The organism is Streptomyces sp. PA03-6a (genome assembly GCF_033792765.1).
In the GTDB taxonomy this organism is placed as follows: Bacteria; Actinomycetota; Actinomycetes; order Streptomycetales; family Streptomycetaceae; genus Actinacidiphila.
In genome coordinates this window covers 1-56,350 of sequence record NZ_JARAVK010000018.1, presented here as the reverse complement: position 1 = coordinate 56,350, position 56,350 = coordinate 1, and the positions used below count along the sequence as shown (strand labels likewise).

Below are 56,350 nucleotides of genomic sequence, written 5' to 3'. Positions count from 1 at the left end.
GGTGGTGGTCGGGGGGACGCTGTTGAGCGGCATGTCGATCAGCGTCGTGACGCCGCCGGCGGCGGCCGCCCGGGTGGCGGTCTCGAAGCCCTCCCACTCGGTGCGGCCGGGGTCGTTGACGTGCACGTGGGTGTCGACCAGGCCGGGGAGCAGGGCGTCCGCGCCGAGGTCGACCAGGCGGGCGCCGGGAGGGGGCTCGGTCCCGTACGGCAGGACGGCGGCGATCCGGCCGCCGGCGACGGCCACGTCGGCGGGGCGCTCGCCGTGCGGTGTGACCACCCGTGGTGAACGCAGCACCAGTTCGATCCCGTCAGCGGCCTCGGACACGCGTTCCCCTTCCACCGGCGTCCCACAGAAATTCAACGTTCTGTTGAAATGCATCCTCCGCTCGCGCGCGAGCCTGCGTCAACCCCTGCCCGGGCACCACGGGAGGCTCCGGCAGTACAGTTGGAGAATTCCACCCAATGGAATGCGTTTTCCGCGCCCACCGGCCACCGCCGCGCCCACGACCGCCCCGAACGGCGATCGCATGCCTGGTCAGGGTCGGTAGGCTGCACCACTACACCGTCCGCCTGGGGAGGAAACGTGGCGTCAGACCGCGCCGGGGGCGTGCAGTCCCTCGAACGCGCCTTCGACCTGCTGGAGCGGATGGCCGATGCGGGCGGGGAGGTGGGCCTCAGCGAACTGTCCGCGAGCAGCGGACTGCCCCTGCCCACGATCCACCGCCTGATGCGCACCCTGGTCGACTGCGGCTACGTGCGCCAGCAGCCCAACCGCCGCTACGCGCTGGGACCCCGGCTGATCCGCCTCGGCGAGAGCTCGGCCCGCCTCCTGGGCACCTGGGCCCGCCCCTACCTGGCGGAACTGGTCGAGGCGACCGGCGAGACCGCCAACATGGCGCTCCTGGACGGGGACGAGGTCGTCTACGTCGCCCAGGTCCCCTCGCGGCACTCGATGCGGATGTTCACCGAGGTCGGACGGCGCGTCCTGCCGCACTCCACGGGAGTCGGCAAGGCCCTGCTGGCGCACGTCCCGCCGGAGGAGGTACGGGCCCTGCTGGCCCGCACCGGGATGCCGGCGGCCACCGAGCGGACCATCGTCGACCCGGACGTCTTCCTCGCGGAACTGGAGCACATCCGCGCCCAGGGCTACGCCGTGGACGACAACGAGCAGGAGGTGGGGGTCCGCTGCCTGGCGGTCACCGTCCCCGACTCCCCCACGGCCGCCGCCATCTCCATCTCCGGACCCGCCGGACGGGTGACCGAGGCGGCCACGGAGAAGATCGTGCCGGTGCTGCAGGGCGTGGCACGGCAACTGTCGTCCGCGCTGGCCAGCAACGGCGCCGCCTGACCCGGGGCGTCACGATTCCGCCCGCCGGGTCCGGTGTCCGTGCGGGCGGCGGGGCCGGCGTCGTGGCCCTCGGGGTCGCACCCATCGCGCTCGTGCTGCGGATGCCGCTCGCCCAGGCCGTCGCACGCGACGTCGAGGCGACGCTGCGCCGAGCCGGCCGAGGACCCCGTGCCGGCCGGCGCGGAACCGGTGTGAGGGGCGGCTCAGGGCGGCTCGGGGCACCTCACGGCGGTCTCACGGTGGCTTGACCTCGAGCGCACTCCAAGGCCTACGGTCGTCACCGTAGCGACCACGACCCCGGACGGGGAGAACCATGCAACTGGGCCTGCACCTCACGAAATTCGACCACCCCCAGGGACCCGCCGGGCTCGCGCCCGCGTTCGCCGCGGCCGGCGAGGCCGCCGAGTCGGCCGGCGCGGGCTGGCTGTCGGTGATGGACCACTACTTCCAGATGGAGAACAACGGGGGCGCCGAGGCGGCGATGCTGGAGGCCTACACGACGCTGGGCTTCCTCGCCGCCCGCACCTCCTCCGTACGGCTGGGCGTCCTCGTCACGGGGATCACCTACCGCCATCCCGGCCTGCTGGCGAAGATCGCGACCACCCTCGACGTGCTGTCCGGCGGCCGGGCGACCCTGGGCGTCGGCGCGGCCTGGTACGAGCGTGAGCACCTGGGCCTGGGCGTGCCCTTCCCGCCGCTCGCGGAGCGCTTCGAGCGGCTGGAGGAGACGCTGCGGATCTGCCTGCAGATGTGGGACCAGGACGACGACGGCCCCTTCAAGGGCGCGCACTACTCGCTGGCGGAGACCCGCTGCACGCCGCCCCCGGTGAGCACGCCCCGCCCCGAGATCATGATCGGGGGCGGCGGCGAGCGGAAGACGCTCCGCCTGGTCGCCCGGTACGCGGACGCCTGCAACCTCTTCGCCTCCTCGACCGCCGACGTCGCGCACAAGCTGGACGTGCTGCGCGCACACTGCGACGAGGCCGGACGCGACTACGCGCGGATCCGCAAGACCATGCTCTTCGTCGGCGACTCCCTCCGCGCCGGCGACACCGACGCCTTCGTCGCCGAGATGGCCGGTTACGCCGAACTCGGCATCGACACGGTCATCGTGGTGCCGCCGGACGCCGAACCGGCCGGCTGGATCGACAGCCACTGCGCGCCGGCCGTCCCCCGGCTGGCCGAGCTCGGCTGACCGGCCCCGCGGGCACCCCGCGTCACTCGGGACGCGGGGTGCCGAACAGCTCGATCGCCCGCCGGACCTCGGTGAGGGCACCGGCCAGGGCGCTGACGGAGCCGAGCGCCCCGGCGATCACGAGCAGGCCGCGACGCAGCCGCAGGACGTCCGGGACGCCGGCGGCCGCGGCGGCGGCCAGCGCGGAGAGCTCGTCCTCGGCGATGTGCCGGTCCGGTAAGTTGGCGCGGTACCCGGCGAGTTCACGGCGACAACGGGCGACCGCGGCCCGCAGGGCGGTCACCCTCGGGTCGAGGGTCCCCTCGTCGTCGACCGCCGCGCGGGCGGCCATGTCCTTCACCACAGATACGTCCCCCACAGGTAGGCCCCCGGTGATTCCCATGGACGGCCGGCCCCATCCGGTCCGCCGTATCGGGGAGGACAGTAAACGCGACGGAGCGCTTCCCCCGCTATACGGAGAGCGAAATCCGCCGTAACTTCCTGCCTCCCGTGACGACTTGCCGACATTAACGTCCGGGGGCCGCGGTTCGGTTCCAGTCCACGAGTTCCCAGTGCCCCGCGCCGTCACGCCGCCAGCGGGCCATCGAGGCGTTGACCACGCGGGCGTCGCCCGGCGGCGGGGGCCCGAGCAGCCGGCGCAGCGCCAGCACCACCGCGTCGTGCGTGACGAGCAGCAGGGGCGGCCCCGGGCGGGCGACGGCATCCGCCAGGAAGTCCCCGACGCGGGCCTCGACATCCCGCGGCGACTCCCCGCCCGGCGGGCGGTAGGCGGCCTCGCCCTCGCGCTCGCGCCGCCGCACCTCCTCCGGGAAGCGCTCGCGGACCCCCTGCGGGGTGAGCAGTTCCAGCACGCCCATGCCGCGGTCCCGGAGGCGTTCGTCGTAGGTGACGGGCGGCCGTTCGCGGCCCGCGGCCGTACCGGCCTCCTCGACGGCGCGCAGGGTCTGCCGGGCCCGCTCGAAGGGCGAGCAGCCGACGCGGCCGGGCGCCTCGGCGCCGGGCAGCGCCAGCAGGTCGCGGCCGAGCCGGGCCGACTGCTCCCGCCCGAGCGCGGTCAGCGCCACGTCGGCGTCCCTGACCCCCTCCAGGGACCTGCCGCGGGCGAAGGCCGCGTTCGCCTCGCTCTCGCCGTGACGTACGGCGATGATCCAGCGCGTCATGGCCGGTCCTTTCCCCCGCTCCCCGTCCACGGTATCCAGGGGGCATGGAACGCGACGCGGGCACGGGCGCCGTCGCCGGACTGCTGCTGGCGGCCGGCGGGGGCAGACGGCTGGGCGGCCGCCCGAAGGCGCTGCTGGAGTACGACGGCCGGCCGCTGGTCGAGCACGCGGCGCGGGCGCTGCGCGCCGGCGGCTGCGGCCCGGTGCACATCGTGCTGGGCGCGGCCGCCGCGCAGGTGCGCCGACAGGCCGCCCTGGACGACTACGCCCTCACCGTGAACCCGCACTGGGAGCAGGGCATGGGCTCCTCGCTGCGCGCCGGCCTGGAGGCACTGACGGGAACCGGCGCGCCGGCCGTGGTCGTGGCACTGGTGGACCAGCCCGGGATCGGCGCCACGGCGGTGGCCCGGGTGGTGGCCGCCTACGCCTCGCCGCGCACCCTCGCCTGCGCCACGTACGGCGGCAGGCGGGGCCACCCGATCCTGCTGGGCGCGGCCCACTGGGCGGCGATCGCCGCGAGTGCGGTCGGCGACCAGGGGGCACGCTCCTACCTGAGGCGGCACGAGGAGGCGATCGCACGCGTCGAGTGCGGGGACGTCGCGGTCCCCGCCGACATCGACACCCCGGACGACCTGTGGCTGCTGGCGCACCCGCCGGAGCCCCCTGCACCGGGTGCCACAAAACGTTGAACTTCCACCATGCAAAAACTATGCTCCACCCAGCAGAAGCGCCCGTACGGTCGGCGCGCCTCGCAGCCGAAAACCGCCCCGTCCGGCACCCCGTGCCAGGGCCGGAGCGCGGTGGCCGCCCGGCTCCCCCGGCCGCACGGCACCCCTCATCGGCAAGAGGAGAGTCAGGTTCATGTCCGCACCAGGGACCGCACCGCACGCCGTCGTCGCCGACACCGCACCCCCCGTCGAGCGCGCGGAGGAGGTGCTCACCGACGCGGCGCTCGCCTTCCTCGCCGAACTGCACCGCCGGTTCGCGCCCCGCCGCGCCGAACTCCTCGCCAAGCGCAAGGACCGCCGCGCCGAGATCGCCCGCACCGGCACCCTGGACTTCCTCCCGGAGACCGCCCACATCCGCGAGGGCGACTGGCGCGTCGCCGACGCCCCCGCCGCGCTCGACGACCGCCGGGTGGAGATCACCGGCCCCACCGACCGCAAGATGACCATCAACGCCCTCAACTCCGGCGCCCGGATCTGGCTCGCCGACTTCGAGGACGCCTCCGCCCCCACCTGGGAGAACGTCATCGGGGGCCAGGTCAACCTCATCGACGCCTACGAACGCCGCATCGACTTCACCTCCCCCGAGGGCAAGACCTACGCCCTGAAGAACGAGACGGAACTCGCCACCGTCGTCACCCGCCCCCGCGGCTGGCACCTCGACGAGCGCCACCTGACCGTCGACGGCGAGCCCGTCCCCGGCGCCCTCGTCGACTTCGGCCTGTACTTCTTCCACAACGCGCGACGCCTGCTCGCCAAGGGCAAAGGCCCCTACTTCTACCTCCCCAAGACCGAGTCCCACCTCGAAGCCCGCCTGTGGAACGACGTGTTCGTCTTCGCCCAGGACCACCTGGGCATCGCACAGGGCACCATCCGCGCCACCGTCCTCATCGAGACGATCACCGCGGCCTTCGAGATGGACGAGATCCTCCACGAGCTGCGCGACCACGCCTCCGGCCTCAACGCGGGCCGCTGGGACTACCTGTTCTCCATCGTCAAGAACTTCCGCGACGCCGGCGAGCGCTTCGTCCTGCCCGACCGCAACGCCGTGACGATGACCGCACCCTTCATGCGCGCCTACACCGAACTCCTGGTCCGCACCTGCCACAAGCGCGGCGCCCACGCCATCGGCGGCATGGCCGCCTTCATCCCCTCCCGGCGCGACGCCGAGGTCAACGCGGTCGCCTTCGAGAAGGTCAAGGCCGACAAGGACCGCGAGGCCCACGACGGCTTCGACGGCTCCTGGGTCGCCCACCCCGACCTGGTGCCGATCGCCCGCGCGTCCTTCGACGCCGTCCTCGGCGACCGGCCGAACCAGAAGGACCGGCTCCGCGAGGACGTCCACGTCACCGCCGCCGACCTGCTGGCCGTCGACTCCCTGGAGGCGAAGCCCACCTACGAGGGACTGCGCAACGCCGTCCAGGTCGGCACCCGCTACATCGAGGCATGGCTGCGGGGCCTGGGCGCCGTCGCCATCTTCAACCTCATGGAGGACGCCGCCACCGCCGAGATCTCCCGCTCCCAGATCTGGCAGTGGGTCAACGCGGGCGTCGTCTTCGCCGACAACGGCGAGAAGGCCACCACCGACCTCGTACGCTCCCTCGCCGACCGGGAACTCGCCGCCATCCGCGAGGACATCGGCGAACAGGCCTTCGCCGCGGGCCGCTGGCAGCAGGCCCACGACCTGCTGCTGAAGACGGCACTCGACGAGACCTACGTCGACTTCCTCACCCTGCCCGCGTACGCACTGCTCGACTGACCCTCCCGCGCGGGACCCCGGCCGCACCCGCCGGGGCCCCGCGCGCCACCCCCGCCGAACCCGCCGGCCGTCACGGGAAAACACACGCACCGGGCCAGGGGGCGCTGGCATGATCGTCGGCATGCCAGCACCACGACCGCGCGCCGTGAGGCCCAGCCTGCACATATCGGTGGACGGCGAGGCGGACGGGCCCATCCCCGGCCCGCACCCCATGCTCGGCCTCGGGGCACCCGAGGACGGCGAACCGGCCGCAGCGACGGCCGACTCCGGCTGCCTCGACACGAAGACGCCGTACGCGGCCAAGGCCGGCGTCCCCCTGCGCGCCGTCGCCAAGGGCACGCCCGGACCCCTCGCCGACCTCATCGCCCGGAAGGGCACGCCACATGCCCTTTGACCACAACTACCACTACCACCGGCTGCTCCTGCGCAAGGTCCCGCCCGGCGCGCTCACCGCCCTGGACGTCGGATGCGGCACCGGCCGCTTCGCCCGGCGCCTGGCCGCCCGCGGACTACGGGTCGACGCGATCGACGCCTCCCCGGAAGCCGTGGCCGCGGCCGGGACCGCGCCCGGGGTCACCTTCCGCGTCGCCGACGTCACCCGCGTGGACCTCCCCACCGCCCACTACGACCTCATCACCTGCCTGGCCAGCCTGCACCACGTGCCGTTCGCCACGGTCACCGCGCTGCGCGCCGCGCTCGCCCCCGGCGGGACCCTGCTCGTCCTGGGCTGCTACCCCGAGCGCACCCCCGCCGACTGGGCGGTGAGCCTGGCCGCCGTCCCCGTCAACGCCGCCGCCCGGCTCGCCGTCGCCGCCGCCGACCGGATCCGCGGCCACGAACCGCATCCGGTCCGGGCCCCCGTACACCCACCGGGCACACCCCTGCCGCAGATCCGTACCGAAGCGGCCCAACTGCTGCCGGGCAGCCGCATCAGGCGCCTGCTGTTCTGGCGCTACCTGCTGGCGTACCGCGAAGGGACGGGCGGCTGAACCACCCGGCCGGCCCGCTCAGGCCTGGCCGGTGTCGAAACGGCTGACCTTGCCGTCGTCCACGGTGAAGCGCCACTTGGTGCGCATCTCGCCCCACGCGTCGTTGCGGTAGTCGGCGATCAGGGTGAGCCCCGCGGAGTCCTGGGACTGCACGTCCATGTGGCCGTGGGACTCGAAGATCTCGCGGTCCGCCCACTCCTTCAGGTTGCGGTCGGAGCCGTCGTCGGACATCGTCGCGTTCTCGGTGAGCGCGGCCTCGAAGGCCTCTCGGTTCCCGGCGTTCACCGCCGAGACGAAGGCGCGGACGGCCGGCTCGTTGAGGGCGTCGGTGCGGATCATCGCTGCTGCTCCCTGTGCTCACGGGTCGTGACCCCAGCCTCGCCCGAGCGGCCGCGGCGCGCTACCCGGAGCCCGGCGACCACCCCGCCGTTCACCCGCGGGGACCGCCACGGCTGGCCCGTCGACGGGACCACGGGGACCCTGGGATCCAGTCCGGCGACCCGAGAGCGACGGCAGGAGCACACGCGTGGCGAGTGGGGGCGAGGACCTCCCCGACGAAGGACGCGACGTACTGAGGTACGTCCGACTGCTCCCCGTCGTGCTGCTCGTCGGCGGCTTCCTGGTCGACTACCTGACCCCCGCCCAGTTCAGCGCCACCGCCTTCTACTCCGTGGCCCCCATGCTCGCGGCCCCCCTGATGTCCCTGACCGGCACCGTGCTGGTCGGGCTGGGCGCCATCGCCGCCGACGCGGGCATCCTCAGCCACTTCGGCTACATCAGCGGCCCCGGCGGCATCAGCGAACTGCTGTCGATCAGCGCGGTCGCCGTCGTCGCCGTGTTCATCAACCGCCTGCTCCACATCCGGGACGTCCGGCTGCGCTCCGCACGCAGCGTCGCCGCCGCCGTGCAACGGGCCGTGCTGCCCGTGCCACCGCGGCGCGTCGGGCCGTACCGCATCGCCGCCCGCTACGAGACCGCGGAGGCCGAGGCGGAGATCGGCGGCGACCTCTACGCCGTCCAGGAAACGCCCTACGGGCTGCGCTGCATCATGGGCGACGTACGCGGCAAGGGCATGGCGGCCGTGGAGGCGGCCACCGTGGTGCTCGGCGCGTTCCGCATGGCCGCCGACGAGGAACCCACCCTCGCGGGGGTGGCGACACGGATGGACCGGGCGCTGTGGCGCGAGGCCGAACGCCGCGAGGGCATGGACCGCCTGGAGTGGTTCGCCACCGCCGTCCTCGCCGAGTTCCCGCCCGGCGGCACCGCACTGCGCCTGGTCAACCGCGGCCACCCGCCCCCGCTGGTGCTGCACCACGGCACCGTGCGCTACGCCGAACCCGCCGGTCACGCCCTGCCCCTGGGCATGGGCCTCGGCGACGTGACCGACGAGGCCGACACGGTCCCCTTCCCGCCCGGCTCGGCCCTGCTGATGCACACCGACGGCGTCACCGAGGCACGCGACGCCGGCGGCACCTTCTACGACCCCGTCACCCGGCTGGCCGGGGTGCCGTTCACCGGCCCCGCCGAACTGCTCGACGCCCTCCTGGACGACGTCCACGCGCACACCGGCGGCCCCCGCAGCGACGACATGGCACTCCTGGCGGTCTGCCGGGACTGAACCGCCCGGCTCCGTGGCGCGCGCGCGCCCTCGGCGCGAGGTGCTCTCGACCCTCGCATTACTTTTCTCCGCCCGTCTGTCACCGCCGGCCCCTACCCTGCTGCCGTGAACGCGCCCGCCCTCCGCCAGCTCCGCGCCGTCCTGGAACGTGCCCTGACCGACCCGCACATCGCCACGTCCCGTTCCCGGGAGGAACGGCTGAGGAAGGCCACCGCCGTGCTGGAACGGGCGGCCGCCGACGTACCGTCGCAGGCGCTGCGCAGCCTCGACGACCTGTTCGACGACGCCGTCCTCGGCCACCCCGGCCGGCCGGGGACCGTGCTCGGCCGCATCGCGGCAGGCCTGTACCGCACCCGGGCCGGGCAAGTGGGCAGGGAGCTCACCCCGGCGAGCCAGCGCGACATCATGGACGGCATCGCCGACCTCAACCGGGCCGCCGGGCGCCCCGCGTTCGGGTGGCAGGCCCGCGGGATGCGCCCGTGGTCCAAGCACACCAAGGAGCCCCTGGACTTCACCGGGCACATCGTGCTGCGCCGGGCGCTGAGCACCCCCGTGGAGCCGCGCCGCGAGCCGTACCGGTTGCGGCTGCTGGCGGCGCTGGAGGTGCTGTGGGCGACGGCGGTGCCCCGCGAGGGCCTGGTGGCCGCCGACGTCACCGACCTGTCCGCGCAGGAGTCCCGCATCCGGCTCACCGTGAACCTGCCCGGCCGGACCGCCGCGACCCGGCAGGAGTTCACGCTCCCCCGGTCGGCCCGGGCCGCGCTGCGGCTGTGGCTGCCGGTGCGCCGGGAGGTCGTCGCCCTGCACCTGGACGCCGGACCCGACCACCCCGCCAACCAGGCCCTGTTCATCACCCTGCGGCACACCGTGGCCGAGCCGGCCTCGGGCGCCGCCCGGATGGTGCCGCCCGGCATCCGCATCACCGGGAACGGTCTGGAGACCGACTACAGCAAGTGGGCCCGCAGGCTCAACGGCGACCACGCCGGGCAGAAGGGCTGGCCGGTCCCGACGGACCTGTACACCGTCGCCCGCGGCGGCGCCGTCCGGCGCGAGGCCCAGGGCCGCTCCCAGGGCCGCGGCCCGGCGGCCCGCTAGACCGGGCCCAAGCGGCCGGGGCGCAGGCGGCAGGGGCGCGCTGAACGCCTGGGCACGCCGAACGCCGAACGCCGGGCCCCGCCCCGGACAGGGCGGGGCCCGGCACCGGCCGGGGGGCCGTCCCTCCCCCGGCCGGGGTCAGCGGATGACCGCGGCGGTCAGCTCGCCAGGCCCGCGATCCGCGCGAGCCGCCGGGCCTCGTCACGGGTGGCGCGCGCGATGGCCTCCTCGTCGGCGGTGACGAGCCGGCCGTCCTCCACCACCGGCCGGCCGTTCACCAGGGAGAGGGTGACAGGGGCCGCCGCGCCGAGGACCAGCGCGGTGACCGGGTCGGCGATCGAGGAGTGGGCGAGGGTGTCCATCCGCCACAGGACGAGGTCGGCGAGCTTGCCCGGCTCCAGGGAACCGATCTCCGCGGCCCGGCCGAGCACCTGGGCGCCGCCGTACGTGCCCAGCCGCAGGGCCTGACGGGCGGTCAGCGCCGCCTCGCGGTGGGCGCCGAGGCGGTTGATGAGCAGCGCGTTGCGCAACTCGGTGTGCAGCTCGCCCGATTCGTTTGACGCGGTGCCGTCCACGCCGAGCCCGACCGGGACGCCGGCGGCGAGCATGTCGGGGACGCGGGCGATGCCGGCGGCCAGGCGGGCGTTGGAGGACGGGCAGTGGGCGACACCGGTCCGTGTGCGGGCGAAGGCGGCGATGTCGGAGTCGCCCATGTGGACGCAGTGCGCCATCCACACGTCCTCGCCGAGCCAGCCGGTGGACTCGAAGTAGTCCGTCGGTCCCATGCCGAACAGCTCCTTGCAGAACTGCTCCTCCTCCACCGTCTCGCTGCCGTGGGTGTGCAATCGCACGCCCTTGCGCCGGGCGAGTCCGGCTCCCTGGCGCAGCAGTTCGGTGGAGACCGAGAACGGCGAGCACGGCGCGACGGCGATCCGCGTCATGGCGTCGGGGGAGGCGTCGTGGTGCCGGTCGATCGTCTCCTCGGTGGCGGCGAGTGCCTCGTCGAGGGTCTCGACGGCGAAGTCCGGGGGCAGGCCGCCGTCGGACTCGCCGCGGTCCATCGAGCCGCGGGCGAGGGTGAAGCGCACGCCCATGTCCGAGGCGGCCCGGATGATGGAGCCGGACAGGTCGCCGGTGCCGCGTGGGAAGACGTAGTGGTGGTCCATGGCGGTGGTGACCCCGCCGCGGGCCATCATCGCCAGGGAGCCCTGGGCGGCCGCGTGGGTCATCCGCTCGTCGATGCGGGCCCAGACGGGGTAGAGGGCGACGAGCCAGTCGAAGAGGTTGTGGTCGGTGGCCAGGCCCCGGGTGAGCCACTGGTAGAAGTGGTGGTGGGTGTTGACCAGGCCGGGGGTGAGCAGGTGGCCGGTGCCGTCCACCCTCCGTACGACGCCGTCGAGTGCGGCGGGGGCGGGGCCCGCGCCGACGGACTCGATGCGGTTGCCGGCGACGACGACGTGGCCGGCCGGGTGCTCGGTGCCGTGCGCGTCGACGGTGGCGACGGCGCAGTTCTCGATGACGATGCGCTCTGCTGGGGCGGTCATGGCGGGGCCTCTCAGTCCGTCACCGGGATGCGGGGCTCGGCACCGTCGCGCAGGACCGTGCCCTCGATGAGGCCGTAGGGGCGGTCGGCCGCGAAGTACACCGCACTGTCGGGGGTGTCGTTCTTCAGGCCGAACGGCTCGAGGTCGACGAGGAAGTGGTGCTTGTTGGGGAGCGAGAGCCGCACCTCGGCGATCTCGGGGCGGTGCTCGACGACCCGCTCGCCCATCGCGTACAGCGTCTGCTGCAGGGAGAGCGAGTAGGTGCCGGCGAAGGCGTCGAGGAGGTGGCGGCGGACCTCGGCCCAGGACTCCTCCCAGGGCGGGGCGGGCTCCTCGTCGCGGGTCCAGCTGAACCGCCAGCGGGCGCTGACCTCGGTGGCGAGGACGCGGTCACGGGTCTCCGGCAGCGTGGTGTAGCGGTCCTTGACGAAGCCCCAGAACTCGGAGTCGGTGGTGTTCATGACCACGAGGTCCTTCAGGCCGGAGACGACCTGCCACCGCCCGCCGTCGAAGGTGACCTCGGTGGTGCGGGTCTCCCGGCCGCCGCGGACGAAGGAGTGCTCCTGCGTGATCCGCTCCCAGGCGTACTCCTCGATGCGGATCCTGGCCCGCTCGATGGACCCCTGGCTCGTGACGAAGTGCCGGGCGAGGTGGATGCCGAACTGCTCGGGGGAGTCGATGCCGTACTGCTTGGCGAAGGCGAAGACGGTGTTCTTGGTGGTGTCGGTGGGCAGTACGGCGGCGTTGCTGCCGGAAGTGTGGACGTCGTCCATGGCGCCGGAGAGGGCGACCGAGACGTTGAGGTCCCTGACGTGGTGGGTCCCGCCGTCGCGGGTGACGCGGACGACGCGGGTCTCCGCCTTGCCGTACTGGTTCTGGCCGAGTCGGGTGGGCGACATGTCGGTGCTAGCTCCCTCGGTATACGGAGTAGCCGAACGGGTTGAGCAGCAGCGGTACGTGGTAGTGCTCGCCCGGCTCGACGGCGAAGACGATCGCCACCTCCGGGAAGAAGGCTCCGCTGTCCCTGGTGCGGGGGGCGTCCTGCTGGTCCTCGGCTCGACTGCGGTGGGCGGTGCTCTGACGGGAGAGGTAGGGCTCGGTGGCGAACTCCAGCCGTACGTGGCTCGTGCCCTCCGGCGGGTCGGGCAGGTCCTTGCAGCGGCCGTCGGCGTCGGTCGCCGAGGCGCCGTGCGGCACCCAGGGGGCCCCGCTCCCGGTGCGCACCGACAGGGCGACGGCGACGCCCCGCGCGGGGCGGCCGGCGCTGGTGTCCAGGACGTGCGTGGAGACGGAGGTCATGAGGGGTCCTCTGCGGCGGTCTCGACGAGCCGGGTGAGCCTGATGCGGTTGATCTTCCCCAGTTCGGTGCGGACGATCTCGCGTTCGGTGCCGCTGTCGTTGCCGGTGCGCTCCTTGAGCGCGGCCAGCATCTGGTCCCCGGTCCTGCCGGTGGCGCAGATGAGGAAGACGTGGCCGTGCCGCTCCTGGTAGGCGAGGTTCAGGGCGAGCAGTTCCTCGCGTTCGGAGTCCCGCACCCCGCCCTGTTCGCGGGCGGAGACCGGGTCGCCCGGCCGGGGGCGGCCGATCGGCGGGTGTCCCGCCATCGCCTCGGCCAGGTCGCCGGCGGTGAGGCCGGCCGTCGCGGTGTCGGAGGCGGCGAGCAGCGCGTCGAGGGTGTCGTACGGGCGGGCCGCCATGACGGCGGCGCCCCAGGAGCGGCTCGCGCAGACCTCGTGCAGCAGCGCGACCGCCTCCGGTCCGCCGGCGGCGTTGAGCCGGGCCAGGCCCGGGGATGGGCTGGAAGTCACAACGGCACGCTAGGAGCCCCCACCACGTGACGTCAACAGTTTGTTGAAAAATGGCGCCGATGACGCCCGGACGGACGCCTCGGGACGGCTAGCGGCCTTCCTTCGCCGCGTTCTCCCTGTTGAGGTAGTTGTAGACGGTGAAGCGGCTCACGCCGAGCGCCGACGCGACCGTCTCCACCCCGTGCCGCACCGAGAAGGCGCCGCGCTCCTCCAGGATGCGGACGACCGTCTGCTTCTCCTTGCGCCCGAGCTCGGACAGCGCCTTGCCGTGCCGGCGCTCGAGGTCGGCCAGGATGTGGTCGAGCGAGTCCGCGAGGTGCGGCAGCCGTACGGCGACCACCTCCGCACCCTCCCAGCTGAGCACGACGTCGTCTCCGCGCGCCTCGCCCGGGGGCACCAGTTCTGCGCCCATGGCGTCGGCGAGCGGCTTGATCGCCGCGCTGAACGGATGCTCGACCGGCCCGGTCACCGGTCCGCCTCCCCCACGACGTTGACCTGCAGCGACACCCGGGTCGCGCCGGCCTCCAGGGTGCGCCGCAGCAGATCGCCGACCACGGCGACCACCTGCTCGGTGCCACCCTCGGCCGAGTTGCCGAAGGGCCCGACGTCGACGGCGTCCAGCCCGGCCGCCTCCAGGACCTCACGCCCCACCACGGCGTGCCGCGGGGGCTCGTCCAGGTCGAACGGCTCGGTGGTGAATTCGAGTTTCAGGCGCACGCCCACAACCTAGCTGGTCAGGGGCTTTCCGGGACATCCCTCTTGACAGCCGCCCGCCGGCTCATGGAGTCTTCCGTTAAGTAGAAACTAGTTTCCGTAATACGGAAGGGCGCATGTGATGGGCTTCGACTCCACGCGCTTCGATGTGAACCTCTCGATCCTCTTCACCGAACTCCCGCTCCTGGAGCGCCCCGCGGCGGCCGCCGCGGCCGGCTTCTCCGCGGTCGAGCTGTGGTGGCCGTGGACCCGGATGCCGACCCCTCCGCAGGCCGAACTCGACGCCCTGCGCGGCGCGCTGGAGGAGGCCGGCACCCAGTTGGTGGGGCTGAACTTCTACGCGGGCGAACTGCCCGGCCCCGACCGCGGCGCCCTGTCCGTACCGGGCGAGGAGTCCGCGCGCTTCCGCGCCAACATCGACGTCGCCGCCGACTTCGCCCGCTCGGTGGGCTGCACGGCGCTCAACGCGCTGTACGGCAACCGGGTGGACGGCGTGAGTCCCGAGGCGCAGGACGAACTCGCCCTGGAGAACCTAGTGCGGGCCGCGCACGCGGCCGACCGGGTCGGCGCGGTGCTGCTGGTCGAGGCCCTCAACGAGCCCGAGTCGCCGCGCTATCCGCTGGTGAGCGCGGCCGCCGCGGTCGAGGTGGTCGACAAGGTCAACGCCGAGACGGGCCTGGGCAACGCCAGGTTCCTGCTGGACCTGTACCACCTGTCGATGAACGGCGAGGACCTGCCCGCCGTCATCGACGCCTACGCGGACCGCACCGGCCACGTCCAGATCGCCGACGACCCCGGCCGCGGCGCGCCCGGCACGGGCTCCCTGCCGCTGTCCGCCCTCCTGGACCGGCTGCGCGACCGGGGCTACGACGGCTGGGTGGGGCTGGAGTACAAGCCGGGCCCGCAGGGCAGCGCCGCCTCCTTCGACTGGCTCGCCGACGCCGACAAGTAATCCGGAGAGGACATCATGACCACCACACTTCCCGCGGTCGCGTGGATCGGCCTCGGCATCATGGGCTCCCCGATGTCGGAGAACCTCATCAAGGCCGGGTACTCCGTCACCGGCCACACCCTGGAGCAGGACAAGCTCGACCGCCTGGCCGCGGCCGGCGGCACGCCCGCCGCCTCGGTCGCGGAGGCCGTGAAGGACGCCGACGTGGTCGTCACCATGGTCCCCGCCTCCCCCCAGGTGGAGGCCGTCGCCTACGGCGAGGACGGCATCCTGGCGAACGCCCGGCCGGGTGCGCTCCTGATCGACATGTCGTCGATCACCCCGCAGACCTCCGTCGACCTGGCGAAGGCCGCGGCCGAAAGGCACATCCGGGTCCTGGACGCCCCCGTCTCCGGAGGCGAGGCCGGAGCCGTCGAGGCGGTGCTGTCGATCATGGTCGGCGGCGCGCGGGCCGACTTCGACGAGGCGCGGCCCCTCTTCGACGCCCTCGGCAAGACCGTCGTCCTGTGCGGTCCGCACGGCGCCGGCCAGACCGTGAAGGCGGCCAACCAGCTGATCGTCGCGGTGAACATCCAGGCGTGCGCGGAGGCCGTGGTCTTCCTGGAGAAGTCCGGCGTCGACCTCACCGCGGCCCTGGAGGTGCTGGGCGGCGGCCTGGCCGGATCCACGGTGCTGACCCGCAAGAAGCGCAACTTCCTCGACCGCGCGTATGCCCCGGGCTTCCGCATCGACCTGCACCACAAGGACATGGGCATCGTCACCGACGCCGCCCGGAACGTCGGCGCCGCCCTGCCCGTCGGCTCCGTGGTGGCGAACCTCGTCGCCTCACTGCGGGCCCAGGGCGACGGCGGCCTGGACCACTCCGCCCTGCTGCGCGGCGTGGAGCGCCTTTCCGGTCTCCCGGTCACCGGCTGACCCACGACTTCCGGGCGGCGGCGCTCCGACCTGTCCTGTCGCGCCCGATGGGGCGCCGCCGCCCGGAACCACGAACGTCCGCGCCGCCGAGAACTTCTGAGGGGTAGGTCGAGGCGGCGCGGACCGGTCCCCGCCCGGGGACCCGTGCCGCGGCCGGGCCGGACGCGGACCGGGTCTCCGGGCGGCTGCGTGCACCGGCGCGACCGGGACGGCAAGACGGGTGCACGAGGGGCTCCCCGTGCGGGACGATGGACGGCAGGACCGTCCCGGCGAGCACCCCTGCGCCGCCGCACCGCCGCACCGCCCAGGAGTCGCGAACCATGGCAGAGAGCGTGCCCGTGCGCTGTCCGGCCTGCCGCCGGGAGCACGCCTACACCGCACCCACCTTCCCCTGCGCCTGCGGCACACCGCTGGCCCTGCCGATCCTGCGCGGCGGCGTCCCGCTGCAGATCCGCCACCGGTCCTGGGACGACTCCTGGGTGGCCATGCGCTGCCCGGACTGCGGCCGCGACGAGCAGTGGCCGCAGCCCGAACTCGGCTGCGACTGCGGGGCGGTGGTCCGGCTGCCGGTGGACACCCGGGCCCTGCGGATGCCCGAGCGGCGCCCCGTCCCGCCGGTGCGGCAGGCCGGCCCCGGGCCCGTGGCGCCCGCGCCGCGGCCGCCGTTCCGGCCGGTGACCATCCGTACCGCGCGGGACGCGGTCACCGCCGCCGCGCAGTACCTGAAGTGGCTCGGCTTCGCGGGCGTACGCACCGCGGAGGACCGCTCGGCCAACGGCATCGACCTGCGCGGCGAGGGTGTCGTGGCCCAGGTCGACCCGACGACGCGGCCGACACCGCTGCGGGAGGTGGAGACCCTCTGGCTCAACTGCCTCAACGAGGACTCCACCGGCGCCTTCTTCTCCCTGGCGGGCTACGCCCATGACGCGCGGCTGCGCGCGGACCGGCTGGGGGTGCCGCTCTTCGTCATGGACCTCACCGGCACGCCGCAGCCGGTCAACGACGCCGCCGACGTCCTGATCAGGACCGGCCCGCACGCCACGCCCTGAGCCGGGACGAGCTCGGCCCCGCCCTTCACCGTCCGTGGTCACTCGGGTCGCGCGACCGCCGCTCCCGGGGGAGTATCGAGAGGTTCCCCCTCCGTACGGCAACCCAGGACTACGTCAAGGACGCAGCGATGTCTACGGCCCTTCTGAAGCGCAAGCTCGACAAATCCTTCCGCCGTCTGGACACGGACGGCAACGGATACGCCGAGCGCGCCGACTTCCAGGACGTCGGCGCGCGGCTGATCCACGGCTTCGGCATGTCCCCCACCTCGCCCAAGGGAAAGGCGGTGGCGGTACGGCTCGACGCCGTCTGGGCGGAGCTGGCGGCGTACGCCGACAGAGACCGCGACGGGCGGCTGTCCTCCGCGGAGTACCACCACGGCATGACCAAGGCCTTCATCGAGGGACCGGCCTTCGACCCGGTCTTCCACCCGGCGGCCGAGGCCGTCGCCCATCTGTGCGACACCGACGGCGACGGCCACGTCGTGCGCGGGGAGTTCGAGGTCCTGCAGCGGGCCTTCAACACGCCCGTCACGGACATCGCCGCCGCCTTCAACCGCATCGACACCGACGGCGACGGGTGCGTGAGCACGGCCGAACTGGTGGCGGCCATCCGCGCCTACTACATCGGCACCGACCCCGAGGCCCCCGGCAACTGGCTGTTCGGGCCGCTCTAGCGAACCGCCGGGGCCCTCCCGGGGCGGTCGTGGAACCCGGCCGCCGCGCCCGGGAGGTCAGGACGGGGCGGCCGGTGGCGCGGTCGGGCCCGGGCTCAGGTGCTCGCGAGCGGGATGATCTCGGTGGGCGCGTGGCCGGGTTCGGTGGCCAGCTCCTCGAACTCCACGACGTTGCCGATGTCGTTGGTGACGCTCATGGCGATGTTGGTGACCCGTTCCAGGATCGCCTCGACGACGACCGGCACCCGGTACTCGGCCGCGAGCTTCTTGGCCTGCTCGAAGGCCGCGCCGAGCCCGGCCGGGTCGGTGACCCGGATCGCCTTGCAGCCCAGGCCCTCGGCCACCTTGACGTGGTCGACGCCGTAGACGCCCAGCTCGGGCGAGTTGACGTTCTCGAACTCCAGGTTGACCTGGAAGTCGATGTCGAAGGCCCGCTGCGCCTGACGGATCAGGCCCAGGTAGGAGTTGTTCACCAGGACGTGGACGTACGGGATCCGGTGCTGCGCGCCGACCGCGAGCTCCTCGATCATGAACTGGAAGTCGTAGTCGCCCGAGAGGGCCACCACCGGCGTCCCCGGGTCGGCCTTCGCCACGCCCAGGGCGGCCGGCACGGTCCAGCCGAGGGGGCCGGCCTGGCCGCAGTTGATCCAGTGGCGCGGCCGGTAGACGTGCAGCATCTGCGCGCCCGCGATCTGGGAGAGGCCGATCGTGGTGACGTAGCGGGTGTCGGGGCCGAAGGCGCGGTTCATCTCCTCGTACACGCGCTGGGGCTTGATGGGGATGTCGTCGAAGTGCGTCCGGCGGTGCAGGGTCGCCTTGCGCTCCCGGGCCGAGGCGGCCCAGGCCGAGCGGTCGGGCAGTTCGCCGGCGGCCTTGAGTTCGGCCGCCACGTCGACGAAGAGCCGCAGCGCGGCGCCGGCGTCGGAGGCGATCCCGTAGTCGGGGGCGAAGATCCTGCCGATCTGGGTGGGTTCGATGTCGACGTGCACGAAGGTGCGGCCCTCGGTGTAGACGTCGATCCGGCCGGTGTGGCGGTTGGCCCAGCGGTTGCCGATGCCCAGGACGAAGTCGGACTCCAGGAAGGTCGCGTTGCCGTAGCGGTGCGAGGTCTGCAGTCCGACCATGCCCGCGTTGAGGTCGTGGTCGTCCGGGATGGCACCCCAGCCCATCAGGGTCGGCACCACCGGGGTGCCGGTCAGCTCGGCGAACTCCACCAGCAGAGCGGCCGCGTCGGCGTTGATCACCCCGCCGCCCGCGACGATCAGCGGCCGCTCGGCGGCGGTCATCATGGCGAGCGCCTTCTCGATCTGACGGCGGGTGGCGGCCGGCTTCCAGACCGGCAGCGGCTCGTACGTCTCGGGGTCGAACTCGATCTCGGTGAGCTGGACGTCGACCGGCAGGTCGATCAGGACCGGGCCGGGACGCCCGGAGCGCATCAGGTGGAAGGCCTTCTGGAAGACGCCGGGGACCTGGGCCGCCTCCAGGACGGTGGTGGCCGCCTTGGTCACGGGCGCGGCGATGGCCGCGATGTCCACGGCCTGGAAGTCCTCCTTGTGGATCACCGCGGTGGGCGCCTGCCCGGTGATGCACAGGATCGGGATCGAGTCGCCGGTCGCGGAGTAGAGACCGGTGATCATGTCGGTTCCGGCGGGCCCCGACGTGCCGATGCACACGCCGATGTTGCCGGGGGCGGTGCGTGTGTAGCCCTCCGCCATGTGCGAGGCGCCCTCCACGTGCCGGGCCAGCGTGTGCTGGATGCCACCGGAGGCCTTGAGGGCGGCGTAGAAGGGGTTGATCGCGGCGCCGGGCACGCCGAACGCGGTGTCCACGCCCTCGCGCTTGAGGATCTCCACTGCCGCTCGGGCGGCGGTCATTCGAGGCATTCGGTCACTCCTGCGTCGTCCTGCGGTCCAGGTTGTCGCGCCCGGTGCTCCATCTTCCGCATCATGGAAGTCGTCTTTTGTTATGCGGAACTACTGTGAACATAGGGCGCCCCCGGCGCGCGGGTCAAGAAGGAGACGCGAAAGCCGTTCGGCAATCGGCTCGATCGATGTCGGTACCACCCACTAGGGTTCCGCTCGCCCTTCACATCGGCTTCACACGGACCCCAGGTGATCTCCTTGACCACGCCGACGCCGTCGCCCGCGCAGTCCCAGCCCCCGTCCCAGCCCCAACCCCAGCCGCAGGCACAGGCGGTGCCGCCGGCCGCTCGGCCGAGGCCGCTGCCGCCCTTCGGGCAGGAGGTGCCCGGCTACGGACGCTCCTGCCTGTTCTGCGGCTCGGTGCCGGCGGTCCAGGCGACCGTCCGGGGCCACCAGGGCATGGTCGTGATGATGCGCTTCCTGAAGGTCCGGGCCCCGTTCTGCCGGCGCTGCGGCATCGCCAAGCACCGCGAGATGGTCTCCAACAGCCTGGTGCAGGGCTGGTGGAGTCCGACCTCGATGCTGTTCAACCCGCTCACCCTGCTGGTCAACCTGTTCCAGCGCTGGAAGATCAACCGCCTGCCCGAGCCGGTCCCCGGCGCCCCCGGCACGCCGGCCGACCCCGGCCGGCCGATCCTGCTCCGCCCCACCGCCCTGGGCCTGCTGATACCCGTCATCCTCATCGGCGGCGGCTGGCTGGTGCTCCACGACGACGCCGAGTACGCCGAGGTCGGCGACTGCGTCCACAGCAGCGGGGACGTCCTCTTCCCGGACGTGTCGGTCGTCGACTGCGGTTCCGCGAAGGCCGAGTTCGAGGTCGTCGGGCGCTTCGACGACACCACCGACACCAGCCGCTGCGAGGCCTACCCCCGCATGGTGGCCACGTTCCGGGCGGAGCACGGCTCGACCAAGTACGTCCTGTGCCTGGCGCGGAACGACAACACCTGACCGCCGCCCCCACGGACCACCGGACCGGGCGTCAGCCGCGGCTCCACTTCTGGTCGTCCGCGCCGGTGCAGCTCCACAGCCGCAGCCTGGTGCCGTTGACCCCCGGCGAGTCCTCCGCCTCCACGCACTTGTCGGCCTGGACGTTGACCAGGTCGTGAGCGGCGTTGAGGCGGAACTGCTGGGCGCCGGTGCCGTTGCAGTCCACCAGCTGGACGGCCGCGCCGTCGTCCCGCGAACCGCCCGCGACGTCCATGCACTTGCCCCGGGAGCGGATGCTGCCGTCCGGCTTGACCTGCCAGGACTGCGCCGCGCTGCCCGTGCAGTCCCAGATCTGCAGCGGCGAGCCCCACGGGGGGCTGCCGTCGATACAGCGGCCCGAGTCGTGGCTCCGGATCGCCGTGCCGGAGCCCGCGGCGGAACGCGACGGGCCGGCGGTGGGCTGCTGCGCCGCGCCCCCGCCCGTGGCGTCGGCCGTGGCCTTGCCCCCGGTCGCGCTCGGGGTGGCGGTCGAGCCGCCTTGGGAACCGGCCTCCGGCGACCGCCGCCCGGTGTCCCCGGGGGACGGTGACCGCCCGTCGGAGGGGCTCGCACCGGCCGGGCCGGCCCCGGGTGCCTCGCCGGCCGGGTCCTCGTCCGCGAGGGTGGCGGCGGCCGGGCCGCGGTCCTCCTCACCCGAACCCCGCACGAGGAACGGCACGCAGACCAGCACGCCGACCGCGAGACCCGCGCCGACCAGCAGGAGCGGGCGGGACCACCCGCGGCGCGCACGGGAAGGCGCGGGCTCCGCCGCGGCGGGTGCCTGCGGGCCTGACCCCGCAGCCGTCGCCGGCAGGTGCTCCTCGTCGTGCGCGGGCACGGGCGCGGTACGGGACGCGAAGGCGAGCCCGGCCGCGAAGCCGTCCGCGTAGGAGGATTCCGGTTCCGCGGCCCCCTCGGGCCGCTCGGGAAGGGCGGCGGCCTGCCTGGCCCGCAGTGTCGGGGCGTCGCCGCCGGTCCAGTCCGGGGGGTTCCGGCTGGTGGTGGCGGACGCGTCGGCGATCGCGGACGTCCTCCGGGTCCGCCGTGGCAGCGCCGTACCGGCGGGGGACGGCGCTGCCGGGGTCTCGTCGGCCGTCGGCGCCGGCTCGTCGGGAGAAGCCGTCATGAATCCTTCCAAACCCAGATGTGCGTAAAACAGCCCCGCCGCGTGGGCCGGGGCTGCTTTCGGCACACCGTCCCCCAGGGGCATCCGTGCTGCGCGGTCACCCCGAACAGGGCTGACGCGGCAGCGCAGCTCGCACCCTAGCAACCGCTCCCAGCCGGGACGACGCGCCCGGTGACGGCACTGTGGCCGCCCGGTGAACGGAGGTCGTCCTGTGGGTGACGGTGTCCCTCAGGGCCTGCGGCGGTGGGGTTCCCAGGTGCGGCGGACGTCGTTCCACAGGTAGCGGGTGCCGGCGCCCTCGGCGCCGCCGGTCGTGGCCCAGACACCCTGCGGATGGTCGCCGAGGGTGTCGGTCCAGGCGATCTCCAGGCCGGCGACCTCCGGGTGGCCGAGGTCCAGCCGCTGGAACTGGGTGACCGCCTCGACCGGCAGCAACGGGTGCACCTGCACCCGGGTGCGGGAGCCCTCGTCCTCCAGCCGCAGCACCCCGCCGCCCTCGCGCCGGACCGAACCGAGCTTCTGCACCGCCGCGATGAAGGCGGCAGCCGTCCGTTCCTCCTCGGTGGCCCCGCGCCGCCGCCACAAGCCCCGGCCGCCCAAGCGCGCCGCCGTGATCTCGCCGAGCCTGGCCCCCACCGCCTGCATGAACGAGCTCAGCAGGACCACCCCGCCCGCACCGACCACGGCGGACACCAGCTCCGGGATCGCGGACTGCTCACCGCTCCCCGGCCGGACGTCGTCCCTATGAGCCATCCCCGGCGCCCCCATCTCCCGTACGTCTCCGCTGTGTTGTCAGGGTAACGGCGGCGGCTACTGTGGCGCGCGTGATCATCTGGCTGAACGGCGCCTTCGGCGCGGGCAAGACCACGACCTGCTCGCACCTGGTGCGGCTCGTCCCCGGCGCCCACGTCTTCGACACCGAACAGGTCGGTTTCATGCTGGGACACGTGCTGCACGAGGCCGTGCCCGTGCGGGACTTCCAGGAGTGGCCCCCCTGGCGGGCGCTCACCGTGGCGTCGCTCACCCAGGTGCACGCCTACCTCGGAGGGACGCTGATCGTGCCGCAGACCGTGCTCGTGGAGGAGTACTGGCGGGAGGTCGAGGCGGGGCTGGAGCGGGCCGGGCTGCCCGTGCGGCACTTCCTGCTGCACACCGACCCGGCCACCCTCACCCGCAGGATCGAGGGGGACACGGTGGAGACCGGCGCCCGGCAGTGGCGACTGGACCACCTGGAGGAGTACGCGGAGGCCCTGCCCTGGCTGCGGGCGGCGGCGACGGTGCTCGACACGACCGCCGCGCCGCCGGAGGCGGTGGCGCGGCAGGTCGCGGACCTCACGCGGGCCTGAAGGACTCCCGCAGCTCGACCTTGCGGACCTTGCCGCTGACGGTCATCGGGAAGGCGTCCATCAGCCGCAGATGGCGCGGCACCTTGTAGTGGGCGAGCCGGCCGCGGCAGAACTCGCCGAGCTCCTCCACCGTCAGCGCGGCCGCCGGGTCCTTGAGGATGACGCAGGCCAGGATCTCCTCGCCGTACCGCTCGTCGGGGACGCCGACCACCTGGACGTCCGCGATCTTGGGGTGGGCGTAGAGGAACTCCTCGATCTCGCGCGGGTAGACGTTCTCACCGCCGCGGATGATCATGTCCTTGATGCGGCCGACGATCTGCAGGTAGCCGTCCTCCCGCATCACGGCGAGGTCGCCGGTGTGCATCCAGCGGCCGGCGTCGATCGCCTCCGCGGTCTTGTCCGGCTCGTCCCAGTAACCCAGCATCACCGAGTAGCCACGGGTGCACAGTTCGCCCGCCGTGCCGCGCGGCACCGTCACGCCGTCCGGGCCGACGACCTTGACCTCGACGTGCGGCAGCACCCGGCCGACAGTGCCGGTGCGGCGCTCGAGGTCGTCGTCCCGGCGGGTCTGGGTGGAGACCGGCGAGGTCTCGGTCATGCCGTAGCAGATGGACACCTCGGCCATGTGCATCTCGGCGACGACCCGCTTCATCACCTCGACCGGGCAGGGCGAGCCCGCCATGATGCCGGTGCGCAGCGAGGAGAGGTCGTACGTCGCGAAGTCCGGCAGGTTGAGCTCGGCGATGAACATCGTCGGCACCCCGTACAGCGAGGTGCAGCGCTCCTGTTCGACCGCGCGCAGCGTCGCCGCCGGGTCGAAGCCGGGCGCCGGGATGACGATGCAGGCGCCGTGCGAGGTGGCGCCCAGGTTTCCCATGACCATGCCGAAGCAGTGGTAGAAGGGCACCGGCAGGCAGACGCGGTCCTGCTCGCTGTAGCCCACCTGCTCGCCCACGAAGTAGCCGTTGTTGAGGATGTTGTGGTGGGAGAGGGTCGCGCCCTTGGGGAAGCCGGTCGTGCCCGAGGTGTACTGGATGTTGACCGGGTCGTCGCAGGACAGTTCCGCCCCGCGCTCGGCGAGCTGCCCGACCGGGACGTGGGCCCCGGCCTCGACGAGGGCGTCCCACGTCGGGTCGCCGATGTACACGACCTCGGTGAGCGAGCGGCACCCGCCGCGCACCTGCTCCACCATGGCGCGGTAGTCGCTGGACTTGAACGCGGTGGAGGCGACCAGCACCTCGATGCCGGCCTGGTCGAGCACGAACGCCAGCTCGTGGACGCGGTAGGCCGGGTTGATGTTGACCATGATCGCGCCGACGCGGGCGGTGGCGTACTGGACGAGCACCCACTCAGGGCAGTTGACGGCCCAGATGCCCACCCGGTCGCCCTTGCCGACGCCCTTGGCGAGCAGGCCGCGCGCCACGTCGTCGACGGCGGCGCCGAACGCGGCGTAGGTCCAGCGGCGGCCGCTGGGGACGTCGACCAGGGCTTCGCGGTCCGGCCAGGCAGCGACGGCCCGGTCCAGGTTGCGGCCGATGGTGTCGCCGAGCAGCGCGGTGGTGCCGGTGCCGCTCGCGTACGACGGCTCGACGGGACTCGCGGGGGTGCTCACCTGTGGTCCTCCTCGCGGTACTCGGTGCCGACGGCACCCTCGGCGGTACGCCGGCGCAGCTCGATGCGGCGGATCTTGCCGGACACGGTCTTGGGCAGCTCGGCGAACTCGATGCGTCGTACCCGCTTGTACGGGGCGAGCACGGCCCGCGAGTGCGCGAAGAGCGCCGCGGCGGTCTCCGGGCCCGGCTCCCAGCCCTCGGCGAGGACGACGTACGCCTTGGGCACGGCCAGCCGCAGCGGGTCGGGCGCCGGGACGACGGCGGCCTCCGCCACGCACTCGTGCTCCAGCAGGGCGCTCTCCAGCTCGAAGGGGGAGATCTTGTAGTCGGAGGCCTTGAACACGTCGTCGGCGCGCCCGATGTAGGTGATGTAGCCGTCGGCGTCGCGCGAGCCGATGTCGCCGGTGCGGTACCAGCCGCCGGCCATGGCCTCGGCGGTGCGCTCCGGATCGCCCTCGTAGCCGGTCATCAGGCCCACCGGGCGGGCGGACAGGTCGAGGCAGATCTCCCCCTCGTCGCCGGGCTTGCCGGTGACCGGGTCGAGGAGTTCCACCGTGTAACCGGGGCTGGGGCGGCCCATGGAGCCCGGCTTGAGCGGCTGCCCGGGCGGGTTGGAGACCTGGACGGCCGTCTCGGTCTGGCCGAAGCCGTCCCGGATGGTGAGGCCCCAGGCGCGTCGCACGTGCTCGATGACCTCCGGGTTGAGCGGCTCGCCGGCGGCGACGACCTCGCGCGGCGGGGTGCGCAGCGCGCCGAGGTCGGCCTGGATGAGCATCCGCCAGACGGTGGGCGGCGCGCAGAAGCTGGTGACGCCGGCCCGGTCCATCTCGGCCATCAGGCGGCCCGCGTCGAAGCGCGTGTAGTTGTGGATGAAGACCGTCGCCTCGGCGTTCCACGGCGCGAAGAGGTTGGACCAGGCGTGCTTGGCCCAGCCGGGCGAGGAGATGTTGAGGTGGACGTCGCCGGGGCGCAGGCCGATCCAGTACATCGTCGCCAGGTGGCCCACGGGGTAGGACAGGTGGGTGTGTTCGACGAGCTTGGGCTTCGCGGTGGTGCCCGAGGTGAAGTACAGCATCAGCGGGTCGTCGCCGCGGGTGTCCCCGTCGGGCGCGAAGTCCGCGGGGGCGTCGTACGCGTCCTCGTAGGCGTGCCAGCCCGCGGGCGCGCCGCCGACGGCGATCCTGGTGTACTCCCCCGGCACCTGGTCGAACTTCGCCGCGTCCGCCGCACGGACGATCACGTGCCGGGCCCGGCCGCGCTCCACGCGGTCGGTGAGGTCGGCGGGACCGAGCAGCGGGGTGGCCGGGATGACCACGGCCCGCAGCTTCATGGCGGCCAGGGCGGTCTCCCAGAGCTCGGTCTGGTTGCCCAGCATGACCACGATCCGGTCGCCGGGGCCCACCCCGAGGCCGCGGAGCAGGTTCGCGACCCGGGCCGAGCGCTCGGACATCGCGGCGAAGGAGACGGCCGACTCGGTGCCGTCCTCCTCGACGATGTGCAGGGCGGTGCGGTCGTTGTCACGGGCGATGACGTCGAACCAGTCCAGCGCCCAGTTGAAGTGCCCGGGCCGCGGCCAGCGGAAGCCCTCGTACGCCGCCTTGTAGTCCTCGCGGTGGCGCAGCAGGAAGTCCCGGGCCTCCCGGAACTCTTCCGTCCGGCTGGTTGCCGTCATGTGTCCTCCTCGTTGCCGGCCCGCTCAGTAGCATCCTGTTGTCAGTGACGAGGCTCTCACTACCCCCGGACGGGGGTGAAGGAGCGGCGAGGGCGTGACGGGATCGGGCGAGGCGGCGGAGCTGCGGGCGGCGCTGCTGCGGATGAGGCGCACCAGCGGTCTGCCGGTGGCCTTCGGAGGGCTGCTCCCGGAGCCGGGCCGGCTGCGGATCTCCGAGCTGTCCGGCACGGCCACGGCCTCCCTCCAGGGGCTCACCGTCACCGCGGGCAACGGCCTGGGCGGTAAGACGATCGCGCTCTCCCGGCCGCTCGCCGTCAACGACTACAGCACGTCGCGGGTGATCAGCCACGAGTACGACGCGGCGGTGGGCGCCGAGGGCCTGCGCTCGGTCCTGGCGGTGCCGGTGGTCGTACGGCGCCGGGTGCGCGGGGTGCTCTACGGTGCGCTGCGCCATCCGCTGGCGCTCGGCGACCGCCCGGTGAGCGCCGCGGTGGAGGCCGCGCGCGAGCTGGAGCAGCGGCTGGTGGTCCGGGACGAGGCCGACCGCCTGCTGTCGACGTGCCGGCAGCCGACCACGGGCGACCCTGCGGCCTGGGAGGAGGTCCGCGAGGCCCACGGGGAACTGCGGGCGCTGGCCGGCCGGGTCGCCGATCCGCTGCTGCGGCAGGAACTGCTCGCCGCGTGCGGCCGGCTGGCGGCGGCGACCGGCGCCGCCGGTGCCGGCCAACGCTCCCCCACCGGGCGGCCGGTGGCGCTCCCCTCCCGGGAGCTGGACGTACTGGCGTGCGTCGCCACGGGGGCCACCAACGCCGCCGCCGCCGACCGGCTGGGGCTGCGCCCGGAGACGGTCAAGAGCTACCTGCGCTCGGCCATGCGCAGGCTCGGCGCCCACACCCGCCTCGAGGCGGTCGTCGCCGCCCGCCGTGCCGGCCTGCTCCCCTGAGGTGCCGGCCCGCGCGGACCGCTGCGGACCCGCTGCGAACCCGGAGCGGACCCGGAGCGACATTGACGACAAAGCGGCCGCGCCGGCTGCCCCCCGGCGGCACGTTCACCCGCAAAGCGCCGTGAGCGGGGCAGGACCGGAAGTCCGGACAAGCCGCCATGTTCGGTTCACCCGGGGTTATTTTGGGGTTTGACCCCCGGCGGGATCGGACCGATCATTCGGGGTGTGTCCACCGGCACGCGCGGGACGGGGGCCGGCCTGACGAATGGTCCGGTGTTCAACAGGCTGTTGCCCCCGTGCGTTTCCCGATGTGCCGCCCTTTGCACGACATCCATTCGGCGACGGCGGTGAATTTCCCTACACCGGACGGAAGTCGAAGGGCCGCGCCCGTACCGGCGGATTTCCGTGGCTCTTTGCATAACATTGTCCCGGACACGACACGAGGGGAGCGGCGACCGTGGAGCAGGTCTTCGACGTGCCGGCCAGACCCCGACCCGACCAGGTGATCGGGCGAGGTGACGTCCTCGCGCGGGCCCGCGGGCATCTGGCCCAAGGAGGCAGCCTGCTGCTGTACGGACCGGCCGGAATCGGGAAGTCCACCGTATTGCGGACGCTCGCCGAGGAATACGGCGGCGAGCCGACGGTGCTGCGCTGTTCCGCGACGGAGTCCGAATCGCACCTGCCCTTCCTCGCCCTGGTCGATCTGCTCGGCCTGGTCGCCGACCAGGTGTCCGACAGCCTGCCCGCACCGCAGCGGGCCGCGCTGGAGTCGGCGCTCACCGGCCGCGGGGAGTCCTCCCTGCAACGGGACGGGCTCGCGCTGCGGCTGGCCGTGCTGTCGGTGCTGCGGGCACTGGCCGCCGACGGCCCGGTGCTGATCGTCGTGGACGACCTGCAGTGGATGGACCCCGCCAGCGCCGAGCTGCTGGCCTTCGCGGCCCGCCGGGTCGCCGAGCTGCCGGTGCGGGTGCTGGGCGCCGTACGCACCGAGGCCGATCCGCAGGACCAGCACGACCGCTACCTGCGCGCCTTCCCGCAGGACGTGCGCACGCTGCGGGTGACGCCGCTGTCCCGGCCGGAGGTCTCCGAGCTCCTCGACGGGCGCGGTCACACCGGCCTGCCGCGGGCGGTCGTCCGGGACATCCACCGCACCAGCGGCGGCAATCCGCTCTTCGCCCTGGAGCTCGGCCGCGCCCTGGCGGAGAGCCGCACCCCGCCCCGCCCCGGGGAGCCGCTGCCGGTGCCGACCTCGCTGCGCACCCTGGTGCTCAACCGGCTGGAGATGCTCTCCGCGGACACCCGCCGCACCCTGCTCATCGCCAGCGCGGGGGCCCGCCCGACCCTCGCGACGCTGCGCAGCGCCGGCCGCGCCAACGCCGAGAGCGAGACGGGCGTGGCCGCCTCGCTCGGCCTGGTGGAGATGGACCACCACGACGGCACCGGCCTGGTGCGTTTCGCGCACCCGCTGATATCCGCGGCGCTGTACGCGGAGGCGACCCCGGAGGACCGGCGCAGCGCCCACGCCGCGCTGGCGGCGGCGGCCGGCGACCCGATCGAGCGGGCCCGGCACCTGGCGCTGGCGACGAGCGGCAAGGACGAACGGGTCGCGGCGAGCCTGGCCGAGGCCGCGGACGAGGCCCGCGCCCGCGGCGCACCCTCGGTCGCCGCCCAACTCGGCCTGCTGGCCGCCCGGCACACCCCCGAGGGCGCGGTGCCCACCGCGGACGAGCGGCGGCTGCGGGCCGCCGAGGACGCGCTGACCGCCGCCGAGCCCGAACTCGCCAGGGCCACCGCCCGCGAGGTGCTGGCGCAGGCCACGGTCCCGGCGGACCGGGTGCGGGCGTGGAGCGTGGTGATCGACTCGGTCGGGCAGGCCCTGTCCGAGGTCGACGACGTGTTCCCGCAGGCCCTGGCGGACGCGGGCGACGACCCGCGGCTGCAGGGCCTGGTGCGCTACCAGCTCGCCTGGCGGGCCCTGGTGGACGGCCAGATGCACGAGGCGCGTGCCGAGGCCGCCCGCTCGGCGGCGCTCGCCGCGCGGGCCGGCGACCGGCGCACCGAGTTGCTCGCGCTGTCCTTCAAGGCGCTCAACGAGACGTTGGTGGGCCATCCCGACGCCGCCGCGACCCTGGCCCAGGCCTCCGCGGAACCGCAGGACCCGGACGTGGCCATGAACCACAACGGCCCGGTCTACATCCGCTCCCGCTACCTGCTGATGAGCGATCAGCTCGACGAGGCGCGCACCGCGCTGACCTGGCTGGCCGGTGAGGCCCGGCAGCGGGGCGCGGTGGAGAGCGAGGTCTACTCGGTGCGCAGCCTCGCCGAGATCGAGCTGCGTTCCGGCCGCTGCGGCACGGCGCTGGACCTGGCCCGCGAGAGCCTGCGGCTGGCCGAGGACACCGGCATCGGCGAGGGCTTCGCCCTGCAGATCGCGGCCCTGACCGAGGCGGCGGGCGGCACGGTGGAACGCGCCCTGTCCCTGGCCGGGGACGCGGTGCGGCGGGCCGAGGCCGACAGCGACATGCCGTACATGACACGGGCGCTGTACGCGCTCGGGCACGCGCGGCTGGTCGGCGCCGACCCGCAGGGCGCGGTGGACGCGCTGCGCCGGGTGCGCGCGCTGGAACGCGAGATGGGCGTGACGGAGCCCGCGCGCGGCCGCTGGCAGGGCGACCTGGCCGAGGCGCTGGTGCTGACCGGCGCGCTCGGTGAGGCGCGTGAGGTCATCGACGAGACCCGCAGGCACGCCCTGCGGCTCGGCCGGCAGAGCATCCTGGCCGTCCTGGAGCGCGCCGAGGGGATGCTGCTCGCCGCCCGCGGCGACACCGACGGGGCGGTGGCGGTGCTGAACGGGGCCCGGCAGCGGCTGGTCGCGCTCGGGTACGGGCTGGAGGAGGCGCGCGCCGTCTTCGCGCTGGCCCAGGTGGAGGCGGACCGGCGCAACCGCGCGGCGGCCCGGGTGGCGCTGGACGAGGCCGGCCGGTTGTTCCGGCGGTCGAAGGCCCTGCCGTGGCTGGGGCAGGTGGGCCCGGCCCCGGCGGCCCCCTCGGCGGCGGCGCCGCCGGAGCTGGACGGGCTGGCCTCGATGGAACGTCAGGTGGCCGCGCTGGTCCTGGAGGGTGCCACCAACCGGGAGATCGCCGCGACGCTGTTCATCAGCGTCAAGACGGTCGAGGCGACCCTGACCCGGGTCTACCGCAAGCTCGGCATCCGCTCACGGGTGGACATCGTGCGACTGGCCGCGGGCCGCCGGGCCGGCTGAGGCGAGCCCCGGCCCGGCCCCGCGGCACTGTTCGGCGTGCGCCGGACACGTGACGTGACCGAGGGGTTTCCCTACGCAACCGGGCTTAGGGGGTTCCCTCATTGGGGGGCGGGGGCCGCGACCCTAGCCTGAGTCCCGCACGCAGCAAGCAGGTTGACCCGTCCCACGAGTGCACGTGCGCCAACTCGCCCCTCGTTCACGGTCGTCGACGATGACGTCGGCCCAGGCCGTGCCGTACGCGTGGGATGAAGCGCCGCCCCACCGGTGACCCGCGCGTTCCCCCCACCGGCATCCTGAGGAGCTGCACGTCACGGCTCGACCGTACGAGGAAGGCCGCCGCCGCGGTCGCGGCGACCGCGGCCGCCGGGGCGGCGGCCCGAGTGAACTCCTGACCATGAGTCAGGCTGCGCCAGGGGTCGCTGCGAGCTGCCACGAGCCGCCCGCAGCGACCCCTCTCCAAGTCAGCGGGCGCGGTCGGCGGCGTCGACGGCGGCGTAGATGCGGTCGAAGACGGGCCCCAGGCTCTCCAGCTCGCCCGGCTCCAGCGGGTCCAGGACCATCCGGCGCACCGTCTCCACGTGCGCGGGCGCGGAGGCCACGAGCTTCTCGTACCCCTCGGGCGTGAGGATCGCCAGGGTGTAGCGGCCGTCCCCGGGATCCGGCTCGCGGCGGACGAAGCCCTGGTGCTCCAGGCGCCGCACCACGTGCGACAGCCGCGACAGGGACGAGCTCGCCCGGTCCGCGAGCACGCTCATCCTGATGGTGTACCGCTCCTGCTCGGAGAGCATCGCGAGGACGTGGTACTCCATCCAGTTCAGGTCGGCGTCGCGCTCCAGCTCGCGCTCCAGGGCGGGCAGGAGCCGGGCCAGGACCCTGGCCATCGACATCCACGCGGTCAGCTCGCCGCCCTGCAGCCAGCGCGGCTCCATCGCGGCGGGGGCGGGCGGTACCGCTGTGTTCTTCGTCATGCTCCCCAGGCTATCGGACCGCTTGAAGCTTCAAGTCGATCTGTTACAGTGCACTTGAAGCTTCAAGTTGAAGCTTCAATTCGTACCCCCAGCACCGCACAGATCGGGAATCACGCCTCATGACCAGGATCGGCATCATCCTCGGCAGCACCCGCCCCGGCCGCAACGGCGAGAAGGTCGCCCACTGGGTCGTCGAGCAGGCCGCCAAGCACGCCGGCAACGCCACCTTCGAGCTCGTGGACCTCGCCGACTACCCGCTCCCCCACCTCGACGAGCCGATCCCGCCGGCCATGGGCCAGTACCAGAACGCCCACACCAAGGAGTGGGCCGCCAAGATCGCGACCTTCGACGGCTTCATCTTCGTCACCCCGGAGTACAACCACTCCACCTCCGGCGTACTGAAGAACGCCATCGACTACCTGCACGCCGAGTGGAACCACAAGGCGCTGGGCGTCGTGTCCTACGGCTCCGTGGGCGGCGCCCGCGCCGCCGAGCACCTGCGGCTGATCGCCGGCGAGCTGAAGATGGCCGACGTGCGCAGCCAGGTCGCGCTCTCCCTCTTCACCGACTTCGTCAACTTCAGCGAGTTCGCCCCCGGCGAGCACCAGGCCGCGAGCCTGTCGACCCTCATCGACGAGGTCATCGAGTGGAGCAGCGCCCTGGCGCCGCTGCGCGGCTGACCCCGCACCGGTCCGGCGACCGGGCAGGGCACGCGGGGACCGGGGCCGAGCGGGGTGATCCTCCGCCCGGCCCCGGCGTGCTGCCCGTCCCGGTCAGGTGAAGCGCACGTCGTGGTAGCCGGCCTCCGGGTCGGAGGCGGCGAGCAGCCGCCTGCCCTCGGCCTCCAGCGCGTCGCGGTCGGCGGCCGCGAGCGGCGCGAACGACGCCACCGTGACGACCGCGGAGCCGCGCGACCGGTCGGTGCTCCAGGTGCCGGCCACGAAGCCGTCGACGAGGACCGTGCCGCGGACGATGCCGTTGGCCGTCATCACCCGGCGGACGTGCTCCCGGGCGAGGATCCGCGAGCGGTCGGCGTGGGAGAGCACGAGGTTGTCGAAGTCGGCGACGAAGCGGGCGCCCACCGGCAGGTCCGGGTCGGGCAGGGGCGCGGCGCCGGGGTCGTCGTAGAGCACCCGGCCGTCCTCGTCGCGGTAGCCGCGCAGCTCCATCGAGGCGAAGACCTCCCGCAGCCCGGAGAGCCCCGACCACTTCTGCGCGTCGGCGACCGAGGCGGGGCCGAAGGCCGCCAGGTAGCGGCGCACCAGCGCCCGGGGGTCGCAGGCCGCGGCAGGGGGACGCCCGAGCCAGGATTCGGCCGTGGTGTACGCGGTCCGCCCGGACACCCCCCAGACACCGCGCGGCGGCACCTGCACCAGCGGCAGCCAGTTGCGCAGCGCGTTGACCAGGGAAGCGGGATCGGCGTCCGGCCAGCGCGGGCCCAGCAGGTCGCGCAGCTCGCCCGGGGTGCGCGGCTCTTCCTCGACCAGCGCCCGGCAGGCGGCGACGGCCTCGTCGCGGTCCACGCCGCGCACCCCCGGGCCCCAGGTGCCCTGGGTGATCTGCCGGTCCAGCAGCGGTTGCAGCACCGGTCGCAGCCGCAGGGCGTCGTCCGCGGTCACCAGGTGGACGGTGCCGCGCAGCAGCGCGATCCGGACGACCCCGCGGTCCAGCAGCAGCCGGGACAGGTCGCCGAAGGCGAAACCGTCGAGCCGGGTCCACAGCGCGGCGTACGCCGCGTGCGGGGCCTGGGACTGAAGGCCCACCAGATGCCCGACCGCCTCCAGCGGGCCCATCGCCGACCGCTCCAGCAGCAGTTGCCGGTCCAGCAGGGCCCGGTTGAGCGTACGGCGGCCCAGTACGGCCCCCGGTGTCGTCCTGCGCATGCGGACACCGTACGGCCCGGAAGAACTCGGGGGTAACGCTCGCCCCGGCCGTACCCGGGAGTGTAGACATACCTTATGGCCGGGCCGAGCGATCACCGCGCCTCCAGGGAGCGGGGGCTGCGGGCGCTGCTGGCCGGACGCAGCGTGGCGGGACAGGTGTTCCTGCTGCAGGTCGTGGTCGTGGTGCTGCTGGTCGCCGCGGCGGTCGTCGAACTCGTCGTCCAGGCGCGGCACGACAGCCAACAGGAGGCCCGCAACCGGTCGGTGGCGGTGGCCACCACCTTCGCGAGCTCGCCGGGCATCGTGGCGGCGCTGGAGTCCCCCGACCCGACGGCGGTCCTGCAGCCGGAGGCCGAACGGGCCCGGCGGCTGTCCGGGGTGGACTTCATCGTGGTGACGGACCGGCAGGGGATCCGCTACACCCACCCCAAGCCCGACCGCATCGGCAAGAAGTTCGTCGGGGACATCGGACCGGTCCTGCACGGCCGGATGGTCACCGAGAACATCGTCGGCACCATCGGCCCCCTGGTGCAGGCGAACGTGCCGGTCCTCGACGACCGGGGCGAGGTCGTCGGCATGGTGTCCTCGGGCATCACCGTCGCCAAGGTCAGCGGCGCGGTCAACGACCAGCTGCCGGTCATGCTGGGCGTCGCGGCAGCGGTGCTGGCCCTGGCCACCGGCGGCACCTGGCTGATCGCCAGACGGCTCACCCGGCAGACCAGGGGCCTCGGCCCGGTCGAGATGACGCGCATGTACGAGCACCACGCCGCCGTGCTGCACGCCGTGCGCGAGGGCGTCCTCATCCTGGACGGCGACCGGCGGCTGCTGCTCGCCAACGACGAGGCACGACGTCTGCTGGACCTGCCCGCCGACGCGGAGGGCCGGCCCGTCACCGGGCTCGGGCTCGACGAGCGGGCCTGCGAACTGCTGGCCTCCGGCCGCGACGCCACCGACGAGGTGCTGCCGGCCGGCGACCGGCTGCTGGTCCTCAACAACCGCCACACCGACCGCAACGGCGGCCCGCCGGGCAGCGTGGCGACCCTGCGCGACGCGACCGAACTGCGGGCGCTGTCCGGCCGCGCCGAGACCGCCAGGACCCGGCTGCGGCTGCTGTACGACGCGAGCATGGGCATCGGCACCACGCTGGACATCACCAGGACCGCCGAGGAACTGGCGCAGGTCTCGGTACCGCGCTTCGCCGACTACGTCACCGTGGACCTCGCGGTACGGGTGCTGCGCGGCGACGAGCCGCTGACGGGCCCCTCGGTGGAGATGCGCCGCGTCGCGGTGAACGGCGTCCGCGACGACCACCCGCTGTACCCCGCGGGGCACCCGCTGCTCTTCGTGCCGTCCAGCCCGCAGGCGGCCGGCATCGCCGACGGCCGGGCCGTCCTGGAGCCCCGGCTCGCGGACTCCCCCGGCTGGCAGGCGCAGGACCCGCAGCGCAGCGCCCGGGTCGTCGGCTTCGGCATCCACTCGCTGATCTGCGCCCCGCTGAGCGCCCGCGGCGTGCTCCTGGGGATGGCCAACTTCTGGCGCTCGCAGGCCCCGGAGCCCTTCGACGAGGAGGACCTCACACTCGCCGAGGAACTGGCGGCGCGGGCCGCGGTGTGCATCGACAACGCCCGCCGCTACACCCGCGAGCACACGATGGCGGTCACCCTGCAGCACAGCCTGCTGCCGCGGGAACTGCCCCGGCTGACCGCCCTGGACGCGGCCTACCGCTACCTGCCCGCGCAGGCGGGGGTGGGCGGCGACTGGTTCGACGTGCTGCCGCTGCCCGGGGCGCGGGTCGCCCTGGTGGTGGGCGACGTCGTGGGCCACGGGCTGCACGCGGCCGCCACGATGGGCCGGCTGCGCACCGCGGTGCACAACTTCAGCACCCTGGACCTGCCGCCCGACGAACTGCTCGGGCACCTCGACGAGTTGGTCGGCCGGATCGACCAGAACGACTCCGGGCCCGCCGGCGACGGCGCCGCCCCCGCCGGCACCACCGTCGCGGGCGCGACCTGCCTGTACGCCGTCTACGACCCGGTGACGGGCACCTGCACGATGGCCCGCGCCGGGCACCTGCTCCCCGCGGTCGTGCACCCCGACGGGACCGTGGAGTTCCCCGACGTACCGGCCGGGCCGCCACTGGGCCTGGGCGGACTGCCCTTCGAGGCCGTGGAACTGACGCTGCCCGAGGGCAGCAGCCTGGTGCTGTACACCGACGGCCTGGTCGAGGACCGCGACCGGGACATCGACGAGGGCCTGGAACTCCTGCGCCGTTCCCTGTCCCGGGCCGGCCGCGACCCTGAGCAGACCTGCCGGGACGTCTTCGAGACCATGCTGCCCGCCCGGCCCGGCGACGACATCGCGCTCCTCGTCGCCCGCACGCGGGTCCTGCCCGCCGACCGCGTCGCGGACTGGGACGTGCCCAGCGACCCCGCCGCGGTCTCCGGGGTGCGCGCGGCGGTCCAGCGGCAGCTGGCGGCGTGGGGGCTGGAGGAGTTGTCCTTCACGACGGAACTGCTGCTGAGCGAGCTCATCACCAACGCCATCCGGTACGGGGCCGAACCCATCCGGGTGCGCCTGATCCTCGACCAGGCGCTGATCTGCGAGGTCTCCGACGCCGGCAGCACCTCCCCGCACCTGCGCTACGCGGCCGCGACGGACGAGGGCGGGCGGGGGCTGTTCCTCGTCTCGCAGTTCGCCGAGCGCTGGGGCACGCGCTACACGGCCGAGGGCAAAGTGATCTGGGCCGAGCAGCTGCTGCGGTAGCCGTCCGGGGTGCGTTCTGTGGGGCCCGGTTGTCGTGTGCGGGTTGTTTGCGCCTGCGGCGGGCATCCCCCGCCCTCCCGATTGCCCGGCGCGGTCAGTGCGGGCCTGCGCTCCGTTGGGTTGGGGTCGGGGCCGCGCCGGCGCACTCCCCCAGCCTTCGGCCGGGGGGACCCCCACAGCGCTCGCGGTTTACCCCTGCAGTATTCGGCGCCCGGGTCCGCCGCTCGTCTCCCCCAGCCTTCGGCCAGGGGGAGCACCCCGCCACACCCCCTCCTGCTGTGTGGGCGCATGACGGCCGGTGGGGGGTCAGTAGGGCACTTGCGGCAACCCCGGACCGCCTTCTCACCCCCTCCGGCCATCAGCCGCCCATATGACCGAAGGGGGTGTGGCGGGGTGCCCCCACAGGCGACGAGCGGAGCACGCGGCGCCGAATGACGTGAGGCAGCGCCGCGAGCGCCGAGGTGGGGGTCCCCCCGGCCGAAGGCTGGGGGCGTACCCCGGCGCGGCACCGACCCCGCAACGACCGCGCGAGGCGGTCACTGACCGCGCCGGGCAATCGGGAGGGCGGCGGGGAAACCCCCAACAGCAACCACAACGCACCCGCACCCTCATACCCCGCACAGCCCCGCAGGGCGCGCACCGTGGATCGGGGCGTCCAGGCCCCGAAGGGGACGCCCCGTCCCCCCGTGGCGGTGGGCCACGATCTCCGCGGCGATGGACAGCGCGGTCTCCTCGGGCGTGCGGGCGCCGAGGTCGAGCCCGATCGGGCTGTGCAGCCGGGCCAGTTCGGACGCGCCGAGGCCCGCCTCGCGCAGCCGGGCCAGGCGCTGCTCGTGGGTGCGCCGCGAGCCCATCGCGCCGACGTAGGCGACGGGCATGCGCAGGGCCCGCTCCAGCAGCGGTACGTCGAACTTGGCGTCGTGGGTGAGGACGCAGACGACGGTGCGGCCGTCGACCGGGGTGCGCTCCAGATAGCGGTGCGGCCACTCGACGACGACCTCGTCGGCCTCCGGGAAGCGCCGGGCGGTCGCGAAGACCGGGCGCGCGTCGCAGACCGTCACCCGGTAGCCGAGGAACGTGCCGACCCGCACCAGGGCGGCGGCGAAGTCGATCGCCCCGAACACCAGCAGGCGCGGCGGCGGGGTGCCGGCCTCGACGAGCAGGGTGAGCGGCTCGCCGCAGCGGCTGCCGTCCGCGCCGATGCCGACGGTGGCGGTGCGGCCCGCGTCCAGCAGGGCGTGGGCCTCGGCCGCGGCGGTGCGGTCCAGTTCCGGGTCGCCGAGGGTGCCCTCGTACGATCCGCCGGGGCGCACCAGGAGGGTGCGGCCGGGTAGGCCGGCGGGGCCCGCCACGACCCTGGCCACGGCCGCCGCCTCCCCGCGGGAGGCGGCGGCCAGTGCCGCGGCGAGCTGCGGCTGCGCCCCGGGCACGATCCGCTGGACGAAGATGTCGATGACGCCGCCGCAGGTCAGCCCCACGGCGAAGGCGTCGTCGTCGGAGTACCCGAAGCGCTGGAGGACCGGCTCGCCGGTCTCCAGCACCTCCTGGCAGAGCTCGTAGACGGCGCCTTCCACGCACCCGCCGGACACGCTGCCGACCGCGGTGCCCTCGGTGTCGACGGCGAGCGCGGCGCCGGGCTGCCGGGGGGCGCTGCCGCCGACCGTGACGACGGTCGCGACGGCGAACGGCCTGCCCTGGGCGGACCAGCGGTCGAGCTCGTCGGCGATGTCCAGCATGGCGGGGACTCCTTCTAGCTGACGCCGAGCCAGCCCTCGAGGGGGTGCAGGGCGAAGTAGACGACGAAGACGGCCGTGAGCGCCCACATGAAGACCCCGGGCTCACGGAACCTGCCCTGGGCCGACTTGATCGCGGTGTACGCGATGACTCCGGCGCCGACCCCGGCGGTGATGGAGTAGGTGAAGGGCATCAGGGCCACGGTGAGGAAGACGGGCACGGCCACCGAGCGGTCGCCCCAGTCCACGTGCCGGGCGTTGCCCATCATCATGGCGCCGATCACCACCAGGGCCGCCGCGGCGACCTGGCCGGGGACGATCTGCGCCAGCGGGGTGAAGAACAGCCCGGCGGCGAAGAGCACGCCGGTGACCACGGAGGACAGGCCCGTACGGGCGCCCTCGCCGACGCCGGTCGCGGACTCGATGAAGACGGTCTGACCGGAGGCCCCGGCGAAACCGCCGATCGCGCCGCCCGCGCCGTCGATGAACAGGGCCCTGCCGAGCCCCGGCATGCGTCCCTGGTCGTCGGCGAGCTTCGCCTCCGTGCCGACGCCGATGATGGTGGCCATCGCGTCGAAGAAGCCGGCCAGCACCAGCGTGAAGACGATCATGCCGACGCTCAGGGCCCCGATGTGCTGCCACCCGCCGAACTCGACCTGCCCGAACAGCCCGAAGTCGGGCGCGGAGACCACGTGGCCGGGCAGTTCGGGGACGGTCAGTCCCCACACCTTCGCGTCGGTGCCGCCGGCCGTGTGGACGGCCACGGCGAGGACGGTGCCGGTGACGATGCCGATGAGGATGGCACCGGGGGTCCCGCGCGCCTGGAGCATGAAGATCAGCAGCAGGGTGACGCAGAAGACCAGCACCGGCCAGCCGGCCAGCTGCCCGCCGGCGCCCAGGGTGAGCGGGCTGCCCTCGCCCCGGCCCACGAACCCGGCGTTGACCAGCCCGATGAGGGCGATGAACAGGCCGATGCCGATGGTGATCCCGTGCTTGAGCGGCAGCGGGATCGCGTTCATGATGACCTCCCGCAGACCGGAGACCACCAGAGCCACGATCACCACGCCGTACAGCACGCACATCCCCATCGCCTGGGGCCAGGTCATGTGCGGGGCGACCTGCGTGGCGAGCACCCCGGAGACGGACAGCCCCGCGGCGAGGGCGAGCGGCACCTTGCCGACGAGGCCCATGAGGAGGGTGGAGACGGCTGCGGCCAGCGCGGTCGCCGTGATCAGCCCGGTCTGGCCGAGCCGGTGCCCGTCCACGTCGGGCCCGGACAGCAGCAGCGGGTTGAGCAGCAGGATGTACGCCATCGCCATGAAGGTCGTCAGACCTCCGCGGAGCTCGCGGGCGACGGTCGAGCCGCGGGCGGATATGTGGAAGTACCGGTCGAGCCGGCCGCGTCCGGCCGGCGGGCGCGGCTGCGCGCCGTGGCCGTCCGGGGCGGTTGCGTGCAGGGCTGACGGGGTCGACTGGGTCATGCGGTGCCACTCCCAAGGTTCACAGGGACACCCGGACGGCCTGCGCCGCGCGGGATTTGGGATGGTCCGCAGCACGACCCGGGGGACGGCCCGAGAGTGGTGCGGTGACCGCCCGGCGCCGGACGGCGCCGGACGGAGCTGTCTCACGTACCGGTCAGGTGCTCCGGCCGTACCGGTACGCGGGCCAGGGCGAGACCGGTCGCCGCGCGGATGGCGGCGACGACGGCCGGGGTGGAGGACAGGGTCGGGGCCTCGCCGGCGCCGCGCAGCCCGTACGGGGCGTGGTCGTCGGCGAGTTCGAGGACGTCGACCGGGATGGGCGGCGTGTCGAGGATGGTGGGGATCAGGTAGTCGGTGAAGGACGGGTTGCGCACCGTGGCCTTGTCGGAGACGAGGATCTCCTCCATGACGGCCAGGCCCAGGCCCTGGGTCGTGCCGCCCTGGATCTGGCCGACGACCGACAGCGGGTTGAGCGCCTTGCCGACGTCCTGGGCGCAGGCGAGTTCGGCGACCTTGACCAGGCCGAGTTCGGTGTCCACCTCCACGACGGCGCGGTGCGCGGCGAAGGAGTACTGGACGTGCCCGCGGCCCTGGCCGGTGCGCAGGTCGAAGGGTTCGGTGGGGCGGTGCCGCCACTCGCGTTCGACGTCGATCGCCTCGTCGCCCAGCACCTCGGCGAGCTCCGCCAGCACCTCCCCGCCGTCGGTGACGACCTTGCCGCCCTCCAGCAGGAGTTCGGCGGTGGCCCAGGCGGGGTGGTGGGTGCCGAGCTTGGCACGGCCCATCTCCAGGACGCGTTCGCGCACCGCCTCGCAGGTGTGCTTCACCGCGCCGCCGGTGACGTACGTCTGCCGGGAGGCGGAGGTGGAGCCGGCCGAACCGACCTGGGTGTCGGCGGGGTTGATGGTGACCTGGGTGACGCCGAGTTCGGTGCGGGCGATCTGGGCGTGGACGGTGACGCCGCCCTGGCCGACCTCGGCCATCGCGGTGTGCACGGTGGCCACCGGCTCGCCGGCGATCACCTCCAGGCGGACGCGGGCGGTGGAGTAGTCGTCGAAGCCCTCGGAGAAGCCGACGTTCTTGATGCCCACGGCATAGCCGACACCGCGGACGACGCCCTCACCGTGGGTGGTGTTGGACAGCCCGCCGGGCAGCGCGCGGACGTCCACGGCGCCGCCGGCGCTCTCCCACTCCCGCTCGGGCGGCATCGGCATCGCCTTGACGCGGCGCAGCAGTTCGGCGACGGGCGCCGGGGAGTCGACGACCTGCCCGGTGGGCAGCGTGCTGCCCTGGGACATGGCGTTGAGCCGCCGGAACTCCACCGGGTCCATGTCGAGCGCGGCGGCGAGCTTGTCCATCTGCGCCTCGTAGGCGAAGCAGGCCTGCACCGCCCCGAAGCCGCGCATGGCGCCGCAGGGCGGGTTGTTGGTGTAGAGCGCGAGCGCCTCGATGTCGACGTCGTCGATGACGTACGGGCCGGCGCTGAGGGAGGAGGCGTTGCCGACGACGGCCGGGGAGGAGGAGGCGTAGGCGCCGCCGTCCAGCACGATGCGGCACCGCATGTGGGTGATCTTCCCGTCGCGGGTGGCGCCGTGCTCGTAGTGCAGCTTCGCCGGGTGCCGGTGCACGTGCCCGAAGAAGGACTCGAAGCGGTTGTAGACCATCTTGACGGGCCTGCCGGTGCGCAGCGCCAGCAGGCAGGCGTGGATCTGCATCGACAGGTCCTCGCGGCCGCCGAAGGCGCCGCCGACGCCGGAGAGCGTCATGCGGACCTTCTCCTCGGGCAGGCCCAGGACGGGGGCGATCTGGCGGAGGTCGGCGTGCAGCCACTGGGTGGCGATGTAGAGGTCGACGCCGCCGTCCTCGGCGGGGACGGCGAGGCCCGACTCGGGGCCGAGGAAGGCCTGGTCCTGCATGCCGACCTCGTAGTCGCCGGTGACGACCACGTCGGCGCGCCGGGCGGCCGCGTCGGCGTCGCCGCGGACGATCGGCTGGCGGTGCACGATGTTGGGGTGCGGGACGTGGCCGCTGTGGTGGTCGGTGCGGCCCTCGTGGAGCAGCGGCGCGTCCGGGGCGGTGGCGGTCGCCTCGTCGACGACGACGGGCAGCTGCCGGTACTCGACCCTGATCTTGGCGGCGGCGCGCCGGGCGGTCTCGGGGTGGTCGGCGGCGACCAGCGCGACCGGTTCGCCGTGGTGGCGGACCCGGCCGTGGGCGAGGACGGGGGTGTCCTGGATCTCCAGCCCGTAGTGCCGCACGTCGGTCGGCAGGTCGTCGTAAGTGAGCACGGCGTGCACACCGGGCTGCGCCAGCGCCTGCGAGACGTCGAGGGAGACGATCTCGGCGTGCGCGTGCGGGCTGCGCAGCGTGTGGCCCCAGAGCATGTCCTCGTGCCACAGGTCGGAGGCGTAGGCGAACTCCCCGGTGGTCTTGAGGACGCCGTCGGGGCGCAGGGTGGACTCGCCGACGCCGCCGCGGGTCTCACTGCCCTGGGTGGTGGGGGTGGGGGTACGGGTCACGCCCATGGCGTCAGGCCTCCGTCCCCGTGCGGGCGGCCGCGAGGCGGACCGCGTCGAGGATCTTCTCGTAGCCGGTGCAGCGGCACAGGTTGCCCGAGAGCGCCTCGCGGATGTCGCCGTCGGTGGGCTGGGCGTTGCGCTCCAGCAGTTCGTCGGCGGCGACCAGCAGCCCCGGGGTGCAGAAGCCGCACTGGACGGCGCCGGCGTCGATGAAGGCCTGCTGGACCGGCGACAGCTGCGTGGCCGGGCCGGCGGGACGCGCCTGCCACTGCTGTGCGGCGCCCGGGTCGGTGCCGGGGCCCGCCTCGCCCGTGTCGCGCTCCTTGGCGAAGTCCGCCAGGCCCTCGACGGTCACGACCTCGCGGCCCTGCACCTGGCCGGCGGCGACCAGGCACGCGCACACCGGCACTCCGTCCAGCCGGACCGTGCAGGAGCCGCATTCGCCCTGCTCGCAGGCGTTCTTGGAGCCGGGCAGGCCCATGCGCTCACGCAGGACGTACAGCAGGCTCTCGCCCTCCCACACGTCGTCGGCTTCCTGGCGCCGTCCGTTGACGGTGAAGGTCACGCGCATCGGGCGCTCCTCTCGTTGCCGCGGTACTCGTCCCAGGTCCAGCCGAGGGTGCGGCGGGCCATGACCTGCAGTGCGTGGCGGCGGTAGGCGGCGCTGCCGCGCACGTCGTCGATGGGGCTGGCGCAGGCGGCGACCAGCTCCGCGAACTGGCGGGCCACGGACGGCGGGACGGTCCCCGCGCTGTCCCACAGGCCCTCCTCCTCCAGCGCCGCGGTGAGGAACTCCTCGGCGGTGGTGGCGCGGACCGGGGTGGGCGCGGCCGAGCCGATGCCCGTGCGCACCGTACGGGTGGCCGGGTGCAGTGCCAGGCCGAAGGCGCAGACCGCGATGACCATGGCGTTGCGGGTGCCGACCTTGGAGAACTGCTGGGGGCCGTCGGCCTTGGCGATGTGCACGGCGCGGATCAGCTCGTCCGGGGCGAGGGCGTTGCGCTTCACCCCGGTGTAGAACTCCTCGACCGGGATGAGCCGGGTGCCGCGTACGGACACCGCCTCCACCTCGGCGCCGGCGGCGAGCAGCGGAGGGTGCGAGTCCCCGGCAGGCGATGCCGCGCCGAGGTTGCCGCCGACGCTGCCGCGGTTGCGGATCTGCGGCGAGCCCACGGTGCGGGCGGCGAGCGCGAGGCCGGGCAGTTCCCTGCCCAGGGCCTCGATGACGCGGGTGTAGGGGACCGCGGCGCCCAGCCGTACGGTCTCCTCCCCCACCTCCCACTCGTACAGGTCGCGGACGCGGTTCAGGTCCAGCAGGACATCGGGACGGCGGTGGTCGAAGTTGATCTCGACCATCACGTCGGTGCCACCCGCGATGGGTACGGCCGTGGGATGCTCCGCCTTGGCGGCGAGGGCCTCCTCCCAGGTCGCGGGACGCAGGAAGTCCATGAGCGCTCTCTTCTTCCTCGGGGGACGGGATGGCTTTTCATGTCCTGTTCACGCTGTGTGACCCAGTACACGTCCGGGCACCGTGCCGGGTGCAGTCACCGAACGCATGAAGCACTTCGCTGGTCGGTAAGCTGGTCTTGTAGATTCCTCCGAAAGACGCGGACCTGAAACCTGTCGGCATCGACACGGCAACACCGGTGCGATCGAGTGGGCGCCACCCTGGTACCGCCTCAGAGACGGAAGCGTTCGAGACAAGGCGACGACGATGCGGCTGCGCGCACTGCTGGACACCGATGCCCTCGGCCTGCGGCTGCTCGGCGGCGAGGAGGAGCTGGACCGCACGGTCCGTGGCGTGATGACCACCGACCTGAAGGACCCCAGCCGCTACCTCTCCGGCGGCGAGCTGGTGCTGACCGGCCTGGCGTGGCGCCGCGCGCCGGACGACTCCGAGCGCTTCGTGCGGATCCTCGCCGCGGCCGGTGTCGCCGGTCTCGCGGCCGGCGAGGCCGAGCTGGGCTCGGTCCCGGACGACCTGGTGCTGGCCTGCGCCCGGCACCGGCTGCCGCTGTTCGCGGTCGACGAGGACGTCGCCTTCGCCTCCATCACCGAGCACGTGGTGCGCCAGGTGTCCACCGAGCGGGCCGGGGACCTGGCCGCCGTGGTGGAACGGCACCGCCGGCTGATGACCTCCGGGCCCGAGGGCGGCGGGCCCGACGCCGTCCTGGACCTGCTCGGCAGCGACCTCGACCTGCGCGCCTGGGTGCTGTCCACGACCGGCCGCCGGATCGCCGGCTCCGACCACCCGCTGCCCGCCGGCGTACGGGCCGAACTCGCCGGCGAACACCTGGCCGCCGCCCGGACGGACCGCCCCTCGCCCCACCGCGCCTACACCGCGGGCCGCCACTACTCGCTCTTCCCCATCCGCAGCGGCGACCCGGCCGACGACGTCCGCGGCACCCTGCTCTCGGACTGGTTCCTGGCGGTCGACGCCGACACGGGCGACTGGCCGGCCGAACGCCTGGACCTGCTGGACGGCGTCACCCAGCTCATCGCCGTCGAGCGCGACCGGCGGGACGCCTCGCGCACCGTGCGCCGCCGCCTCGCCGCAGAGGTGATGGACCTGGTGCAGACCGGCGCGCCGCCGGGCGAGATCGCCGCGCGGCTGCGCGTGGCCGCGCCCGTACTGGTGCCGGGGCTCGGCACCGCGCCGCACTGGCAGGTCGTCGTCGCCCGCGTCGACTGGGCGGGTGGCGGGCCGGCCGCCGGTCCGGTCGCCCAGGCCCTGCTGGAGGAGGCCCTGGTCGACCCGGGCGCGGTGGGCCCCGATCCGGCCGACCGCATCGCCGTCGCCCACACGGGCGAGGAGGCGATGGCCCTGGTCCCCCTGTCGTCGCTCGAGTCCGACGGCGCCGCCCCCGAACTGTCCGCCCAGGGGCTGCTCTCCGTCCTGCGCGGGCCCCTCACCCGGGGCCTGGACGGCGACGGACGGCTCACCATCGGCGTCAGCGCCACCGTCCACTCCGCCGACGGGCTGCGCGGCGCCCTGGAGGAGGCCCGCCACGCCCGCCGCGTCGCCGCGGCCCGCCCGGGCCGGGTCTGCGTCGCCGGCCACGAGGAACTGGCCTCGCACGTCCTGCTGCTGCCCTTCGTCCCCGACGACGTCCGCCGTGCCTTCACCGCCCGGCTCCTCGACCCGCTGCGCGCCTACGACCGGCGGCACCGCGCGGAGCTCATCCCCACGCTCGAGGCCTTCCTCGAGTGCGACGGCTCCTGGACGCGCTGTGCGAACCGGCTGCATCTGCACGTCAACACTCTGCGCTACCGCATCGGCAGGATCGAGCAACTGACGGGGCGCGACCTGTCGCGTCTGGAGGACAAGCTCGACTTCTTCCTGGCCCTGCGGATGAGCTGACGGCGGGACGCCCGGTCGGCGCAGGCCGGCACGCCGGGTGGGCCGCGGCGCGCTGGACTGGATGCCGCGATCTCCTTCGCCCTGGGCGGCCGCCCGGGGGCCCCGTGGCCCCCAGGGCCTGCGGTGCGGTGAAGGCCGTGCGCAGTGGTGCCGGGGTCACCTCTCGATCTCGCACCGGGGGCTCGGGATGTGGAGATCGAGCCAGGTGTAGCGCCCGGCCTCGCCGTCCACACCTCCGGTCGTGTCGTTGCAGTCCTGCACCCAGCGGACCGCCGCGTCGGTCTTCGCGCCGAACTCGCCGTCCTCCGACAACAGGTACGGGTAGTCGCTGCCCTTGTTGATCAGACACTGCACCTGCTTGAACACCGGGCGGTGCCAGTCGTCCACGTAGTTGCACACGTCGTAGTAGTAGTCCGCGTGCGCCGCGGTCGGTGCCACCAGCCCTCCCAGGCACAGCGCGGCGACGCCGGCACACACGGCGCCGATGCGGGCACGGTTCATGCGCATGATCCGTCCCCTCCACAACCTGCCGGATACGCGGCCCCCTTCGAGGGCCGGTGAACAGCGTCCGCCCCGCCGGATGCGGTACGGATGCGCCGTGGTTGCGCCACGGTTGCGATCGGGACCGGCCAACCGGGAGGCAGGAAATCGATCACACGCCGTCCGCCCTCTTGGCGTGGCACCCGGTGTCGTGCTGGACTTCGGCCCAACCGGCTCGATGACGCGCTTCGGGGAGGGCAAGTGGCGGACACCGCCATGTCGGACGCAGAGGTGGGACCGACGGTGCCGGGCGGTGGTGCGCCGCCCGACGTGTCGCGGCTGCGGGGCCGCGGGTGCTGGGCGGAGGCCGCACAGTTGCTGGCGCCCCACGCGGAGCGGTTGCCTGCGGCGGCGACACAGCGGGCGGCGCTGCTGATCGAGCGCTGCATGTTCACCCTGGACGGCTGGGCGGAGGCCGAGGACGCCCTGCGCTCGGCGGAGGCCCTGGCCCGTACGGACGACGAGCGCGGCGAGGCCGCCTGCGAACGCGGCAACCTCGCGTACGTTGCGACGCTCTTCGGGATCCGCGACCGGGCCGACGAGGCGCGCGCCGCCTTGATGCGCAGCGCCGCGCTGCTGGCACCCGGTGCTGCGGGGCGGCCGCTGCTGGACTTCCGGCGCGGCCTGATCGCGGAGAACCTGGGCGACGACCCGGACGCGGCGAAGGCCGCGTACCGCCGGGCGCACGCGGGGGCGGTGGCCCACGACGACGTGCTGCTGACGTCCTACACCTGGCGGCACCTGGCCGGGCTGGCGGCCCGCGACGGCGACCTCGCCGAAGCGCGCCACGGCTTCACCGAGTCGCTGCGGATCCGTGTGGAGCTCGGCCACGCCGTCGGGGTCGCGCCGGCGCTGACCGCGCTGGCCGGGGTCGAGCCGGACCCCGAGGCGCGGCGGCTGCGCGCCGAGGCGGCGCGGCTGTTCCGGATGCTGGGCGGGGTGCCCGTGTGGCTGGCCGGGGAGCTGGAGGTGGACGCCGGCTGAGCGTCACGCCCCGGAGAAGTGGTCGCGCACCAGTGACTCGACGGTGGCGAGGTCACCGGAGACCAGCGCCTCCAGCAGCGCCGCGTGCTGCGTGGCGTCGGCGATCAAGCGGGCGCTGATGCCGCGCACCGGGGCGGCCCCGGGGCGGGCGTGGCCGTGGTCATCGGTGACCGGCCACTGCGACCTGCGGTGCAGCTCGTCGGCGACAGCGACGAGCTGCCGATTGCCGGAGAGCTCCAGCAGGGCGCGGTGGAAGGCGCGGTCCGCCTCGGCGTAGGCGGCGCGGTCGCCCAGGGCCGCGGCGGCCACCGTGGCCTCGGCGAGCGGGCGCAGCTGCTCCCAGCGGGACGCGGGCAGCGTGCGGGCCAGCCGCAGCACGACGGGGACCTCCAGGAGCGCGCGCACCTCGGCGAGGTCGGCGAGGTCCCGGCTGCTGCGCTCGGCGACCCGGAAGCCCTTGTTCGGCATGGCCTCCACCGCGCCCTCGCGGGCCAGCAGCTGCATCGCCTCGCGCACCGGGGTGGCGGAGACCCCGAAGCGCTCGGCGAGCGCGGGCGCGGAGTACACGGCCCCCGGGCGCAGCTCGCCGGTGAGCAGGGCGCCGCGCAGGGCACGCAGGACCTGGTCCCGCACGGTGTGCCGCTCGGGCAGCCGGCGCGGCCGGGGGAGCCCTTCGGCACGGTCCGGGACGGCCTCGGTGCCGGGCTCGGCGTGCGGGTGGGCACCCCGGACACGTTCGTCGTGGCCGGGCGGCAGCCCGGGCGCCGCCGCGGCGGGCGCCGCGGGGCGCCGCGCGGCGCGGGGGGCGTACTCCACAGGGGCTCCTTAGGACAGTCGTGTGCGCTGGCGCACTCCCGTGGGGAACGTGCGCCGCCATCTATTGCAACACGCTCCGCGACCGGCTTCGAGCCCCCCGGGCGACGGCTCTCCCCCGGCAAGATCGTCCGAGGCTTGCCACATCTCATGTGGATCTATCGCCCATGTCATCCGATCACCCGTCAGGTCACAGGTTTCAACTCGATCAACTGAACCAAACCCGCTCCCCAGTTCGAGTATTCTGACGATCTCGTCCCACGCCACCCCTCCGTTGGCGTTCTCTTGCCCTGAAACCGCATCGCGCGCCCGAGGCGTTCGCCAGGATGGCGCGCGGACGCCGTCTCGCGGCCCGAGCGCGACGGTACTGCGACGCAAGGAATCGCTCGATGAGACTTACGGACACAACGCTGGACTGGGCGCTCCCGTGCGCCGTGGGTCTGGCGGTCCTCGCCGCCGCGGCGGTGTTCCTGCGCAACCGCAAGGCCCGCAAGGAGGAGACGGGTCAGGCCGATTCCTGGGAGCGCTCGGAGGAGCGGCGCCGCAAGAAGGAGGCCCTGTACGGCACGGCCTCCTACGTCCTGCTCTTCGGGTGCGCCTCGGTCGCAGCGGCGCTGTCCTTCCACGGCCTGGTCGGCTTCGGCCAGCAGAACCTCGGCCTCTCCGGAGGCTGGGAGTACCTGGTGCCCTTCGGGCTCGACGGCGCGGCCATGTTCTGCTCGGTGCTCGCCGTACGGGAGGCGAGCCACGGTGACGCGGCGCTGGGCTCGCGCCTGCTGGTGTGGCTGTTCGCGGGCGCGGCGGCCTGGTTCAACTGGGTGCACGCGCCCCGCGGCGGCGGCCACGCCGGCGCCCCGGAGTTCTTCGCGGGCATGTCGCTCTCCGCGGCCGTGCTCTTCGACCGCGCCCTCAAGCAGACCCGCCGGGCCGCCCTGCGCGAGCAGGGGCTGATCCCGCGGCCGCTGCCGCAGATCCGCATGGTCCGCTGGCTGCGCGCGCCCCGCGAGACGTACGGCGCCTGGTCGCTGATGCTGCTCGAGAACGTCCGCACGCTGGACGAGGCCGTCGAGGAGGTCCGCGAGGACCGCGCCCGCAAGGAGCAGGAGGGCCTGCGCCGCCGCGAGCACGAGCGTCTGGAGCGCGCCCGCATCAAGGCGATCAACCGGCAGCACCGGATCTGGAACCGCGGCGGCAGCAAGTACGAACTGCCCTCCTCGGCCGCGGCGGGTGCCCAGGCCGGCGCGGAGCCTGCCATAGGACCGGAGAAGGCCGAACTGCCCTCGCTCTCCCGGCCCGCCCTCTCGCCCGTCCGTGAGGAGGTCGCCCGTGCGACGATCGACCTCACCGCCGAGGACGACACCATGGCGCTCCCCAAGCTGGACTCGCTGGAGCGCAAGCTCGCCGACCTGGAGCGCCAGTACGGCTGATCCCGCACTTCTGTGACGTCTCGTCACATTCGCTGCCCCGGCCCGGACCTCCGGCCGGGGCAGCGGCGCGTCCGGGGGCGGCGGCGCGGCCGGCTGCGGGTCAGCAGGCCCCGGCGTCGAGTTCGAACCAGACGATCTTCCCGGTGCCGTCCCCGTCGGGGCGCACCCCCCAGGCGTCGGCGAGCGACTGGACGAGCAGCAGTCCGCGGCCGGAGGTGCGACGGTCGGAGGGGGCGCGCAGCCGCGGGTGACGGGTCGTGAAGTCACGGACCTCGACGCGCAGGCGGTGGTCGCCCCCGGGCAGCAGCGTCACGGTGAGGACGGCGCCGCGGTCGGTGTGGCGGAGGGCGTTCGTGACGAGTTCGGTGGTGAGGAGTTCGGCGGTGTCGGCGAGGTCGGGCACGCCCCAGCTCCGTAACGCCTCGCGCAGCAGCCTGCGGACGTCGGCGACGGCCGGCAGGTCGGCGTGCTGGACAGGCCGGTGCAGCCGGCGTGCCTCGGCGGGCCCCCCGGCCTCCCTGCCGCCCGGCTGGACAGGCTGACGTTCCATCGGCTCCGCTCCGGCCGCTGACGCCCTTTCGGGTTCGAACATCTACGCGCAATGCATGCCCCACTGCGACCACGTCCAGTCATGGACCGAGGACGGAGCGCTACTGTATCCACTGTATGCATTGCATGCAATGCATACAGTGGATACAGTAGTGGGGTGCAGCAGACGGACGCCGCGCGCACGCGGCTGCGGGAACTGATCCTGGACGGGGTGTACGCGCCCGGCCAGCGCCTGACCGAGCTCGAGGCCGCGGCGGTACTGGCCATGAGCCGTACGCCGGTGCGGGAGGCGTTCCGGGCGCTGGTCGCCGACGGGCTGGTGCGCTCGGCGGGGCGCGGGGTGAGCGTGGTCGACATGGGGCCGGAGGCGCTGCGTCACGCGTACCAGGTGCGGGGCGTGCTGGAGGGCCTGACGGCGGAGCTGGCCGCGGAGCGGCAGCGGCGCGGGGAGATAGCGCCCGCCGAACTGACCGCGCTGGAGCGGCTCGCGGCGGACGCGGAGGAGGCCACGGCCGCGGGCCGGCTGGTCGAGGCCGTCCGGCACAACCGGCGCTTCCACGCCCGGATCGCCACCCTGTCGGCGAACCCGGTGGCCGCCGGGTCGCTGGAGCGGCTGTGGGACCAGATCCAGGTCTCCACACGGCGGTCGCTGGCCGCACCTCTGCGCCCCGGTCAGGTCGCCGCGCAGCACCGCCGGCTGCTCGCCGCGATCGCCGCCGGCCACGCCGGGGAGGCCCACGCGGCCGCCCGTGAGCACGTCATGGACACCTGTGCCGCCTACGAGCGGGACGGGGCGGAGGAGGAACGTTAGCCGTGCCCGACATCAGCAAGCGCCACACGTACACCACCGAGGTCGTCTGGACGGGGAACCGGGGCACGGGCACCGGCACGTACCGCGGGTACGGCCGGGAGCACGAGATCACCGCTCCCGGTCTGCCCGTACCGCCGATACCCGGCAGCTCCGACCCCGCCTTCCGCGGCGACCCGGCGCGCTGGAACCCCGAACAGCTGCTGCTGGCCGCGCTGTCGCAGTGCCACATGCTGTCGTACCTGCACGTGTGCACCGTCGCCGGAGTGGTGGTCACCTCCTACACCGACCGGGCGCAGGGCACGATGGAGGAGACCGCCGACGGCGGCGGCCACTTCACGCGGGCCCTGCTGCGGCCCCGGGTGGAAGTGGCCTCCGCCGCCATGGTGGACGCCGCCGTCACACTCCACGCGGACGCCCACCGGCTGTGCTTCATCGCCAACTCCGTGGCCTTCCCCGTGGACCACGAGGCGGAGGTGGCGGTCGCGGCGGGCGGCTGACCGCCCGCCGTGACCGTCCGGCGCCCGGGTCAGCGCAGTCCGCGCAGGACGTTGCCCTCGGTGGTGAGGTAGTGGGAGCGGTAGTCGAAGCGGCGCGCCCGGGCGAACAGCAGGTAGTAGTACTTGGCGTTCTCGCTGAACCAGTAGGCCGGGGTCAGGTCGCCCAGCTTCATGGGGCGGGCGGTCACGTCACGTACCACGGTGTACCCGTTGGCCACCTTGCAGTACCGCCTCTGCCGCCGGAACATCTCGGCGGCCCGCTGCCGGTAGAGCTCCTTGCCGGTGGCGAGCCACAGGAAGAGGCAGGAGTCCACGTACTCCGGACGCAGCGGGTAGGAGGCGTCCAGGGCACTCATGCCGTGGTAGTCCAGGCTCTCGGGCGGCAGGCGGAAGGAGCGCAGGGTGGCGGCCCAGCTGTCGTGGTAGGCCTCGCCCTCGGCGACGCGGCCGCTCTGGGCGAGCAGTCCGGCGTAGAAGGCGGTCAGTTCGGACTGCGCGTGACCGGTGCCGGCGCCCGTGCGCATGTCGGCCTGGCGGAACCAGAGCCGTCCCGAGCGGCGCTCGGTCAGGTGCTCGAGGACAGCCGCGGTGAGGGTGGTGTACCAGGTGCGCAGTTCCTCGTCGCGGTACAGCTCCCAGCCGTCCCAGAGGTACTCGTAGAAGGAGTCGACGGGCGGGTCGAGGGTGGCGGTGGTGCCCGTCCACGCGCCGGTCTCGACGTTCATGCCGGTGCCGAGCAGGTTCAGCCGTGAGCGGCGGTCGTAGACGGCGCGCAGGGCCTTCTTCGCGGCGTCGTAGTACTTCCGGTCGCCGGTGAGCCGGGACAGCTCGCCGAACTCGGTGATGCAGGTGCCGATCTCGGCGAGGTAGTTCTCCTTGCCGGAGACCGCGCCGGTGACCAGGTTCACGTAGCGGTAGGGGGCCCCGGTGGGCGACCGGGTGAAGGCGGGCAGCAACCGGTCCGCCAGTTCGCGGGCACGGTCGAGCAGGACCGGTTCCTTGGTGGCCAGGTGCCCCGAGAGCAGTCCGCCCACCAGGCGGATGATCGTCTCGAAGACCTGCACGGGGGCGTCCTGGCCGAGCACGAGGTCGTCGCGCACCCACCGGACGCCGGCGTCCAGCTCCTCGTCCAGCTCCATCAGGTAGAGGGTGTCCAGCGCCTCGACGATCGTCAGGCCGAGGGTGCTGCCCGGGATGAAGAAGTCCGAGCCTGCTCCGGCGAGCGGCCGCAACTCGTCGCGTCCCCAGGCGAGTCTGCGGTAGGCGTCCCAGGCGCTGCGGAACTCGGTCACGGACGCGCGGGCGAGCGCCGCGTACGGGTCGGTGGCGGCCGCCGCCGTCCCGGGCAGGGACACGGAGGGGACGGCGGCGATGGGGGCGAGCCGTGCGGCGGCACCGAGCAATCTGCGCCGGGAGAGCCCGCCGGGACGCGCGATTTTTCTCATGCCCCGAAAACCCCGTCCGCCTTCCGGGCGTTACGGGACACCACCGCATTGACGGGGAATCCATCCGGTGAGCCGACCCGAGGAGCTGAGATGCACGACGACCGTCTGCTGGTCGAGGGCCGTCTGACCAGGGCCATGAACCAGTTCGTCCGGCCCGCCCGCTACGCCGACCGGGTGCCGCTGGGCATGTCGGTGTGGCATGTGGAGGACGGGAAAGGGGGGCCCGTGCCGGTCGGTGAGGCGCTGAAGGCCTCGTCGGACGGAGCGTTCGAACCGTTCTCCGTGGGCACGCCCTGGGGGCCGCCGTGGTCGACCAGCTGGTTCCGGCTGGAGGGCACGGTGCCGGCGGCCTGGGCGGGCCGCCGGGTCGAGGCCGTGATCGACCCGGGGTTCGGGAACGACGGCCCGGGCTTCGTGGCCGAGGGGATGGTGTACGACGCCGAGGGGGCGCCGATCAAGGGCGTCCACCCGCTCAACCGCCATGTCCCGGTGGCCGCTCCGGCCGCCGGGGGCGAACGGGTGAGCCTGCTGCTGGAGGCCGCGGCCAACCCCGCCGTGCTCCGTGACTGGCGTCCGACCCCGCTCGGCGACGTGCTGACCGCGGGGTCCGAGCCGCTCTACCGCTTCGACACCGCCGAACTGGCCGTCCTGGACGAGGACGTCTGGCACCTCGTGCTGGACGTCGAGGTCCTCGAGGCACTGATGCACGAGCTGGACTTCCACGATCCGCGCCGCCACGAGATCCTGCGCTCGCTGGAGGACGCCCTGGACGCGCTCGACCTGCACGACGTGCACGGCACCGCCGCGGACGCCCGGCGCGAACTGGCCGGGGCACTGTCGCGGCCCGCGCACGCCAGCGCGCACCGCGTCTCGGCGACCGGCCACGCCCACATCGACTCGGCGTGGCTGTGGCCGCTGCGGGAGACCGTCCGCAAGGCCTCCCGCACCTTCGCCAACGTCACCGCGCTCGCCCGCGACTACCCCGAGCTGGTCTTCTCCTGCTCGCAGGCCCAGCAGTACGCCTGGGTGAAGGAGCACCAGCCGGTGGTGTGGCAGCGCATCCAGCAGGCCGTCAGGAACGGCAACTGGGTGCCCGTCGGCTCCATGTGGGTCGAGTCCGACGCCAACATGCCCGGCGGCGAGGCGCTGGCCCGGCAGCTCGTGCACGGCAAGCGCTTCTTCCTGGACGAACTGGGCATGGAGACCGAGGAGATCTGGCTGCCGGACACCTTCGGCTACACCGCCGCCTTCCCGCAGCTCGCGAAGCTCGCGGGGGTCCGCTGGTTCCTCACCCAGAAGCTGTCCTGGAACCAGTCCAACAAGATGCCGCACCACACCTTCTGGTGGGAGGGCATCGACGGCACGCGCGTGTTCACCCACTTCCCGCCCGTCGACACCTACAACTCGCAGCTCTCGGGCCGCGAACTGGCGCACGCGGTGCGCAACTTCGCCGAGAAGGGGCGCGCCACCCGCTCCCTGGTGCCGTTCGGCTGGGGCGACGGCGGCGGCGGTCCCACCCGGGAGATGCTGGAGAAGGCGCGCCGGCTGCGTTCCCTGGAGGGAGCGCCCCGGGTCGAGATCGAGAAGCCCGCCGCCTTCTTCACGGCGGCCGAGGCCGAGTACGGCGACCGGGCCCCGGTGTGGTCCGGGGAGCTCTACCTGGAGCTGCACCGCGCGACGTACACCACGCAGGCCAAGACCAAGCAGGGCAACCGGCGCAGCGAACACCTGCTGCGGGAGGCCGAGTTGTGGTGCACGGCGGCAGCGCTGGGCGCCCTGTCCTCGTACGCCTACCCGTACGAGGAGCTGGACCGGATCTGGAAGACGGTGCTGCTCCACCAGTTCCACGACATCCTGCCGGGCAGCTCCATCGCCTGGGTGCACCGAGAGGCGCGCGACACCTACGCGGCGGTGCGCGAGGAGCTGGAGGGCCTGATCGCGGGGGCGGTGCGGGCGCTGGGCGGCGACGGCTCCCAGGGCTCCCCCGCCCTGCTCAACGCCTCGCCGTACGCGCGGGAGGAGGTCGTCGAGCTGGACGCCGCGGCGGCGGCCGCCCTGCCGGAGGGCAGCCGCGCACAGCCGCTGGCGGACGGCCGGGCGGTGGTGGCCGCGAGCGTCCCGGCGCTGGGCACGGCGGCCGCCCTGGACCGCGCGGGCGCCGCTGCCGCGGACCCGGTGCGCGCGGTGCGGGAGGGCGGGCTGATCGTGCTCGGCAACGGCCTGCTGCGGGTCGCCGTCGACGCGGACGGGCTGCTGGCCTCCGTCCGCGACCTGACCGCCGGCCGGGAGGTGCTGGCGCCGGGGGCGCGCGGGAACCTGCTGCAGCTGCACCCCGACCACCCCACCAAGTGGGACGCCTGGGACATCGACCGCCACTACCGGCGCAAGCACGCCGACCTGACGTCGGCGGAGTCCGTCGAACTCGTCGAGGAGGGCCCGCTGCGGGCCGCCGTCCGGGTCGTACGGGCCTTCGGCGTGGGCAGCCGGGTCGTCCAGGAGCTGCGGCTGACCGCCGGCAGCCGCCGGCTGGACGTGCTCACGGAGGCCGACTGGCACGAGTCGGAGAAGGTGCTGAAGGCGTCCTTCCCGCTCGACGTGCTCGCCGAGCGCTCCACCGCCGAGATCCAGTTCGGGCACGTGCACCGCCCCACCCACGCCAACACCGGCTGGGACGCGGCCCGGTTCGAGATCTGCGCCCACCGCTGGCTGCACGTCGGCGAGCCCGGTTACGGGGTGGCGGTGCTCAACGACTCCACCTACGGCCACGACGCGAGCCGTTCCGGCACCGACACCACCGTGCGGCTCACCCTGCTGCGCGCCCCGCACAGCCCTGATCCGCACACCGACCAGGGCACGCACCGCTTCGTCTACGCCCTGCTGCCGGGAGCGGCGGTGGGCGACGCGGTCGCGGCGGGGCTCGCGCTCAACCTGCCGCTGCGGTGCGCGGATTCACTGCCGCCTCTGCAGCCGCTGCTGCGGGTCGGTCACCCCGGCATCACCGTGGAGTCGGTCAAGCTCGCCGACGACCGGTCCGGCGACGTGGTGGTGCGCCTGTACGAGTCGCGGGGCGACCGCGCCTCGGGCGCGCTCACCACGGGCTTCCCGCTCGCCCGCGCCCGGGTCACCGACCTGCTGGAGCGGCCGCTGGAGGACGCCGAACGCGAGGGCGACGCGGTCGCCGTCGCGCTCCGCCCGTTCCAGATCCTGACGCTGCGGCTCACCCCGGGGCCGCGTCAGGCGTCCCAGACGGCGACCGCCGTACGGTCGTCCGCGTAGCCCTTGACCCGGGTCTGGGTGTCGCCGAGGAAGGCCGGCAGGCCGGGGGGCTCGGCGGCACCCCACCGCTGTGTCAGGCGGGCGACGAGGGCGGGCTCGCCGCGCAGCGGCCCGGCCAGTCCGCCACTGCACAGCAGCAGGGTGTCACCGGAACGGGCCACGGAGGCGCGGAAGCGGAAGCGTACGGCCGGGCTGTCCTCGGTCTCGGCGCGTTCGTCGGGCCGCCAGGGGTCGAGGTCCTGCCACTCCCCGCCGCGGATGCGGTAGAGCCCGCCGTCCCCGACGCCGAAGAAGAGGCGGATGCGGCAGTCGGGGTCGGCGGGCAGCAGCAGGCAGCGCAGGGTGGCGCTGTACTCGGCCGGGTCCAGGCCCAGGTCCTCGCCGCGGGCACGCAGCCGTCCGTAGCAGCGGTCGGTGAGCCGGTGCAGGCCGGACTTGAGGGAGCCACGGCGGGAGGCGCGGATGTCCTCGCTGAGCCGGACCTGGCTGCGGCCCACCGCGGCCGCCATCCAGGTGCAGGCGTCACGGGCCGCGCGGTGGGCGGTGTCCGAGGTGCGCGGGCCGCTGGCGGCGGCGATCAGCAGCAGGGCGTCGTCGCCGCTGCCGAAGCGGGCGGTCAGGACCGCGTCGCGGCGCGGCTCGCCCCGGTAGCGGGCGGAGTCGCCGCGCACCGAGGCCGTGCGGATCGTCAGCAGGCCGTACCGGGCGCCGTCGAGCTCCGTGTCCGGGACGAGGTCGTCGAGGTCGTCCGGGTCGGCGGCAGGCCAGGCGGTCGGCTCGGGGTCGTACGTGGGCGGGCCGTCGCCGACGTACGGCACCTCGGCGAGGGCGGGCTCCGGCAGGCCGGCCGGTGCGGACCCGACGGCCGGGGCGGGAGGTGCCGGGGGCGCCGCGGACCGCGCG

General features: G+C 73.8%; 51 protein-coding genes (1 of these 51 cut by a window edge). 24 read left to right on the top strand and 27 right to left on the bottom strand.

Annotated features, from left to right (window positions below; genetic code table 11):
* A protein-coding gene (allB, locus tag PV350_RS07200; RefSeq protein ID WP_500333177.1) for an allantoinase AllB crosses the window boundary here: on the bottom strand, positions 1-327 show its 5' end (the start). Its footprint begins 1,035 nt before the window's first position; 327 of the gene's 1,362 nt are visible here — the first part of the coding sequence; its start codon is at positions 325-327; its stop codon lies beyond the left edge, outside the window.
* Between the two features lie 258 nt (positions 328-585).
* Here allB and PV350_RS07195 point away from each other — a divergent pair, with 258 nt between their 5' ends.
* Both PV350_RS07195 and PV350_RS07190 read left to right on the top strand, forming a co-directional pair.
* Positions 586-1,350: an IclR family transcriptional regulator gene (locus PV350_RS07195; protein WP_499514735.1), complete on the top strand. Its 765-nt coding sequence runs from the start codon at positions 586-588 to the stop codon at positions 1,348-1,350.
* Between the two features lie 313 nt (positions 1,351-1,663).
* Positions 1,664-2,545 carry an LLM class F420-dependent oxidoreductase gene (locus PV350_RS07190; RefSeq protein ID WP_500333176.1) on the top strand — a complete coding sequence of 294 codons (882 nt, stop codon included), beginning with the start codon at positions 1,664-1,666 and terminating at the stop codon, positions 2,543-2,545.
* A gap of 22 nt (positions 2,546-2,567) precedes the next feature.
* Here the strand turns inward: PV350_RS07190 and PV350_RS07185 are convergent, their stop codons facing one another.
* Complete coding sequence (locus PV350_RS07185; protein ID WP_499514733.1) at positions 2,568-2,876, bottom strand: DUF5955 family protein; 309 nt, start codon at positions 2,874-2,876, stop codon at positions 2,568-2,570.
* Between the two features lie 175 nt (positions 2,877-3,051).
* Positions 3,052-3,705: a histidine phosphatase family protein gene (locus tag PV350_RS07180; protein ID WP_500333175.1), complete on the bottom strand. Its 654-nt coding sequence runs from the start codon at positions 3,703-3,705 to the stop codon at positions 3,052-3,054.
* Positions 3,706-3,749: 44 nt separating this feature from the next.
* Between PV350_RS07180 and PV350_RS07175 the strand changes: the two genes are divergently transcribed.
* The 4 genes from PV350_RS07175 to PV350_RS07160 all read left to right on the top strand — a co-directional run bounded on the left by PV350_RS07175 (position 3,750) and on the right by PV350_RS07160 (position 7,178).
* Complete coding sequence (locus tag PV350_RS07175; RefSeq protein ID WP_500333174.1) at positions 3,750-4,394, top strand: nucleotidyltransferase family protein; 645 nt, start codon at positions 3,750-3,752, stop codon at positions 4,392-4,394.
* Between the two features lie 172 nt (positions 4,395-4,566).
* On the top strand, positions 4,567-6,189 hold the full coding sequence (gene aceB / locus PV350_RS07170; protein WP_500333173.1) for a malate synthase A: 1,623 nt from the start codon (positions 4,567-4,569) through the stop codon (positions 6,187-6,189).
* A gap of 121 nt (positions 6,190-6,310) precedes the next feature.
* Positions 6,311-6,583, top strand: a complete 273-nt coding sequence (locus tag PV350_RS07165) for a hypothetical protein (protein WP_500333172.1) — start codon at positions 6,311-6,313, stop codon at positions 6,581-6,583.
* Positions 6,573-7,178 carry a class I SAM-dependent methyltransferase gene (locus tag PV350_RS07160; protein ID WP_500333171.1) on the top strand — a complete coding sequence of 202 codons (606 nt, stop codon included), beginning with the start codon at positions 6,573-6,575 and terminating at the stop codon, positions 7,176-7,178. The genes PV350_RS07165 and PV350_RS07160 overlap by 11 nt, the downstream gene beginning before the upstream one ends.
* 18 nt (positions 7,179-7,196) lie before the next feature.
* On the opposite strand, the gene PV350_RS07155 is transcribed toward PV350_RS07160, so the two are convergent.
* Entirely contained in the window at positions 7,197-7,517 is a 321-nt protein-coding gene (locus PV350_RS07155; protein WP_499514727.1) for a nuclear transport factor 2 family protein, read from the bottom strand.
* 187 nt (positions 7,518-7,704) lie between these two features.
* Between PV350_RS07155 and PV350_RS07150 the strand changes: the two genes are divergently transcribed.
* Positions 7,705-8,796 carry a PP2C family protein-serine/threonine phosphatase gene (locus PV350_RS07150; protein ID WP_499514726.1) on the top strand — a complete coding sequence of 364 codons (1,092 nt, stop codon included), beginning with the start codon at positions 7,705-7,707 and terminating at the stop codon, positions 8,794-8,796.
* A gap of 105 nt (positions 8,797-8,901) precedes the next feature.
* On the top strand, positions 8,902-9,891 hold the full coding sequence (locus PV350_RS07145) for a hypothetical protein (RefSeq protein WP_500333170.1): 990 nt from the start codon (positions 8,902-8,904) through the stop codon (positions 9,889-9,891).
* Between the two features lie 158 nt (positions 9,892-10,049).
* Here PV350_RS07145 and PV350_RS07140 read toward each other — a convergent pair whose 3' ends face one another.
* The 6 genes from PV350_RS07140 to PV350_RS07115 form a co-directional block, all read right to left on the bottom strand.
* Positions 10,050-11,435: an 8-oxoguanine deaminase gene (locus PV350_RS07140; protein WP_500333169.1), complete on the bottom strand. Its 1,386-nt coding sequence runs from the start codon at positions 11,433-11,435 to the stop codon at positions 10,050-10,052.
* An 11-nt stretch (positions 11,436-11,446) separates the two neighbouring features.
* Positions 11,447-12,334, bottom strand: coding sequence for a factor-independent urate hydroxylase (pucL, locus tag PV350_RS07135; RefSeq protein WP_499514723.1), 888 nt, complete (start codon positions 12,332-12,334; stop codon positions 11,447-11,449).
* 7 nt (positions 12,335-12,341) lie between these two features.
* Complete coding sequence (gene uraH, locus PV350_RS07130; RefSeq protein WP_500333168.1) at positions 12,342-12,734, bottom strand: hydroxyisourate hydrolase; 393 nt, start codon at positions 12,732-12,734, stop codon at positions 12,342-12,344.
* A complete protein-coding gene (uraD, locus tag PV350_RS07125) occupies positions 12,731-13,243 on the bottom strand; it encodes a 2-oxo-4-hydroxy-4-carboxy-5-ureidoimidazoline decarboxylase (protein WP_499514721.1) in 513 nt (170 codons plus the stop codon). The genes uraH and uraD overlap by 4 nt, the downstream gene beginning before the upstream one ends.
* Positions 13,244-13,331: 88 nt before the next feature.
* Complete coding sequence (locus PV350_RS07120; protein WP_499514720.1) at positions 13,332-13,712, bottom strand: helix-turn-helix domain-containing protein; 381 nt, start codon at positions 13,710-13,712, stop codon at positions 13,332-13,334.
* Positions 13,709-13,960 (bottom strand): YkoF family thiamine-binding protein, encoded by a 252-nt coding sequence (locus tag PV350_RS07115; RefSeq protein WP_499514719.1) that lies wholly within the window; start codon positions 13,958-13,960, stop codon positions 13,709-13,711. Before PV350_RS07115 ends, PV350_RS07120 begins: the two co-directional genes overlap by 4 nt.
* Positions 13,961-14,078: 118 nt before the next feature.
* On the opposite strand from PV350_RS07115, the gene PV350_RS07110 reads away from it, so the two are divergent.
* The 4 genes from PV350_RS07110 to PV350_RS07095 all read left to right on the top strand — a co-directional run bounded on the left by PV350_RS07110 (position 14,079) and on the right by PV350_RS07095 (position 17,547).
* Positions 14,079-14,909 (top strand): TIM barrel protein, encoded by an 831-nt coding sequence (locus tag PV350_RS07110; protein ID WP_499514718.1) that lies wholly within the window; start codon positions 14,079-14,081, stop codon positions 14,907-14,909.
* 15 nt (positions 14,910-14,924) lie between these two features.
* Entirely contained in the window at positions 14,925-15,824 is a 900-nt protein-coding gene (locus tag PV350_RS07105; RefSeq protein WP_500321672.1) for a 2-hydroxy-3-oxopropionate reductase, read from the top strand.
* A gap of 320 nt (positions 15,825-16,144) precedes the next feature.
* Entirely contained in the window at positions 16,145-16,873 is a 729-nt protein-coding gene (locus PV350_RS07100) for a hypothetical protein (protein WP_499514716.1), read from the top strand.
* A 128-nt stretch (positions 16,874-17,001) separates the two neighbouring features.
* Complete coding sequence (locus PV350_RS07095; protein WP_499514715.1) at positions 17,002-17,547, top strand: EF-hand domain-containing protein; 546 nt, start codon at positions 17,002-17,004, stop codon at positions 17,545-17,547.
* Positions 17,548-17,642: 95 nt separating this feature from the next.
* Here PV350_RS07095 and gcl read toward each other — a convergent pair whose 3' ends face one another.
* Entirely contained in the window at positions 17,643-19,430 is a 1,788-nt protein-coding gene (gcl, locus tag PV350_RS07090) for a glyoxylate carboligase (protein WP_500333167.1), read from the bottom strand.
* A 237-nt stretch (positions 19,431-19,667) separates the two neighbouring features.
* On the opposite strand from gcl, the gene PV350_RS07085 reads away from it, so the two are divergent.
* The gene (locus PV350_RS07085) at positions 19,668-20,417 is read left to right on the top strand and encodes an LppU/SCO3897 family protein (RefSeq protein WP_499514713.1); all 750 of its coding nucleotides are present in this window, start codon (positions 19,668-19,670) and stop codon (positions 20,415-20,417) included.
* Between the two features lie 31 nt (positions 20,418-20,448).
* Here PV350_RS07085 and PV350_RS07080 read toward each other — a convergent pair whose 3' ends face one another.
* Entirely contained in the window at positions 20,449-21,561 is a 1,113-nt protein-coding gene (locus PV350_RS07080; RefSeq protein WP_500333166.1) for a ricin-type beta-trefoil lectin domain protein, read from the bottom strand.
* 228 nt (positions 21,562-21,789) lie between these two features.
* Positions 21,790-22,314, bottom strand: coding sequence for a hypothetical protein (locus PV350_RS07075; RefSeq protein WP_500333165.1), 525 nt, complete (start codon positions 22,312-22,314; stop codon positions 21,790-21,792).
* A 71-nt stretch (positions 22,315-22,385) separates the two neighbouring features.
* On the opposite strand from PV350_RS07075, the gene PV350_RS07070 reads away from it, so the two are divergent.
* Positions 22,386-22,907, top strand: a complete 522-nt coding sequence (locus PV350_RS07070) for an AAA family ATPase (RefSeq protein WP_499514710.1) — start codon at positions 22,386-22,388, stop codon at positions 22,905-22,907.
* Here PV350_RS07070 and PV350_RS07065 read toward each other — a convergent pair.
* Positions 22,894-24,519 carry an AMP-binding protein gene (locus tag PV350_RS07065; protein ID WP_500333164.1) on the bottom strand — a complete coding sequence of 542 codons (1,626 nt, stop codon included), beginning with the start codon at positions 24,517-24,519 and terminating at the stop codon, positions 22,894-22,896. The genes PV350_RS07070 and PV350_RS07065 overlap by 14 nt on opposite strands.
* Positions 24,516-26,192 carry an AMP-binding protein gene (locus PV350_RS07060; protein ID WP_499514708.1) on the bottom strand — a complete coding sequence of 559 codons (1,677 nt, stop codon included), beginning with the start codon at positions 26,190-26,192 and terminating at the stop codon, positions 24,516-24,518. Before PV350_RS07060 ends, PV350_RS07065 begins: the two co-directional genes overlap by 4 nt.
* Positions 26,193-26,286: 94 nt before the next feature.
* On the opposite strand from PV350_RS07060, the gene PV350_RS07055 reads away from it, so the two are divergent.
* Together PV350_RS07055 and PV350_RS07050 are read left to right on the top strand one after the other, a co-directional pair.
* The gene (locus PV350_RS07055; protein WP_500333163.1) at positions 26,287-27,135 is read left to right on the top strand and encodes a helix-turn-helix transcriptional regulator; all 849 of its coding nucleotides are present in this window, start codon (positions 26,287-26,289) and stop codon (positions 27,133-27,135) included.
* 457 nt (positions 27,136-27,592) lie between these two features.
* Complete coding sequence (locus PV350_RS07050) at positions 27,593-30,397, top strand: helix-turn-helix transcriptional regulator (RefSeq protein WP_499514706.1); 2,805 nt, start codon at positions 27,593-27,595, stop codon at positions 30,395-30,397.
* A 461-nt stretch (positions 30,398-30,858) separates the two neighbouring features.
* Here the strand turns inward: PV350_RS07050 and PV350_RS07045 are convergent, their stop codons facing one another.
* On the bottom strand, positions 30,859-31,365 hold the full coding sequence (locus PV350_RS07045; protein WP_499514705.1) for a MarR family winged helix-turn-helix transcriptional regulator: 507 nt from the start codon (positions 31,363-31,365) through the stop codon (positions 30,859-30,861).
* 119 nt (positions 31,366-31,484) lie between these two features.
* On the opposite strand from PV350_RS07045, the gene PV350_RS07040 reads away from it, so the two are divergent.
* A complete protein-coding gene (locus PV350_RS07040) occupies positions 31,485-32,045 on the top strand; it encodes an NADPH-dependent FMN reductase (RefSeq protein ID WP_499514704.1) in 561 nt (186 codons plus the stop codon).
* A gap of 93 nt (positions 32,046-32,138) precedes the next feature.
* Here the strand turns inward: PV350_RS07040 and PV350_RS07035 are convergent, their stop codons facing one another.
* Positions 32,139-33,248, bottom strand: a complete 1,110-nt coding sequence (locus PV350_RS07035; RefSeq protein WP_500333162.1) for a winged helix DNA-binding domain-containing protein — start codon at positions 33,246-33,248, stop codon at positions 32,139-32,141.
* Between the two features lie 75 nt (positions 33,249-33,323).
* On the opposite strand from PV350_RS07035, the gene PV350_RS07030 reads away from it, so the two are divergent.
* On the top strand, positions 33,324-36,011 hold the full coding sequence (locus PV350_RS07030) for a SpoIIE family protein phosphatase (RefSeq protein WP_500333161.1): 2,688 nt from the start codon (positions 33,324-33,326) through the stop codon (positions 36,009-36,011).
* 608 nt (positions 36,012-36,619) lie between these two features.
* Here PV350_RS07030 and PV350_RS07025 read toward each other — a convergent pair.
* From PV350_RS07025 to PV350_RS07005, 5 genes are all read right to left on the bottom strand, one after another.
* Positions 36,620-37,747, bottom strand: coding sequence for an XdhC family protein (locus tag PV350_RS07025; protein ID WP_500333160.1), 1,128 nt, complete (start codon positions 37,745-37,747; stop codon positions 36,620-36,622).
* A gap of 14 nt (positions 37,748-37,761) precedes the next feature.
* The gene (locus PV350_RS07020) at positions 37,762-39,225 is read right to left on the bottom strand and encodes an NCS2 family permease (RefSeq protein WP_500333159.1); all 1,464 of its coding nucleotides are present in this window, start codon (positions 39,223-39,225) and stop codon (positions 37,762-37,764) included.
* 143 nt (positions 39,226-39,368) lie between these two features.
* Positions 39,369-41,750 carry a xanthine dehydrogenase family protein molybdopterin-binding subunit gene (locus tag PV350_RS07015; RefSeq protein WP_500333158.1) on the bottom strand — a complete coding sequence of 794 codons (2,382 nt, stop codon included), beginning with the start codon at positions 41,748-41,750 and terminating at the stop codon, positions 39,369-39,371.
* 4 nt (positions 41,751-41,754) lie between these two features.
* Positions 41,755-42,315 (bottom strand): (2Fe-2S)-binding protein, encoded by a 561-nt coding sequence (locus PV350_RS07010; protein WP_499514698.1) that lies wholly within the window; start codon positions 42,313-42,315, stop codon positions 41,755-41,757.
* Positions 42,306-43,193, bottom strand: a complete 888-nt coding sequence (locus tag PV350_RS07005) for an FAD binding domain-containing protein (protein WP_499514697.1) — start codon at positions 43,191-43,193, stop codon at positions 42,306-42,308. Before PV350_RS07005 ends, PV350_RS07010 begins: the two co-directional genes overlap by 10 nt.
* 265 nt (positions 43,194-43,458) lie before the next feature.
* Here PV350_RS07005 and PV350_RS07000 point away from each other — a divergent pair, with 265 nt between their 5' ends.
* Positions 43,459-45,105 carry a PucR family transcriptional regulator gene (locus tag PV350_RS07000; protein ID WP_499514696.1) on the top strand — a complete coding sequence of 549 codons (1,647 nt, stop codon included), beginning with the start codon at positions 43,459-43,461 and terminating at the stop codon, positions 45,103-45,105.
* Positions 45,106-45,261: 156 nt separating this feature from the next.
* Here the strand turns inward: PV350_RS07000 and PV350_RS06995 are convergent, their stop codons facing one another.
* A complete protein-coding gene (locus PV350_RS06995) occupies positions 45,262-45,612 on the bottom strand; it encodes a peptidoglycan-binding domain-containing protein (RefSeq protein ID WP_500333157.1) in 351 nt (116 codons plus the stop codon).
* 249 nt (positions 45,613-45,861) lie between these two features.
* Between PV350_RS06995 and PV350_RS06990 the strand changes: the two genes are divergently transcribed.
* Complete coding sequence (locus PV350_RS06990) at positions 45,862-46,629, top strand: hypothetical protein (RefSeq protein WP_499514694.1); 768 nt, start codon at positions 45,862-45,864, stop codon at positions 46,627-46,629.
* 3 nt (positions 46,630-46,632) lie between these two features.
* On the opposite strand, the gene PV350_RS06985 is transcribed toward PV350_RS06990, so the two are convergent.
* Complete coding sequence (locus PV350_RS06985) at positions 46,633-47,445, bottom strand: GntR family transcriptional regulator (protein ID WP_500333156.1); 813 nt, start codon at positions 47,443-47,445, stop codon at positions 46,633-46,635.
* Positions 47,446-47,831: 386 nt separating this feature from the next.
* On the opposite strand from PV350_RS06985, the gene PV350_RS06980 reads away from it, so the two are divergent.
* Positions 47,832-48,869 carry a DUF2637 domain-containing protein gene (locus tag PV350_RS06980; protein WP_499514692.1) on the top strand — a complete coding sequence of 346 codons (1,038 nt, stop codon included), beginning with the start codon at positions 47,832-47,834 and terminating at the stop codon, positions 48,867-48,869.
* Positions 48,870-48,969: 100 nt separating this feature from the next.
* Here PV350_RS06980 and PV350_RS06975 read toward each other — a convergent pair whose 3' ends face one another.
* Complete coding sequence (locus PV350_RS06975) at positions 48,970-49,419, bottom strand: ATP-binding protein (RefSeq protein WP_500333155.1); 450 nt, start codon at positions 49,417-49,419, stop codon at positions 48,970-48,972.
* Positions 49,420-49,575: 156 nt separating this feature from the next.
* On the opposite strand from PV350_RS06975, the gene PV350_RS06970 reads away from it, so the two are divergent.
* Positions 49,576-50,229 (top strand): GntR family transcriptional regulator, encoded by a 654-nt coding sequence (locus PV350_RS06970; RefSeq protein WP_499514690.1) that lies wholly within the window; start codon positions 49,576-49,578, stop codon positions 50,227-50,229.
* Between the two features lie 2 nt (positions 50,230-50,231).
* Positions 50,232-50,726 (top strand): OsmC family protein, encoded by a 495-nt coding sequence (locus PV350_RS06965; protein ID WP_500333154.1) that lies wholly within the window; start codon positions 50,232-50,234, stop codon positions 50,724-50,726.
* 29 nt (positions 50,727-50,755) lie between these two features.
* Here the strand turns inward: PV350_RS06965 and PV350_RS06960 are convergent, their stop codons facing one another.
* Entirely contained in the window at positions 50,756-52,171 is a 1,416-nt protein-coding gene (locus tag PV350_RS06960; protein WP_500333153.1) for a glycoside hydrolase family 47 protein, read from the bottom strand.
* Between the two features lie 90 nt (positions 52,172-52,261).
* Between PV350_RS06960 and PV350_RS06955 the strand changes: the two genes are divergently transcribed.
* The gene (locus PV350_RS06955; RefSeq protein ID WP_500333152.1) at positions 52,262-55,447 is read left to right on the top strand and encodes an alpha-mannosidase; all 3,186 of its coding nucleotides are present in this window, start codon (positions 52,262-52,264) and stop codon (positions 55,445-55,447) included.
* Here PV350_RS06955 and PV350_RS06950 read toward each other — a convergent pair.
* A partial coding sequence (locus PV350_RS06950; RefSeq protein ID WP_500333151.1) for a protein phosphatase 2C domain-containing protein occupies positions 55,405-56,350 on the bottom strand: 946 nt, incomplete at its 5' end. The genes PV350_RS06955 and PV350_RS06950 overlap by 43 nt on opposite strands.

What these genes read in the sequence shown, in the direction of transcription:
- PV350_RS07190 (WP_500333176.1), top strand. Translation starts at nt 1,664, where the DNA reads ATGCAACTGGGCCTGCACCTCACGAAATTCGACCACCCCCAGGGACCC.
- PV350_RS07185 (WP_499514733.1), bottom strand. Translation starts at nt 2,876, where the DNA reads ATGGCCGCCCGCGCGGCGGTCGACGACGAGGGGACCCTCGACCCGAGG.
- PV350_RS07180 (WP_500333175.1), bottom strand. Translation starts at nt 3,705, where the DNA reads ATGACGCGCTGGATCATCGCCGTACGTCACGGCGAGAGCGAGGCGAAC.
- PV350_RS07175 (WP_500333174.1), top strand. Translation starts at nt 3,750, where the DNA reads ATGGAACGCGACGCGGGCACGGGCGCCGTCGCCGGACTGCTGCTGGCG.
- aceB (WP_500333173.1), top strand. Translation starts at nt 4,567, where the DNA reads ATGTCCGCACCAGGGACCGCACCGCACGCCGTCGTCGCCGACACCGCA.
- PV350_RS07165 (WP_500333172.1), top strand. Translation starts at nt 6,311, where the DNA reads ATGCCAGCACCACGACCGCGCGCCGTGAGGCCCAGCCTGCACATATCG.
- PV350_RS07160 (WP_500333171.1), top strand. Translation starts at nt 6,573, where the DNA reads ATGCCCTTTGACCACAACTACCACTACCACCGGCTGCTCCTGCGCAAG.
- PV350_RS07155 (WP_499514727.1), bottom strand. Translation starts at nt 7,517, where the DNA reads ATGATCCGCACCGACGCCCTCAACGAGCCGGCCGTCCGCGCCTTCGTC.
- PV350_RS07140 (WP_500333169.1), bottom strand. Translation starts at nt 11,435, where the DNA reads ATGACCGCCCCAGCAGAGCGCATCGTCATCGAGAACTGCGCCGTCGCC.
- pucL (WP_499514723.1), bottom strand. Translation starts at nt 12,334, where the DNA reads ATGTCGCCCACCCGACTCGGCCAGAACCAGTACGGCAAGGCGGAGACC.
- uraH (WP_500333168.1), bottom strand. Translation starts at nt 12,734, where the DNA reads ATGACCTCCGTCTCCACGCACGTCCTGGACACCAGCGCCGGCCGCCCC.
- PV350_RS07110 (WP_499514718.1), top strand. Translation starts at nt 14,079, where the DNA reads ATGGGCTTCGACTCCACGCGCTTCGATGTGAACCTCTCGATCCTCTTC.
- PV350_RS07105 (WP_500321672.1), top strand. Translation starts at nt 14,925, where the DNA reads ATGACCACCACACTTCCCGCGGTCGCGTGGATCGGCCTCGGCATCATG.
- PV350_RS07100 (WP_499514716.1), top strand. Translation starts at nt 16,145, where the DNA reads ATGGCAGAGAGCGTGCCCGTGCGCTGTCCGGCCTGCCGCCGGGAGCAC.
- PV350_RS07095 (WP_499514715.1), top strand. Translation starts at nt 17,002, where the DNA reads ATGTCTACGGCCCTTCTGAAGCGCAAGCTCGACAAATCCTTCCGCCGT.
- gcl (WP_500333167.1), bottom strand. Translation starts at nt 19,430, where the DNA reads ATGCCTCGAATGACCGCCGCCCGAGCGGCAGTGGAGATCCTCAAGCGC.
- PV350_RS07080 (WP_500333166.1), bottom strand. Translation starts at nt 21,561, where the DNA reads ATGACGGCTTCTCCCGACGAGCCGGCGCCGACGGCCGACGAGACCCCG.
- PV350_RS07075 (WP_500333165.1), bottom strand. Translation starts at nt 22,314, where the DNA reads ATGGCTCATAGGGACGACGTCCGGCCGGGGAGCGGTGAGCAGTCCGCG.
- PV350_RS07060 (WP_499514708.1), bottom strand. Translation starts at nt 26,192, where the DNA reads ATGACGGCAACCAGCCGGACGGAAGAGTTCCGGGAGGCCCGGGACTTC.
- PV350_RS07045 (WP_499514705.1), bottom strand. Translation starts at nt 31,365, where the DNA reads ATGACGAAGAACACAGCGGTACCGCCCGCCCCCGCCGCGATGGAGCCG.
- PV350_RS07040 (WP_499514704.1), top strand. Translation starts at nt 31,485, where the DNA reads ATGACCAGGATCGGCATCATCCTCGGCAGCACCCGCCCCGGCCGCAAC.
- PV350_RS07035 (WP_500333162.1), bottom strand. Translation starts at nt 33,248, where the DNA reads ATGCGCAGGACGACACCGGGGGCCGTACTGGGCCGCCGTACGCTCAAC.
- PV350_RS07030 (WP_500333161.1), top strand. Translation starts at nt 33,324, where the DNA reads ATGGCCGGGCCGAGCGATCACCGCGCCTCCAGGGAGCGGGGGCTGCGG.
- PV350_RS07025 (WP_500333160.1), bottom strand. Translation starts at nt 37,747, where the DNA reads ATGCTGGACATCGCCGACGAGCTCGACCGCTGGTCCGCCCAGGGCAGG.
- PV350_RS07020 (WP_500333159.1), bottom strand. Translation starts at nt 39,225, where the DNA reads ATGACCCAGTCGACCCCGTCAGCCCTGCACGCAACCGCCCCGGACGGC.
- PV350_RS07015 (WP_500333158.1), bottom strand. Translation starts at nt 41,750, where the DNA reads ATGGGCGTGACCCGTACCCCCACCCCCACCACCCAGGGCAGTGAGACC.
- PV350_RS07010 (WP_499514698.1), bottom strand. Translation starts at nt 42,315, where the DNA reads ATGCGCGTGACCTTCACCGTCAACGGACGGCGCCAGGAAGCCGACGAC.
- PV350_RS07005 (WP_499514697.1), bottom strand. Translation starts at nt 43,193, where the DNA reads ATGGACTTCCTGCGTCCCGCGACCTGGGAGGAGGCCCTCGCCGCCAAG.
- PV350_RS07000 (WP_499514696.1), top strand. Translation starts at nt 43,459, where the DNA reads ATGCGGCTGCGCGCACTGCTGGACACCGATGCCCTCGGCCTGCGGCTG.
- PV350_RS06995 (WP_500333157.1), bottom strand. Translation starts at nt 45,612, where the DNA reads ATGCGCATGAACCGTGCCCGCATCGGCGCCGTGTGTGCCGGCGTCGCC.
- PV350_RS06990 (WP_499514694.1), top strand. Translation starts at nt 45,862, where the DNA reads ATGTCGGACGCAGAGGTGGGACCGACGGTGCCGGGCGGTGGTGCGCCG.
- PV350_RS06980 (WP_499514692.1), top strand. Translation starts at nt 47,832, where the DNA reads ATGAGACTTACGGACACAACGCTGGACTGGGCGCTCCCGTGCGCCGTG.
- PV350_RS06975 (WP_500333155.1), bottom strand. Translation starts at nt 49,419, where the DNA reads ATGGAACGTCAGCCTGTCCAGCCGGGCGGCAGGGAGGCCGGGGGGCCC.
- PV350_RS06960 (WP_500333153.1), bottom strand. Translation starts at nt 52,171, where the DNA reads ATGAGAAAAATCGCGCGTCCCGGCGGGCTCTCCCGGCGCAGATTGCTC.
- PV350_RS06955 (WP_500333152.1), top strand. Translation starts at nt 52,262, where the DNA reads ATGCACGACGACCGTCTGCTGGTCGAGGGCCGTCTGACCAGGGCCATG.